At 72.3% G+C, this 56,808-nt stretch carries 49 protein-coding genes (2 of these 49 cut by a window edge); 14 read left to right on the top strand and 35 right to left on the bottom strand.

Annotation, left to right across the window (positions count from 1 at the left end; genetic code table 11):
- A protein-coding gene (gene leuA / locus ACFYMM_RS13935; protein ID WP_388386104.1) for a 2-isopropylmalate synthase crosses the window boundary here: on the bottom strand, positions 1-110 show its beginning. The gene continues 1,612 nt to the left of window position 1, outside the view; the window shows 110 of its 1,722 coding nt (coding positions 1-110); it begins with the start codon at positions 108-110; its stop codon lies off the left edge, out of view.
- Between the two features lie 348 nt (positions 111-458).
- Here leuA and ACFYMM_RS13930 point away from each other — a divergent pair, with 348 nt between their 5' ends.
- A complete protein-coding gene (locus ACFYMM_RS13930; protein ID WP_388386102.1) occupies positions 459-1,529 on the top strand; it encodes a M4 family metallopeptidase in 1,071 nt (356 codons plus the stop codon).
- A 31-nt stretch (positions 1,530-1,560) separates the two neighbouring features.
- A complete protein-coding gene (locus ACFYMM_RS13925) occupies positions 1,561-1,827 on the top strand; it encodes a protealysin inhibitor emfourin (protein ID WP_388386101.1) in 267 nt (88 codons plus the stop codon).
- A 7-nt stretch (positions 1,828-1,834) separates the two neighbouring features.
- Here ACFYMM_RS13925 and ACFYMM_RS13920 read toward each other — a convergent pair whose 3' ends face one another.
- Positions 1,835-2,398, bottom strand: coding sequence for a GNAT family N-acetyltransferase (locus tag ACFYMM_RS13920; protein ID WP_388386100.1), 564 nt, complete (start codon positions 2,396-2,398; stop codon positions 1,835-1,837).
- Positions 2,399-2,546: 148 nt separating this feature from the next.
- Here ACFYMM_RS13920 and ACFYMM_RS13915 point away from each other — a divergent pair, with 148 nt between their 5' ends.
- On the top strand, positions 2,547-3,860 hold the full coding sequence (locus ACFYMM_RS13915) for a GH1 family beta-glucosidase (protein ID WP_388386099.1): 1,314 nt from the start codon (positions 2,547-2,549) through the stop codon (positions 3,858-3,860).
- Positions 3,857-5,119 (top strand): MFS transporter, encoded by a 1,263-nt coding sequence (locus tag ACFYMM_RS13910; protein ID WP_388386098.1) that lies wholly within the window; start codon positions 3,857-3,859, stop codon positions 5,117-5,119. Before ACFYMM_RS13915 ends, ACFYMM_RS13910 begins: the two co-directional genes overlap by 4 nt.
- Before the next feature lie 22 nt (positions 5,120-5,141).
- On the opposite strand, the gene ACFYMM_RS13905 is transcribed toward ACFYMM_RS13910, so the two are convergent.
- Positions 5,142-5,996, bottom strand: coding sequence for an NAD-dependent epimerase/dehydratase family protein (locus ACFYMM_RS13905; RefSeq protein WP_388386097.1), 855 nt, complete (start codon positions 5,994-5,996; stop codon positions 5,142-5,144).
- A gap of 118 nt (positions 5,997-6,114) precedes the next feature.
- Here ACFYMM_RS13905 and ACFYMM_RS13900 point away from each other — a divergent pair, with 118 nt between their 5' ends.
- Complete coding sequence (locus tag ACFYMM_RS13900) at positions 6,115-6,969, top strand: helix-turn-helix transcriptional regulator (protein ID WP_388386096.1); 855 nt, start codon at positions 6,115-6,117, stop codon at positions 6,967-6,969.
- 54 nt (positions 6,970-7,023) lie between these two features.
- Here ACFYMM_RS13900 and era read toward each other — a convergent pair whose 3' ends face one another.
- On the bottom strand, positions 7,024-7,977 hold the full coding sequence (era, locus tag ACFYMM_RS13895) for a GTPase Era (protein ID WP_388386095.1): 954 nt from the start codon (positions 7,975-7,977) through the stop codon (positions 7,024-7,026).
- 173 nt (positions 7,978-8,150) lie between these two features.
- Here era and ACFYMM_RS13890 point away from each other — a divergent pair, with 173 nt between their 5' ends.
- Positions 8,151-9,461, top strand: a complete 1,311-nt coding sequence (locus ACFYMM_RS13890) for an ammonium transporter (protein ID WP_388386094.1) — start codon at positions 8,151-8,153, stop codon at positions 9,459-9,461.
- Complete coding sequence (locus ACFYMM_RS13885) at positions 9,458-9,796, top strand: P-II family nitrogen regulator (protein WP_388386093.1); 339 nt, start codon at positions 9,458-9,460, stop codon at positions 9,794-9,796. Before ACFYMM_RS13890 ends, ACFYMM_RS13885 begins: the two co-directional genes overlap by 4 nt.
- Here ACFYMM_RS13885 and ACFYMM_RS13880 read toward each other — a convergent pair.
- The 11 genes from ACFYMM_RS13880 to ACFYMM_RS13830 all read right to left on the bottom strand — a co-directional run bounded on the left by ACFYMM_RS13880 (position 9,690) and on the right by ACFYMM_RS13830 (position 21,479).
- Positions 9,690-10,709 carry a WxL protein peptidoglycan domain-containing protein gene (locus ACFYMM_RS13880; RefSeq protein WP_388386092.1) on the bottom strand — a complete coding sequence of 340 codons (1,020 nt, stop codon included), beginning with the start codon at positions 10,707-10,709 and terminating at the stop codon, positions 9,690-9,692. The two genes, ACFYMM_RS13885 and ACFYMM_RS13880, sit on opposite strands and share 107 nt — an antisense overlap.
- A gap of 160 nt (positions 10,710-10,869) precedes the next feature.
- Positions 10,870-12,198, bottom strand: a complete 1,329-nt coding sequence (locus ACFYMM_RS13875) for a beta-xylosidase (RefSeq protein WP_388386091.1) — start codon at positions 12,196-12,198, stop codon at positions 10,870-10,872.
- A gap of 236 nt (positions 12,199-12,434) precedes the next feature.
- Positions 12,435-12,911 (bottom strand): hypothetical protein, encoded by a 477-nt coding sequence (locus tag ACFYMM_RS13870; protein ID WP_388386090.1) that lies wholly within the window; start codon positions 12,909-12,911, stop codon positions 12,435-12,437.
- A gap of 191 nt (positions 12,912-13,102) precedes the next feature.
- Positions 13,103-13,465 (bottom strand): cytidine deaminase, encoded by a 363-nt coding sequence (locus ACFYMM_RS13865; RefSeq protein ID WP_388386089.1) that lies wholly within the window; start codon positions 13,463-13,465, stop codon positions 13,103-13,105.
- 56 nt (positions 13,466-13,521) lie between these two features.
- Complete coding sequence (locus ACFYMM_RS13860) at positions 13,522-13,881, bottom strand: MmcQ/YjbR family DNA-binding protein (protein ID WP_388386088.1); 360 nt, start codon at positions 13,879-13,881, stop codon at positions 13,522-13,524.
- The gene (locus ACFYMM_RS13855; RefSeq protein ID WP_388386087.1) at positions 13,878-15,176 is read right to left on the bottom strand and encodes a hemolysin family protein; all 1,299 of its coding nucleotides are present in this window, start codon (positions 15,174-15,176) and stop codon (positions 13,878-13,880) included. Before ACFYMM_RS13855 ends, ACFYMM_RS13860 begins: the two co-directional genes overlap by 4 nt.
- Before the next feature lie 9 nt (positions 15,177-15,185).
- Positions 15,186-15,683: an rRNA maturation RNase YbeY gene (ybeY, locus tag ACFYMM_RS13850; RefSeq protein ID WP_388386086.1), complete on the bottom strand. Its 498-nt coding sequence runs from the start codon at positions 15,681-15,683 to the stop codon at positions 15,186-15,188.
- A gap of 14 nt (positions 15,684-15,697) precedes the next feature.
- On the bottom strand, positions 15,698-17,839 hold the full coding sequence (locus ACFYMM_RS13845) for a PhoH family protein (protein ID WP_388386084.1): 2,142 nt from the start codon (positions 17,837-17,839) through the stop codon (positions 15,698-15,700).
- Between the two features lie 134 nt (positions 17,840-17,973).
- Entirely contained in the window at positions 17,974-19,161 is a 1,188-nt protein-coding gene (locus tag ACFYMM_RS13840) for a carbohydrate kinase family protein (RefSeq protein ID WP_388386083.1), read from the bottom strand.
- Between the two features lie 90 nt (positions 19,162-19,251).
- Complete coding sequence (locus ACFYMM_RS13835; RefSeq protein WP_388386082.1) at positions 19,252-20,541, bottom strand: glucarate dehydratase family protein; 1,290 nt, start codon at positions 20,539-20,541, stop codon at positions 19,252-19,254.
- Positions 20,538-21,479 carry a 5-dehydro-4-deoxyglucarate dehydratase gene (locus ACFYMM_RS13830; protein WP_388386081.1) on the bottom strand — a complete coding sequence of 314 codons (942 nt, stop codon included), beginning with the start codon at positions 21,477-21,479 and terminating at the stop codon, positions 20,538-20,540. Before ACFYMM_RS13830 ends, ACFYMM_RS13835 begins: the two co-directional genes overlap by 4 nt.
- Before the next feature lie 105 nt (positions 21,480-21,584).
- Between ACFYMM_RS13830 and ACFYMM_RS13825 the strand changes: the two genes are divergently transcribed.
- Positions 21,585-22,379, top strand: coding sequence for an IclR family transcriptional regulator (locus ACFYMM_RS13825; protein ID WP_388386080.1), 795 nt, complete (start codon positions 21,585-21,587; stop codon positions 22,377-22,379).
- Between the two features lie 175 nt (positions 22,380-22,554).
- The gene (locus ACFYMM_RS13820) at positions 22,555-23,784 is read left to right on the top strand and encodes an MFS transporter (protein WP_388386079.1); all 1,230 of its coding nucleotides are present in this window, start codon (positions 22,555-22,557) and stop codon (positions 23,782-23,784) included.
- Here the strand turns inward: ACFYMM_RS13820 and ACFYMM_RS13815 are convergent.
- From ACFYMM_RS13815 to hrcA, 8 genes are all read right to left on the bottom strand, one after another.
- Positions 23,781-24,770, bottom strand: a complete 990-nt coding sequence (locus ACFYMM_RS13815) for an adenosine deaminase (protein WP_388386078.1) — start codon at positions 24,768-24,770, stop codon at positions 23,781-23,783. The two genes, ACFYMM_RS13820 and ACFYMM_RS13815, sit on opposite strands and share 4 nt — an antisense overlap.
- A 20-nt stretch (positions 24,771-24,790) precedes the next feature.
- Positions 24,791-25,696: a ribonuclease Z gene (locus ACFYMM_RS13810; RefSeq protein WP_388386077.1), complete on the bottom strand. Its 906-nt coding sequence runs from the start codon at positions 25,694-25,696 to the stop codon at positions 24,791-24,793.
- Positions 25,697-25,702: 6 nt separating this feature from the next.
- Positions 25,703-26,056 carry a histidine triad nucleotide-binding protein gene (locus ACFYMM_RS13805; RefSeq protein ID WP_388386076.1) on the bottom strand — a complete coding sequence of 118 codons (354 nt, stop codon included), beginning with the start codon at positions 26,054-26,056 and terminating at the stop codon, positions 25,703-25,705.
- 80 nt (positions 26,057-26,136) lie between these two features.
- Positions 26,137-29,322 (bottom strand): S41 family peptidase, encoded by a 3,186-nt coding sequence (locus ACFYMM_RS13800; protein WP_388386075.1) that lies wholly within the window; start codon positions 29,320-29,322, stop codon positions 26,137-26,139.
- A gap of 342 nt (positions 29,323-29,664) precedes the next feature.
- A complete protein-coding gene (locus tag ACFYMM_RS13795) occupies positions 29,665-30,411 on the bottom strand; it encodes a 16S rRNA (uracil(1498)-N(3))-methyltransferase (RefSeq protein WP_388386074.1) in 747 nt (248 codons plus the stop codon).
- Positions 30,408-31,484: a nitronate monooxygenase gene (locus tag ACFYMM_RS13790; protein WP_388386073.1), complete on the bottom strand. Its 1,077-nt coding sequence runs from the start codon at positions 31,482-31,484 to the stop codon at positions 30,408-30,410. The genes ACFYMM_RS13795 and ACFYMM_RS13790 overlap by 4 nt, the downstream gene beginning before the upstream one ends.
- Before the next feature lie 338 nt (positions 31,485-31,822).
- Positions 31,823-32,959 (bottom strand): molecular chaperone DnaJ, encoded by a 1,137-nt coding sequence (gene dnaJ / locus ACFYMM_RS13785; RefSeq protein ID WP_388386072.1) that lies wholly within the window; start codon positions 32,957-32,959, stop codon positions 31,823-31,825.
- On the bottom strand, positions 32,960-33,976 hold the full coding sequence (hrcA, locus tag ACFYMM_RS13780) for a heat-inducible transcriptional repressor HrcA (protein ID WP_388386071.1): 1,017 nt from the start codon (positions 33,974-33,976) through the stop codon (positions 32,960-32,962).
- A 174-nt stretch (positions 33,977-34,150) separates the two neighbouring features.
- Here hrcA and ACFYMM_RS13775 point away from each other — a divergent pair, with 174 nt between their 5' ends.
- Together ACFYMM_RS13775 and ACFYMM_RS13770 are read left to right on the top strand one after the other, a co-directional pair.
- On the top strand, positions 34,151-34,876 hold the full coding sequence (locus ACFYMM_RS13775; protein ID WP_388386070.1) for an MBL fold metallo-hydrolase: 726 nt from the start codon (positions 34,151-34,153) through the stop codon (positions 34,874-34,876).
- Between the two features lie 31 nt (positions 34,877-34,907).
- Positions 34,908-35,777, top strand: a complete 870-nt coding sequence (locus ACFYMM_RS13770) for a DUF3097 domain-containing protein (RefSeq protein WP_388386069.1) — start codon at positions 34,908-34,910, stop codon at positions 35,775-35,777.
- Here the strand turns inward: ACFYMM_RS13770 and ACFYMM_RS13765 are convergent.
- The 3 genes from ACFYMM_RS13765 to ACFYMM_RS13755 form a co-directional block, all read right to left on the bottom strand.
- Positions 35,755-36,333 (bottom strand): Uma2 family endonuclease, encoded by a 579-nt coding sequence (locus tag ACFYMM_RS13765; RefSeq protein ID WP_388386068.1) that lies wholly within the window; start codon positions 36,331-36,333, stop codon positions 35,755-35,757. The genes ACFYMM_RS13770 and ACFYMM_RS13765 overlap by 23 nt on opposite strands.
- 99 nt (positions 36,334-36,432) lie before the next feature.
- The gene (gene hemW, locus ACFYMM_RS13760; RefSeq protein ID WP_388386067.1) at positions 36,433-37,665 is read right to left on the bottom strand and encodes a radical SAM family heme chaperone HemW; all 1,233 of its coding nucleotides are present in this window, start codon (positions 37,663-37,665) and stop codon (positions 36,433-36,435) included.
- Positions 37,666-37,692: 27 nt separating this feature from the next.
- A complete protein-coding gene (locus ACFYMM_RS13755) occupies positions 37,693-39,642 on the bottom strand; it encodes a SpoIIE family protein phosphatase (protein ID WP_388386066.1) in 1,950 nt (649 codons plus the stop codon).
- Positions 39,643-39,846: 204 nt separating this feature from the next.
- Here ACFYMM_RS13755 and ACFYMM_RS13750 point away from each other — a divergent pair, with 204 nt between their 5' ends.
- Entirely contained in the window at positions 39,847-43,899 is a 4,053-nt protein-coding gene (locus ACFYMM_RS13750) for a HAMP domain-containing protein (protein ID WP_388386231.1), read from the top strand.
- Positions 43,896-44,390 carry a two-component system response regulator gene (locus ACFYMM_RS13745; protein ID WP_388386065.1) on the top strand — a complete coding sequence of 165 codons (495 nt, stop codon included), beginning with the start codon at positions 43,896-43,898 and terminating at the stop codon, positions 44,388-44,390. Before ACFYMM_RS13750 ends, ACFYMM_RS13745 begins: the two co-directional genes overlap by 4 nt.
- On the opposite strand, the gene ACFYMM_RS13740 is transcribed toward ACFYMM_RS13745, so the two are convergent.
- The gene (locus tag ACFYMM_RS13740; protein ID WP_388386064.1) at positions 44,353-46,227 is read right to left on the bottom strand and encodes an AMP-dependent synthetase/ligase; all 1,875 of its coding nucleotides are present in this window, start codon (positions 46,225-46,227) and stop codon (positions 44,353-44,355) included. The two genes, ACFYMM_RS13745 and ACFYMM_RS13740, sit on opposite strands and share 38 nt — an antisense overlap.
- A 248-nt stretch (positions 46,228-46,475) precedes the next feature.
- Entirely contained in the window at positions 46,476-48,350 is a 1,875-nt protein-coding gene (gene lepA, locus ACFYMM_RS13735) for a translation elongation factor 4 (protein ID WP_388386063.1), read from the bottom strand.
- A gap of 236 nt (positions 48,351-48,586) precedes the next feature.
- Between lepA and rpsT the strand changes: the two genes are divergently transcribed.
- Entirely contained in the window at positions 48,587-48,853 is a 267-nt protein-coding gene (gene rpsT / locus ACFYMM_RS13730; protein WP_388386062.1) for a 30S ribosomal protein S20, read from the top strand.
- A 212-nt stretch (positions 48,854-49,065) separates the two neighbouring features.
- Here the strand turns inward: rpsT and holA are convergent, their stop codons facing one another.
- The 7 genes from holA to leuS form a co-directional block, all read right to left on the bottom strand.
- Positions 49,066-50,055 carry a DNA polymerase III subunit delta gene (gene holA / locus ACFYMM_RS13725; RefSeq protein WP_388386061.1) on the bottom strand — a complete coding sequence of 330 codons (990 nt, stop codon included), beginning with the start codon at positions 50,053-50,055 and terminating at the stop codon, positions 49,066-49,068.
- A 681-nt stretch (positions 50,056-50,736) separates the two neighbouring features.
- The gene (locus tag ACFYMM_RS13720; RefSeq protein WP_388386060.1) at positions 50,737-50,982 is read right to left on the bottom strand and encodes a hypothetical protein; all 246 of its coding nucleotides are present in this window, start codon (positions 50,980-50,982) and stop codon (positions 50,737-50,739) included.
- 31 nt (positions 50,983-51,013) lie between these two features.
- A complete protein-coding gene (locus ACFYMM_RS13715) occupies positions 51,014-53,602 on the bottom strand; it encodes a ComEC/Rec2 family competence protein (protein WP_388386059.1) in 2,589 nt (862 codons plus the stop codon).
- Complete coding sequence (locus ACFYMM_RS13710; RefSeq protein WP_388386058.1) at positions 53,599-54,762, bottom strand: helix-hairpin-helix domain-containing protein; 1,164 nt, start codon at positions 54,760-54,762, stop codon at positions 53,599-53,601. The genes ACFYMM_RS13715 and ACFYMM_RS13710 overlap by 4 nt, the downstream gene beginning before the upstream one ends.
- A gap of 134 nt (positions 54,763-54,896) precedes the next feature.
- Complete coding sequence (locus ACFYMM_RS13705) at positions 54,897-55,742, bottom strand: DegV family protein (RefSeq protein ID WP_388386057.1); 846 nt, start codon at positions 55,740-55,742, stop codon at positions 54,897-54,899.
- Positions 55,743-55,823: 81 nt separating this feature from the next.
- Positions 55,824-56,552 (bottom strand): hypothetical protein, encoded by a 729-nt coding sequence (locus tag ACFYMM_RS13700; RefSeq protein ID WP_388386056.1) that lies wholly within the window; start codon positions 56,550-56,552, stop codon positions 55,824-55,826.
- 142 nt (positions 56,553-56,694) lie between these two features.
- Positions 56,695-56,808 carry the final stretch of a leucine--tRNA ligase gene (leuS, locus tag ACFYMM_RS13695; protein WP_388386055.1) on the bottom strand. Its footprint extends 2,766 nt past the window's final position, so the window shows 114 of its 2,880 coding nt (coding positions 2,767-2,880); its start codon lies off the right edge, out of view; its stop codon occupies positions 56,695-56,697.

Below are 56,808 nucleotides of genomic sequence, written 5' to 3'. Positions count from 1 at the left end.
GGGGCGGTCGTGACGCGCTGGTTCGGCCAGGTGCGGTCGGGGATGTCGACCTGCTCGTAGCGGCCGTACTTGTGGATCGGCATGGAACTGGGCTGCTGGCGGTTGGCCATGATGGCGTGGGCTCCTTGGGGTGTCCGGATGTCCAGCTGGACGGCCGACGGAACACCAAAGCTCCGCGGGGAGGGAGTCGGCCTCTTGCTACAGGCCCTCGCCGCGGCAGCTAAGAAGAAGCAGCCCGAAACGCATGATGCTCCGCAGCCTAGCCGAGCCGCGCGGGATGCGCGGGCCTGTTTCAGTATGCGGGACCCACGGACAAAGGAGACAAGAAGTATGGAATGCCACTTTCGTCACTGAGTCATAGCACTCTCCGCCACGAGCCGGTGACGAATGTCCCTGTATTTCATCAATCATGGTTGCAGGTAGTGACAATGGCGTAACGCGGTGCAAAGGTGCCCGGCATGACGACCAACGGGGGCTTCCAGCCCGTCTTCTGCACGATCGTGCCACCGCATCTCCTCGACCAGCTGGCCCGGCACGAGGACCCCGCGCTCTCCGGACCCGCCCGCCGGTCCCTGGCGCACGACGCCTACCAGCGCACGCGGCGCAGGCTGACCACGGTCATCGGCGCGCCCACCGTCGCCCCGCCCGCCCAGACCGCCGCCGACCAGCCGCACCGCACCATCTACGACGCCGGGCACCAGCAGGACCTGCCCGGCACGAAGGTCCGCGAGGAGGGCTCGGGGGCCGCCCAGGACGCCACCGTCAACCGGGCCTACGCGGGCCTCAGCGCCACCTTCGACTTCTACCTGAAGGCGTACGAGCGGCACTCCATCGACGGCAGCGGGCTCCCGCTGGACGCGAGCGTGCACTACGGCGAGAACTACGACAACGCCTTCTGGAACGGCGAGCAGATGGTGTTCGGGGACGGCGACGACCAGATCTTCCTCGACTTCACCATCCCGCTCGACGTCATCGGCCACGAGCTGACCCACGGCGTCACCCAGCACACCGCCAACCTGACCTACTTCGGCCAGTCCGGCGCGCTCAACGAGTCGGTCTCGGACGTCTTCGGCTCGCTGATCAAGCAGTACGCCCTCGGCCAGACCGCCGCCGAGGCCGACTGGCTGATCGGCGCCGGGCTGCTCGCCCCGCGTGTCCACGGCACCGCGCTGCGCTCGATGAAGGCCCCGGGCACGGCGTACGACGACCCGAACCTCGGCCAGGACCCGCAGCCCGCGACCATGGAGCACTACAACCACACCAGCCGCGACAACGGCGGTGTGCACATCAACTCCGGCATCCCCAACCACGCCTTCTACCTGGTCGCCTCCGCCATCGGCGGCAACGCCTGGGAGAAGGCCGGGCAGATCTGGTACGACGTGCTGACCGGCGGCCAACTGAAGCAGGACGCCCTCTTCGCCGACTTCGCCACGCTCACCGTGAAGGCGGCGCGCACGCGCTATGGAGCGGGCGACGAACTGCAGGCCGTGCAGAAGGCGTGGGAGCAGGTCGGGGTGCGGACGCTGTGATTCCGGGCGCATCCGTACTAGACAGGGGCCCATGCGAATTCAGGTGAGGCGCACGGGAGGCTTCGCGGGCATCGAGCGCCGTGCCGAGGTCGACACCTCGGAACGGTCCGACGCCCGCGAGTGGCACGCCCTGGCCGAGCGGGTCCTGTCCGCCGGCCGGGGCGGACCGCGGGCCGGGGTGCCCGACGGCTTCCACTACGAGATCACGGTGGACGGCCGGACGGTGCACACGGCCGACCCCCACCTGACCGAGGACGAGCGGGAACTGGTCTCCCGGGTACTGAAGGAGGGGGCCTAGAGGAGGCCTAGAGGCCCTGTCGTCCCCGCGACGCGGCCCACTCCTCGTCGAGGAGGCCGAACTGCACGCCGTCGTACCAGGTGTCACCCACCCGCACGGCGGCCCTGCGGCGGCCCTCCTCCACGAATCCGAGGCGGCGGAAGGCCCGGATGGCGCGCTCGTTGCCGCTCCAGGTGTCCAGTTCGACCCGGCGCAGCCGGCAGGCGCCGAACAGGTGGTCCAGCAGCAGCCGCAGCGCCTCGGAGCCGTGGCCGCCGCCCCAGCGGTCGCGTTCGCCGATGGTGATGCCGACGGTGGCCCGGCCGGCGAACGGGTCCAGATCGCGGTAGTCGGCCATGCCGATGGCGCGTCCGCCGTCGCGCTCCTCGACGGTGAAGGTGGCGCCGTCCCGCGGGTCCTCGCGGAGCCGGGCCTCGTGGAAGCGCTCCATCGCCTCCCGGGTGACCGGGCCGAAGCCCGGGTGGCCTCCGGTGGCCCAGTGCGCCACCTCGGGGTCGTTGCGCCACCGCAGTTGGGCGTCCAGGTCCTCGGCGCGCAGTGCCCGGAGTCGTACGAGTTGACCGTCGATCATCGGATGATCATAGATACCTCCGCCGTCCGATGATCATCGGTTGCCACCCGCCGGGCGGAGCCGACGCGACCCGGCACCACGCGCCGCGCAACGCGCAGTTCCCGCTGGGGCGTTGACTTACGTTACCGGCGGTAAGGATGATCCGGCCATGGCGACTGACGCAGGTAATCCGATACCCCGCTTCCCCGCAGGCTTCCTGTGGGGCGTGTCCACCTCGGCGCATCAGATCGAGGGGGCCGCCGATGCCCGCGGGGCCTCCGTGTGGGACGTGTTCACGGCGGAGCCGGGGCGGGTGAAGGACGGCTCCACGGCGGCGGTGGCCTGCGACCACTACCACCGGTACACCGAGGACGTGGCGCTCCTGGCGGGCCTCGGCGTGGACGCCTACCGCTTCTCCGTCTCCTGGCCCCGGGTCGCCTCCCCCGGCGGCCTCGACTTCTACGACCGGCTGGTGGACGAGCTGTGCGCGGCGGGCGTACGGCCCGTGCCGACCCTCTTCCACTGGGACCTCCCGGCCACGCTGGACTGGCTGGAGCGGGACACGGCCTCCCGTTTCGCCGAGCACGTGTCGACGGTCGCCGAGCGGCTCGGCGACCGCGTGACGAAATGGATCACCCTCAACGAACCCGCCGAACACACCCTCCTGGGGCACGCGCTCGGCGTCCACGCCCCCGGCAGGCAGCTGCTGTTCGACGCGCTTCCGGTGGCCCACCACCAGCTGCTGGCCCACGGCCTCGCGGTACGGGCCCTGCGCGCGGCCGGCGCCGGCGACATCGGCATCGCCAACTCGCACGGCCCGGTCTGGCCCGCCTCCGAGGACAGCGCCGACGTGGAGGCCGCCGACTTCTACGACGTACTGCTCAACCGGCTGTTCGCCGAACCGCTCCTGCTCGGCGCGTACCCGGCCGGACTGGGCGAGCTGATGCCCGGCGACGTCGAGTCCGACCTGAAGGTCATCTCCGAGCCGATCGACTGGTACGGCATCAACTACTACGCCCCGACCAGGGTGGGCGCTCCGAAGGGCACCGAGATCGAGTTCGGCGGGATCACCATGCCGGCCGAACTCCCCTTCTCCGTCCAGGACATCGAGGGCCGCCCGGTCACCGACTTCGGCTGGCCGGTCGTACCGGAGGGCCTGACGGAGCTGCTCACCACCTTCCGCGACCGGTACGGCGACCGGCTCCCGCCCGTCGTCATCACCGAGAACGGCTGCTCGTACGAGGGCCTCGACGACCAGGACCGGATCGCCTACCTGGACGGCCATGTACGGGCGCTGCACCGTGCGGTGGAGGCCGGGGTGGACGTGCGCGGCTACTTCGTCTGGTCGCTGCTGGACAACTTCGAGTGGGCGGAGGGCTACGCGCGCCGGTTCGGGCTCGTCCACGTCGACTTCGACACACTGGTACGGACCCCGAAGGCGTCGTACGGGTGGTTCCGGGACGTGCTGCGGGCGCAGAGATGACCACCGTCGGGCGGGGCGTCGGCGCGGACGCCCTGGCCGAGCCGGTCGAACGGGTCGGCCGGGGCTGGACGGCAGCGCTGTCGCTCGCCAACGGGGCCATCTGGGTGGGCTGGTTCGGCCCGCTGCAGATCCTGCTCGCCTCGCAGGCCAAGGACTTCGCGCCCGGCTCCGGGATGTCGAAGGAGACGATGCTGGCCTGGGTGACCGGCGTCGGCGCGGTGGTGTCACTGGTCGCCAACCCGCTCTTCGGTGCGCTGTCCGACCGCACGACCTCCCGCCGGGGCCGGCGCACGCCGTGGATCGTGGCCGGGACGGCGGGCGGCGCGCTGTCCCTGCTGCTGCTCGCGGGCGCGGGCGGGCTGTGGACGATGACGCTCGGCTGGTGCCTGGTGCAGCTGACGCTGAACGCGGCCTTCGCGGCGGTGACGGCCGCCGTGCCGGACCGGGTGCCGAGGCCGCAACGGGGCGTGGTGGGCGGCTGGCTGGGGGCGGCGCAGATCCTCGGCGTGGTGGGCGGCACGGGCCTGGCCACGGCGGCGGGCGGGATCGGCGCCGGTTATGCCGCCTGCGCGGTGTTCACGGTGGTGGGCGTCCTGCCGTACGTCCTGCGCCATCCGGATCTGCGGCTGGCGCCGGCGGACCGGCCGGTCTGGTCCACCCGGGGCTTCCTCAGGGGCTTCTGGCTGAGCCCGCGCCGGTACCCGGACCTCGGCTGGGCCTGGCTGACCCGGTTCCTGATCAACCTCAGCAACTCCCTCGTCCTGCTCTACCTCCTCTACTACCTGCGCGACCGGGTCCACTACCGCAACCCCGACCAGGGGGTGCTGATCCTCACGGCCGTGAACGGTCTGACGCTGCTGGGCACGGTGGTGGCCGGCGGGGTGTGGTCGGACCGGGTGGGGCGGCGCAAGCCGTTCGTGGTCTGGTCCGGCGTGATCATGGCCGTGGCGACGGCGGGGCTGGCGGCCTGGCAGACCTGGCCGGGTGCGGTCGTGGCGGCGGCGGTCCTCGGGATCGGCTTCGGGGTGTTCACCTCGGTCGACTTCGCGCTGATGACGGACGTACTGCCGAAGGCGCTGGACCGGGGCAAGGACCTCGGGGTGATCAACGTGGCGAACGCGCTGCCCCAGGTGGCCGCCCCCGCCCTCGCCGCGCCGATCGTGACCTACCTCGGCGGATACCGGGCGCTGTATCTGGTGTCGGCGGTGATCGGGCTGGCGGGGGCGGTACTGGTGGACCGGATCAGGGGCGTGGAGTGAAGGGGGTGGCGGGGGGCGACGGTCAGAGGGCTCCGGCGTCCCGGGCGGACCACGCGGTCGGGTAGAGGGGCCGGAAGCCGAGGTCCCTGCGGATCCGGCCGGTGGACATGATCCCGAGCCACGGGTCGGGATCCGTGTTGGCGTGGAGTGAGGCGGGGACCTCGACGCCGTTCAGCAGGTGCAGCTCGACCGCCGTCACGGGCGCGTCGTCGGCGATGTTGTAGACCGGTCCGCCGACCCCCGGCGCGTACAGCAGGCGCAGCAGGCCCTGGGCGACATCCGCGTGGTGGCCCATGTGCAGCCGCTGGGTCGGCGCCCAGTGCGCGGCCCAGCGCAGGGAGTCGGCGAGGTGCGGGTCGCCCTCGCCGTAGACGAAGGGGAGCCGGCCGATCCGTACGTCCAGGCCGTCCAGGGCGAGCAGCTCCCGTTCGGCCGCCGCCTTGGACTCGGGGTAGGCGCCCCACATCGCCCCGCCGGGCCGTGTCTCGTCCTCCTCGACCAGCGGCCGCCCGCGCCCGGTGCCGTACACCAGCCCGGTACTGACCTGCACGAACCGGCGCACACCGGACGCCGACGCGGCCCGGCCCAGGGCCACGGCCGCGTCCCGGTTGACGGCCCAGGCCTCCTTATCGGGCACCCCCCGGAAGGACGCCGCGACGTTCACGACCGCGTCCACGCCGGCCACGGCCTTGCCGAGCGCCTCCTCGTCCCGCAGATCGCCGACGACGACCTCCGCTCCCAGCTCGGCGAACGGCTCCCCGCGCGTCGCGTCCCGCACCAGCACCCGTACCCTCTCGCCCGCCCGGGCCTGCGCCAGCAGCCTCGGCACGAAGCGGCGTCCGACCTGTCCCGTCGTACCGGTCACCAAAGTCAGCATGTTCTGCTCCTCTCGTCCCGCCCAGCTTCGAGCCGGGGGCCGGGCGGCGGGAGAGACCTGTGGATCGGGGGATCGGCAGTCCCTGGCTAAGCCGGGCGCGTTCGCGCACGCTGGAGGGGTGAACCGAGCCGAACTCGCCGACTTCCTGCGCCGTGGCCGCGCCCGGCTGGACCCGTCCGACGTGGGCCTCACGGCCGGAGCGCGCCGTCGTACGCCGGGACTGCGCCGCGAGGAGGTGGCGCAGCTGGCCGGGATGTCCGTGGACTACTACACGCGCCTGGAGCAGGCCCGGGGCCCGCGTCCGTCCCGCCAGATGCTGACCGCGCTGGCGCGGGCGCTACGGCTGACCGGCGTCGAGCACGACCATCTGTTCCATCTGGCCGGGGAGGAGCCGCCACGGCGTGAGACGGCGTCGGCGCACGTCCGGCCGGGGCTGCTGCTGATACTGGACCGGCTGTACGACACCCCGGCCCAGCTGGTGAACGACTGCGGTGAGGTCCTGGCGCAGAACACGATGGCGAAGGCGCTGGTCGGCGACGTCATGTCGCGGCCCCGGAAGGAGCGGAACCTGCTCCGGCGCTTCTTCCTGGACCCGACGGCGCGCCGGCTGTTCCCCGAGGAGGACCACGGGCCGCACGCGCGGGCCCACGTGGCCAATCTGCGCGCGGTGACCGCCGCCCGCCCGGGCGATGCGGAACCGGCCGCGCTGGTGGCCGAACTCCGTTCGTCCAGCGAGGAGTTCGCGCGTCTGTGGGACGAACACGAGGTGTCCCTGCGCCACCGGGCGACCAAGCGCTTCCTGCACCCGCTGGTCGGTCTGCTGGAGCTGGACTGCGAGGTCATGCTCAGCCACGAACACCACCACCTGCTGGTCGTCCACACGGCCCGTCCGGGAACGGAGTCGTACGAACGCCTGCAGCTGCTGCGGGTGGTGGGCCTCCAGGACCTCTCCCGGCAGGAAGCGACTCCCTGACGGCGGGCAGCCTGGCCGTGGGCAGCCGGCGGCGGGCAGCCTGGCGGCGGCCCCTCAGAACCCGAGCCGCCGCAGCTGCTTCGGATCCCGCTGCCAGTCCTTGGCCACCTTGACGTGCAGGTCGAGGAAGACGGGAGTGCCGAGCAGTGCCTCGATCTGCTTGCGGGACTTGATGCCGACCTCCTTCAGGCGCTTGCCCTTGGGGCCGATGATGATGCCCTTCTGGCTGGGGCGTTCGATGAAGAGGTTGGCGTGGATGTCGAGGAGGGGCTTGTCGGCGGGACGGTCCTCGCGCGGGAGCATCTCCTCGACGACTACCGCGATGGAGTGCGGCAGCTCGTCGCGCACGCCCTCCAGGGCCGCCTCGCGGATCAGCTCGGCGATCATCACCTGCTCGGGCTCGTCGGTGAGGTCGCCCTCCGGGTAGAGCGCCGGGCCCTCGGGCAGGAGCGGGACGAGGAGGTCGGCCAGCAGGCTCACCTGCCGGTCGCCGACCGCCGACACCGGGACGATCTCCGCCCACTCGAAGCCCAGCTCCTTGCCCAGCTGGTCGATGGCGATCAGCTGTTCGGCGAGGGTCTTGGAGTCGACCAGGTCGGTCTTGGTGACCACGGCGATCTTCGGGGTCTTGCGGATCCCGGCCAGTTCCTTGGCGATGAAGCGGTCACCGGGACCGATCTTCTCGTTCGCCGGCAGGCAGAAGCCGATGACGTCGACCTCGGCCCAGGTGGTGCGGACCACGTCGTTCAGCCGCTCGCCGAGCAGCGTGCGCGGCTTGTGCAGGCCCGGGGTGTCCACCAGGATCAGCTGGGCGTCGGGCCGGTGCACGATGCCGCGCACCGTGTGCCGCGTGGTCTGCGGCTGGTTCGCGGTGATCGCCACCTTCTGCCCGACCAGAGCGTTCGTGAGGGTGGACTTGCCCGCGTTGGGGCGGCCCACGAAGCAGGCGAAGCCGGCACGGTGGACGGGCTCGGCCGGCTTTTCGGATGACGGGGTACGCACGCTCATGGCGCCCATTCTCCCTGATCCACAAAGCCGCGCCGCACCACGGGCACGGGCCGCCGGGCACGGTGAGGTCCCGGAAACCTCCATGCAACGAAACGTCACGGAAACACACCTGTACGCGACCGGAAACGCGGGCCGGTGACCCTCTGACGAGCCCCCACACCGTTGGAGACACCGTGACCCTGGCCGCTGCGCACGTCGACGCCGGCGACACCGCCTGGCTGCTCGCCGCCACCGCCCTCGTCCTGCTGATGACCCCGGGCCTGGCCCTCTTCTACGGCGGCATGGTCCGCACGAAGAGCGTCCTCAACATGCTGATGATGAGCTTCGTGTCGATCGCGCTGGTCACCGTGGTGTGGCTGGCGGCCGGCTACTCCCTGGCCTTCGGCGACGACGCGTTCGGCGGACTCATCGGCGGTCTGCGGCACGCCGGCATGGCAGGTCTCGGGCCGGCCAGCGTCCACGGGACCGTTCCCACCCTCCTGTTCGCCACCTTCCAGCTCACCTTCGCCATCATCACGGCCGCCCTGATCAGCGGCGCCGTCGCCGACCGGGCGAAGTTCGGCGCGTGGCTGGTGTTCGTACCGGTGTGGGCGCTGCTCGTATACGTTCCCGTGGCCCACTGGGTGTGGGGTCCCGGTGGCTGGATCCTCGACCGGCTGGGCGCCCTCGACTTCGCGGGCGGCATGCCGGTCGAGATCGCCTCCGGCGCCTCCGGTCTGGCGTTGTGCCTGGTTCTGGGCCCGCGCCTGGGCTTCAAGAAGGACGCGATGCGCCCGCACAACCTGCCCATGGTGGTGCTCGGCGCCGGTCTGCTCTGGTTCGGCTGGTTCGGTTTCAACGCAGGCTCGGCGCTCGGCGCCAACGGCCTCGCCGCCGCCGCGTTCCTCAACACCCTCGCCGCGGGCTGCACCGGTCTGCTCGGCTGGCTCTTCGTCGAGCAGAAGCGCGACGGCCACCCCACCACCCTGGGCGCCGCCTCCGGCGCGGTCGCCGGCCTGGTCGCGATCACCCCCTCCTGCGGGGTGGTCTCGCTGCTCGGCGCGCTGGTGGTCGGCCTGGCCGCCGGTGTCGTCTGCTCCTACGCGGTCGGCTGGAAGTTCCGGCTGGACTACGACGACTCCCTCGACGTCGTCGGCGTCCACCTGGTCGGCGGCATCGTCGGCACCCTGCTCATCGGCCTGTTCGCCGAGAAGGCCATGACCGGCGGCGCCGAGGGCCTCTTCTACGGCGGCGGGCTCGCCCAGCTCGGCAAGCAGACCCTGGCCGTGGTGGTCGTGGCGGTCTACGCCTTCGCGGTGACGTACGGCCTCGGCAAGCTGATCGACAAGACCATGGGCTTCAGGGCGTCCGAGGAGCAGGAGCAGACCGGTCTCGACCTTACGGTGCACGCCGAGACGGCTTACGATCACGGGGTCCTGGGCCACGGCGCCCCGGTCGCCCACTCCGTCCTGCCCACCGCCCAGAAGGTCAAGAGCCAGGCATGAAGCTCATCACCGCGATCGTCAAGCCGTACCGTCTCGACGAGGTCAAGACCGCCCTGCAGGAGCTGGGTGTGCACGGTCTGACCGTGACCGAGGCCAGCGGGTACGGCCGTCAGCGCGGCCACACCGAGGTGTACCGCGGCGCCGAGTACCGGGTCGATCTGGTGCCCAAGGTGCGCATCGAGGTCGTCGTCGAGGACGCGGACTCGGAATCCGTGATCGACGCGATCGTCAAGGCCGCGCAGACGGGGAAGATCGGGGACGGGAAGGTGTGGGCACTGCCGGTGGAGACGGTCGTACGGGTGCGGACCGGCGAGCGCGGCCCCGACGCGCTCTGACCAGCAGCACCCCGGCCGCCATGCCGGCGGCGAACACCAGCGCGGCCATCAGCCAGGGCAGCGCGAGGAAGGAGGCGCCGGCCGACTCCCGGGTGCCCGGCGCGCTCGCCGTCAACGTGACGTCGCCCCAGTCGAGCTGGGGAGCGCCGTGCCAGGGTTCGGTCAGCCGCACGCTCTGCCCCGGCAGCAGTTCGGAGGGGACCCCGGTCAGGTCGCGGTCGAGCAGCGTCCGGCCGAACAGACCGCCGGCCCGCAGCCGCACCTTGGGGTCGAGGGTGACGTTGCCGGTGTTGCGCAGGGTGTAGGAGACGATCGCCGTGGAGTCGCCGAGGCCCGGTACGAGGGGCTGGTGGTGGCTGATTCTCACCTGCTCGACGGAGAGCGCGGGGAGCGTGGGCCCGCTCACCCGTAGATAGACGCGGGCGCCGACGGCCCGCCGTACCCCGAGGGCGACGGAACCCCTGCCGGGATCGATCCGTTCGTCGAGCGCCACGATCGCGCCGGGGTGGTCGCCCGGTTCGGCGCCTCGCGGGACGCGCAGGGTGAAGGGCACGGTGACGGTCTGGTGGGCGGCCACGGTGACCCGGGACCTGGCCGGTTTCGCCCAGGCGCCCACCGCGCGCATCGTCTCGGTGAGCGTCCGTACGGCGAAGCCGCCGTCGCGCGGGGTGTTGTAGGCGTCGGCCGCGTACAGCCGGAAGGTGAGCGGCTCGCCGGTCCTGTTGGTGACGGCCACCTTGTCGGTGAGCGTCTGTCCCGGGTCGGCGGAGAGGTAGAAGTAGGGCCGGGCGGCGACCCGCGAGGCGACGGGGTAGACGGCCCAGCTGCCGTTGTCTGCGGCCCGCGCGGGTCCGACGGCGGCGCCGAGCAGCAGGCAGACGAGGCTCAGGAGGAGGACGTACGGCTTGCGCATGGGTGCGGACCCCCCACGGGCGTGAGTGGTGGCGGTCGGGCGGGTGCGGCCCCGTGCGGGAGGGCGCCCGGCCGCCGGTGAAGAGAGCGCGGATCGGGTGAGGGTGCGGATGGGGTGGAGGTGGGATCGGATGAGGGTCGGGGTCGGGGTCAGGTGAGGGTCAGGTGAGGGTCAGGGTCAGGACGCCGGAGTAGGAACCCGGGGGCGTGAACGCCGGTACGTCCAGGGAGAGCCCCGCGTCGACGGTGAACTCGCCGCCGGTGAGGGCCGCGTCCGGGGTCGACGCCAGGGTCGCTCCGGTGGTGCCCACCGTGCCCGCCGAACCGGCCTTGCAGGTGCTCGGGCTGCCCGCCTTGGTGGCGCAGGCGGGGGTCCAGCTGAGCCTGCCGGCGTCGATCTTGGCGCCGGGACCGGTGAAGTCGGTGACCTTGCCGGTCAGCGACCAGCCGGCGGGTCCGCCGCGGAAGTCCTTGACGGTCACCGTACGCAGCGCGCCGGTGGAGGCGCCGCCCTTGCCGAAGTCGACCGCCGACAGCGCGACGGAGTCCCCGGCCTGGGACATGGACAGCGTGCCCGCCTTGACGGTGGTGGTCAGCTTCTGGCTGCCCGCCGGGACGGGCGTGTTGTCGTTGACGACGTAGGCCGCCGGACCGGCGCCCTTGGCCGCGTCCCAGGAGGCACCCTCGTACGCCACGATCCCGGTCGTCGTCTTGTCGTTGACGACCAGCGAACCGCTGAAGGTGCCGCCGGCGCCCGCGGTCACCGTCGCGGTGTCCGCGGTCTGGGTGCTCCCGGCCCGCCCGGCCAGCGTGACCGTCGCGCCCGGTGTGAAACCGCTGCCGTTGACGGTGACGGCGGCGCCCGCGTTCCCGGAGGCCGAACCGAGCGTGATGGAACGGCTGTTGACCGGGGTCGAGTCCGTCGCGGTGACGGTCTGGGAGACCGGCGCGGGCGGATTCGTCACCGTGCACGGGGTGTCCAGCTCCAGGATGTAGCTGGTGTGGATGTTGTAGTCGCCGGGCGAGAGCGTGATCGCCCCGGGGGCGGTGACCTTGAACGTGCCGGTCATGGAGAACGACGGGAAGGCGCCGTTGCCCGGCACCGGGTCGTTCTTCTTCGGCCCGGCCACCGTCACGTCCCCGGTCTGCGCCCCGCCGAGGGTGACCTTGCCGGTGGGCGTCATGATGTCGGCCGGCAGGGCGATCGCGGTGGGGTTGCTGGCAGCGGGCTTGACCACGGTGTACGTCACCGTCACCGTGTCGCCGACCTTGGGGCTGGCGTTGTCCACCGAGATGTTCCCGGTGGTGGTGCCGTCGATCGGCGGAATGCCCGCGACGGCCGGCGGGATGCAGTGCGTGGCGAAGTCCACGTTCGTCCCGGCGGCACCCGCCGGACAGGCCAGCGCACCGCCCGCGGTGACCGCCAGGGCGGTCGCCCCGAGCAGTGACGCCCAGCGCCACCGACGGGATCTTCGGGGTGTCGGACCCATGGGCCCCCTCCTGTGGGTTGCGGGCGCAGCGGCTCGTCTGCGCCGACAGGGGGCCATTGATGTGGAGGCCGCGTGAGAAGTCAATGCAGATGCCGCAGAAAACTGACGGATCATCAGTTTCTGCGGCACCCCTACGACATCCGGAACAGATCGCTCAGTTCAGTCGGTTCGGTCGGTTCGCTCTACTCGGTCGGTTCGCTCTACTCGGTCGGTTCGGTCGGTTCGGCCGGGTTCGGTCAGCTGAACACGAACGGCCCGGGCGACTGGTTGGCCGTCGCCGTGCACGTGACGTTGATCCCGAAGATCGTCATCACCAGCGAGCCGCCGTACGTCTCCAGGCTGTCGCCGGAGGCCACCGTGCCGGTCAGCGGGCCGACGCTGACCGGGTCGCCGGTGGCCATCGCCGGGTTCTTGGTCCCGCTGAAGACCGTGGTGCCGCCGCTCGCCTTGACCAGGGTGAGCTTGGAGCTGATGGAGTCCTTCGCCACCGGGAGCGGCGCGGTGATCGCGGTGGAGGTGAGGGAGATGGTGGCCGAGGTGCCGCTCTGGGTGGCGGTGAGCGTCGCCGCGCCACCGCCGAAGATGCCGCAACTGGCGTTGATGGTCGCCGTCTGGGGAGTGACGGCGGCCGCGGTGGGCGCGAAGGCGAGTCCGGTGACCGCCAGGGCCCCGGCCACGAGTGCCGCACCTGTGGCTGTTCGCTTGCCTCTCATGGGGATCCGCTTCCCTTCCCTGCTGGGGAATGCCATGTGGGGATGGACGGGAGATGGGCGTGCGGCGGACGACAGGCCTGGGCAGGTGGATGCGGGCACACTGCGCGGGCGATGCGGATCTGACGGTCCGTCGGATACTACGCTTCCATTGATGCGCGGGAGGCAAGGGGCCGACAAGGTTGAATTCCGGCCTACTCCGGGGAGCCGGCCGGGACGGTCAGCCGTACGGCACCGTCGGGGCCGGCCAGCAGCACCGGCGTGGCCGGGCCGCCGAGGTCGGCCACCGCGGCCAGGTCCTGCGCCGGGACCTCCTCGGCCTCCGTGACGACCGCCGCCGCCTCCAGCGACTTCGCCCCGGAGGCCACGGCCATGGCGACCGCCGTCCGCAGGGCACTGAGCTTCAGGGAGTCGAGGGCGACGGTCCCGGCGACATAGGTGCGGCCGGTCTCGTCGCGTACGGCCGCGCCCTCGGGCACGCCGTTGCGGGCCCGCGCGGAACGGGCCAGGGTGACGATCTTGCGGTCCTCGGGGTCGAGCGCGTTGCTGTCGGTCATGCCCCGAGCATACGAACCGGAAGGGCTCTCGCCCCGCCACGGGGTACGCCTCCGCCTCAGCCGCGGTCGAGGCGGAGACGGTCGGCGCGCGGCAGACCGGCGACGACCAGGTCGTACGAGTCCTCCACCAGCTCCCGGACCAGCCGGTCCGGGAGACCGCCGTCGACCGTGACCGTGTTCCAGTGCCGTTTGTTCATGTGGTAGCCGGGGACGATCAGTCCCTCGTGCTCGTCGCGCAGCCGGACCGCGTCCTCCGGGTCGCACTTGAGGTTGACCTTCAGGGGCCGCTCGTCCGTCCAGCTCAGGGCGAACATCTTGCCCAGCACCTTGAACACCGAGATCTCCGGACTGAACGGGAAGTCCTCCACGGCCGCGTTGAAGGACAGGCACAGGGCGCGCAGTTCCTCGGGCGTCACTCGGGTCTCTCCTCCTCGGCGGGGCCGCCGGCCGGCTCCACCAGCACCGTCACGATCTTGTTGCGGCGGCCGGCCGCGGCCTCCGCGGTCAGCCGCAGCTCGCGCCCGTCGGGCAGCCCGACCTCGGACGAGGCCCCGGCGATGGGCACCCGGCCCAGCGCCTTGGCCAGCAGGCCGCCGACGGTCTCCACGTCCTCGTCGTCGTACTCCTCCAGGCCGTACAGCTCGCCGAGGTCGGTGATGTCGAGGCGGGCGGTGACCCGGAAGCGGTCGTCGCCGAGGTCCTCCACGGGCGGCAGTTCCCGGTCGTACTCGTCGGTGATCTCGCCGACGATCTCCTCCAGGATGTCCTCGATGGTGACGATCCCGGCGGTGCCGCCGTACTCGTCGATGACGACGGCGACGTGGTTGCGTTCCTTCTGCATCTCGCGCAGCAGGTCACCGGCGTTCTTGGTGTCGGGCACGAAGAACGCGGGGCGCATGGCCGTGGACACCAGGTCGTTCTCGGCGTCGCGGCTGATGTGCGTCTTGCGGACCAGGTCCTTCAGGTACACGATCCCGACGATGTCGTCCTCGCTCTCCCCGGTGACCGGGATGCGCGAGAAGCCGGAGCGCAGGGCGAGGGTGAGGGCCTGGCGGATGGTCTTGTACCGCTCGATGACCACCAGGTCGGTCCTCGGGACCATGACCTCCCGCACGAGGGTGTCCCCGAGCTCGAAGACCGAGTGCACCATGCGGCGCTCCTCGTCCTCGATCAGCGACTCCTTCTCGGCGAGGTCGACCAGCGCGCGCAGCTCCGCCTCGGAGGCGAACGGGCCCCGCCTGAAGCCCTTGCCCGGGGTGAGCGCGTTGCCGATCAGGATCAGCAGGGACGGGATCGGTCCCATGATCCGGGCCAGCGGCAGCAGCACGTACGCGGCCACCGTCGCCGTGTTGAGGGGGTGCTGGCGGCCGATGGTGCGCGGGGAGACGCCGACGGCGACGTACGACACCAGGACCATCACGCCGATCGCGGCGAGCAGGGCCTGCCAGGTGGAGTGGATCTCCCGCAGGCAGGCGTAGGTGACCAGGGCGGCGGCGGCCATCTCGCAGGCGACGCGGACCAGCAGCGCCACGTTGAGGTAGCGGGTGGGGTCGGCGGCGATCTGGGCCAGCCGGTCGCTGCCGCGCCGCCCCGACTTCACCGCTTCCTCGGCGCGGAAGCTGGAGACGCGGGCGAGGCCCGCCTCCGCACAGGCGGCGAGCCACGCGACGACGACCAGCGCGACCGCTCCGACGACGATCTGAGGACTCATCGGCCGCGCTTACGACACCGTCGGCGCCGGAGAGGGACCGGTCAGGCCCTTCTCCGCCCGCCAGCCGTCCACGATGGCGGCCTGCAGCCCGAACATCTCGGCCTTCTCGTCGGGTTCCTCGTGGTCGTAGCCGAGCAGGTGCAGCACGCCATGGACGGTGAGCAGGTGCAGCTCCTCGTCCATGGAGTGCTGCGTGGGCGCTTCCGCGCCCTGCTTCTTGGCGACCTCCGGGCACAGCACGATGTCCCCGAGCAGCCCCTGCGGGGGCTCGTCGTCGTCCTTGCCCGGCGGGCGCAGCTCGTCCATCGGGAAGGACATGACATCGGTCGGGCCCGGCAGGTCCATCCACTGGATGTGCAGCTGCTCCATGGCGTCGGCGTCCACCACGATCACCGACAGCTCGGAGAGCGGGTGGATGCGCATGCGCGCGAGCGCGTAGCGGGCGATGTCGAGGATCGCCTGCTCGTCGACCTCGGTTCCGGACTCGTTGTTGACGTCGATCGACATGGCGCTGTGCTTGTCTACTTCCCCTTGTGCCCGGACTTCGCCCGGCCGCCCTGGTGGCCGCCGTTCTCCGTGCCGTGCGTGCTGTCGTACTTCTCGTACGCGTCGACGATACGGCCGACGAGCTTGTGCCGTACGACGTCCTGGGACGACAGGCGCGAGAAGTGGACGTCGTCGAGCCCCTCCAGGATCTCCTGCACCTGCCGCAGACCGCTCTTCGTGCCGCCCGGCAGGTCGACCTGGGTGACGTCACCCGTGATCACGATCTTGGAGTCGAAGCCGAGGCGGGTGAGGAACATCTTCATCTGCTCGGGGCTCGTGTTCTGGGCCTCGTCCAGGATGATGAAGGCGTCATTGAGGGTGTTGTGGGTCAGCAGGTAGTCCGTGGTGACATAGAGGGAGTCCTCTGCGGCCACCTGGATGCAGACCGTCTCCTCCCGACCTGCGGGCTCGATCGAGTCGATGAACCGCATCGGGCGTCCGCCGCCACCGGCCGCGTGGTACTTGTCGCGCTTGCGGGCGAGGCGGAAGGGCTCGATGCCCTCGGGGAGGCGGAGGTCGACGACATGGCTGTCGTGGCGATGGGCCGCCAAAGCCGTGCCCTGCTTGCGGTCCCTGGCGAGGCGAGGACGCGTGTAGGCGACACCGCCGAGCGACTGCACCAGGGCGATGACATCGTCGCGCAGGAGAATCGACGCGGTCGAGAACTGGACTCGGCACGTACGGTCTTTTTGTGTGACCGGTCCGCCGTCGGAGTCGAGGAGCCCCTGGAGGACCGCGAGACGGACCTCGGCGGAGTTGTACAGGTAGTCGTCCGGGACGAACTTGGTGTGTGAGCGCGTACGCAGCAGATCCAGCTCCTGCAGAACCCGCGTGACGGGATTCTCCAGAGTGACCACATCACCGGGGAACTTGATCCGATTGAGGACGTAGTCAGGTCCGCCCTTGTGCCGGACCACGACGCCCGGCAGTGCGGCCTCAAGGGCCTCCGCCAGCTCACGATCCTCTGTCGCGAAGGCCGGCGTGGTTGAACCCGTGAGGCAGCCGTCGCCCAGCAGCAGGCCCAGCGCGTACGGATCCATGGGAACCGCCCGCTCGGGGAGACTGACCGGCGCCGTCAGCATCGGCAGCTCGTACCGGCGACAGTGCCCCGCACGCAGGTTGCCGATCATCTCCTGGGTCTCCAGGACTCTCCACGGCTTGTCGCGGCGCTTGTCGTCGCGCGTCCTGACCGTCCACAGGTGCTCGCCGCAGCACAGGGTCCACGCGCCGTCCTGGGAGGTGACGCGGTAGATGTCCTTCTCACCCTGCGGGTATACGCCGAGGACCGGGGTCGGCTCACCGTTGGAGCCAATGACCAGGTCACCGACCTCAAGGTCGCCGATGGGCCGCCAGCCGTCCGGTGTCAGGACATTCGTGAACCGCGGCTGGGCACGGCCGCGCATGTACGCCAGCGGCGCCACCTCGATGGTCCCGGCCGCCATCAGCCGCGGGATCGAGTCCGGGTCCAGCATGTCGTGCAGCGCGTCGTACAGCGGGCGCAGATACGGGTCGATCTTCTCGTAGAGCGTGCCCGGCAGGAATCCGAGCCGCTCGCCGGCCTCGACCGCCGGGCGGGTCAGGATGATGCGGTTGACCTGCTTGGACTGCAGGGCCTGGACCGCCTTGGCCATGGCCAGGTAGGTCTTGCCGGTGCCGGCGGGGCCGATGCCGAAGACGATGGTGTGCTTGTCGATCGCGTCGACGTAGCGCTTCTGGTTCAGGGTCTTGGGGCGGATGGTGCGGCCGCGCGAGGACAGGATGTTCTGCGTCAGTACCTCGGCCGGGGTCTCCAGGCCGTCGCTCGTCCCGTTCTCGCTCGCCTTCAGCATGGCGATCGAGCGTTCCACTGCGTCCTCCGTCATCGGCTGCCCGGTGCGGAGCACGAGCATCATCTCGTCGAACACGCGCTGGATGAGGGCGACGTCCGCCTGGTCGCCGACCGCGCTGATCTCATTGCCCCGGACGTGGATGTCGGCCGCCGGGAAGGCCTTCTCTATCACGCGCAGCAGGGAGTCACCGGATCCCAGCACGGTGACCATCGGGTGCTGGGCGGGGACCGTGAACTGTGCTCTCGCCTGCCCCTGCGCGGGAGTGCGAGCTGTGGGTGTCTGAGTCATGGGCCGGCGCTTAAGGCCTGCGGTTCCTCCTCGTCACGGCCGCACAGCTGAGGGCGGCCTCGCGCTATCCAGAGTACGACGGGGGTGTGACAACGCCGTAGGGCTTTTCCCGGCGGCCACCTGAGGCCCTCGCCTCACGCCGACCGCCCGAACCCGATCGTCGGTACCGCCCGCCGCAGCGGCCAGGGGCGCACCTTCTCCTCGGGCACCAGGTCGGCCAGGAACGCGTACCGCCGCAGCGCCGCCGGATCCTGTCCCTCCACCGACTGCACCCGCCGCCACCACGCCCCGATCTCGGACCAGCCCGGGGCGGACAGCGATCCGCCGAACTCCTGGACGGACAGGGCGGCGGTGAGTCCCGCGAAGGCCAGCCGGTCGGCCAGCGGCCAGCCCGCGAGCGTGCCCGTGACGAACCCGGCGACGAACACGTCACCGGCTCCCGTGGGGTCCAGTGCCTCCACCGCGATCGCCGGCACGTCGGCGCTCTCGCCGGTGCGCCGGTCCACCGCGTAGGCGCCCTCCGAGCCGAGGGTGACCACGGCCAGCGGCACGTACTCGGTCAGCGCGTGGGCCGCCTCGCGCGGGCAGTGGGCGCCGGTGTAGCGCTTGGCCTCCTCGGCGTTGGGCAGGAACGCCTCGCAGTGCGCCAGGTCGGCGAGGCCGGCCAGGTCCCAGGCGCCGGTGTCGTCCCAGCCGACGTCGGCGAAGATCCGGGTGCCCTCGCGGGCGGCCTGGGCGATCCACGGGGCGCTCTCGCCGGGGACGAGGGAGGCTACGGCGGCACGCGCGCGCGGCGGGCGGTCCGGTCCGGGCTCCTCGGGCGGCGGCTCGTGCCCGTGGGAGACCATGGTCCGCTCGCCCTCGTACGCCATCGAGACGGTGACCGGGGAGTGCCAGCCGGGGACCGTGCGCGACGCGGACAGGTCGATGCCCTCGCCCTGCTCCAGCGCGTCCCAGCAGTACTCCCCGTAGTGGTCGTCGCCGAAGGCGGCGGCGAGGGAGGTGCGCAGGCCCAGGCGGGACAGCGCGGTGGCCATGTTGGCGACGCCGCCGGGGCTCGACCCCATCCCGCGCGCCCAGGACTCGGTCCCGCGCACCGGGGCGGAGCCGAGACCGGTGAAGATGATGTCCAGGAAGACGGTGCCCAGGAGGTACACGTCCCAGGGCGGATCGCCCGGCCCGCGCAGCGCGGCGAGGGGGTCGACCTGGGCCTGCCAGTGCTGTCCCTGCTGTGCCGCCAGCTGCTCCTCGGCGTGCCGCTCGGCGAGCCGCTCGGCGGTGGCGGACAGTCCCTTTCCGGTGGACGCGTTGGAGGAGATCACGATGCGCTCCCTGACGTGGTGGGGATCTAGCCCAGTGTGCACCACATCACTGACATCCCACCGACGCGCCCGCCGCGGGGGCCACCGCTGTCACCAGCGGGGAACGGACGGCGTGACCCAGCCGGGTTCGGCGACCCGCATCGCCGCCGCGTCGTCCCGGTCGCGCAGCGCGCCGTCGTCGTCGAGCCACCGCCGGTGCAGGAACCGCAGCTTCTCCCGGTCGAGCGAGACGCCGAGGCCGGGCGCGTCGGAGACGGTGATCCTGCCGTCGTCGAAGGTGAGCCGCTCGGTGAGCACGTCCTCGGACTGCCAGGGGTAGTGGGAGTCGCAGGCGTGGTGGAGGTTCGGGACGGTGGAGGCGACGTGGGTCATCGCGGCCAGGCTGATCCCCAGGTGGGTGTTGGAGTGCATGGAGACCCCGACGCCGAAGGTCCGGCAGATCGCGGCCAGTTGCTGGGTGTTGCGCAGGCCGCCCCAGTAGTGGTGGTCGGAGAGGACGACCTGGACGGCGTCCTTCGTGAACGCCTCCTTGATCTCGGCGAAGGTGGTCACGCACATGTTGGTGGCCAGCGGTACGCCGGTCCCGGCGGAGACCTCGGCCATGGCGGGGGTGCCGAGGGCCGGGTCCTCCAGGTATTCGAGGACGTCCCCCAGCTCCTTGGCCACCTTCAGGGAGGTCTCCACGGACCAGGCGCCGTTGGGGTCCAGGCGCAACGGGTGGCCGGGGAAGGCCTCGGCCAGTGCCCGTACGGCCGCGATCTCCTCGTCGGGCGCGAAGACGCCGCCCTTGAGTTTGAACGAGGTGAAGCCGTAGCGCTCCTTGAACTTCCGGGCCTGCTCGACGATCCCGGCCGGGTCGACCGCGGCACCCCAGTCGTCCTTCTCGGCGGCCACGCCCTCGGGGTGGCCGGCCCACTTGTAGAACAGGTAGGCGCTGTACTCGACCGCGTCGCGCACCCTGCCGCCGAGCAGCGCGTGGACGGGCAGGCCGAGCGACTTGCCGAGGGCGTCCAGACAGGCCACCTCGAAGCCGGAGACGACGGACAGGCGCAGCTTGTCGGCGGTCTGGACGCCGCGCAGCCCGCCGACGTCCACCTGGCCGGAGATCCTGGACCGGTCGACGGCGACCTCCTCGGCCACCGGGAAGAGCCCGTTGAGGTCGCTCACCGGCCGGCCGACCAGCTGTTCGGCGAACGGCCGCGCCAGCTCCAGGTACTTGGTGTCGCCGTAGGTCTCCCCGACGCCGGTGATCCCGTCCGCCGTCACGACCTCCACGATCAGCCGGGGCGTGTAGGGCTGGTGGACGCCCTGGGTGTTGAGCAGCGGCGGGTCGGCGACCAGGATCGGGGTCAGCCGTACGTCGGTGATCGTGAGGTTCACAGGGTGGCTCCTACGAGGTCGAGTCCGGTGGTGAGCAGGGCCCTGAGGTCGGCCAGGTCGGCGGGCGAGGGGTCGGTCAGCGGGGCGCGGACGGGGCCGACGGGGCGGCCGCGCAGCCTGGCCGCCGCCTTGACCAGGGACACCGCGTATCCGGGTACCCGGTCGCGGAGTTCCACGAGCGGCACGTAGAACTCGCGCAGCAGCCGCTCGACGGTCTTGTTCTCCCCGGCGCGCAGGGCGGTGAAGAAGGCGCCCGCGATCTCGGGGGCGAAGGCGTGGACGGCGGAGGAGTAGGCGGGGACGCCGACGGTGGCGTAGGCGCGGGCCTGGATCTCGGCGGTGGCGGCGCCGTTGAAGAACAGGAAGCCCTCGGGGGCGGCGAGGGTGAGGCGCTGGAGCCGGTCGAGGTCGCTGTGGCCGTCCTTGAGGCCGATGACGTTCGGGATCCGCGCGACGCGCCTCAGGGAGTCGGGCGTGTAGGCGACCTGGCCGCGCTGGTAGGCGACGAGGGGCAGCGGGGTGCGGGCCGCGAGCTGCTCCAGCTGGGCGACCAGGCCGTCCTGCGGGGCGGCGACCAGGTAGTGCGGCAGGACGAGGAGGGCGTCGGCGCCGGCCTCCTCGGCGATGCGGGCGAACCGGGTGGCCTGCGCCCAGCCGTATCCGGTCCCGGCGACGACGGGCACGCGGCCCGCGGCCTCCCGGACCGTGATCGTGACGATCTGCCGGTACTCGTCCTCGTCCAGCGAGAAGAACTCACCGGTGCCGCAGGCGGGGAAGACGGCGCCGGGGGCGGTGGCGAGCTGGGCCGCGACGTGGGCGCGGAAGCCGTCGGGGTCGAGGGTGCCGTCGTCGTGGAAGCTGGTGAGCGGGAACGACAGCACGCCCGCCGCCATGCCGTCCCGCAACCGCCGCCGGACCGTGTCCGTGTCGAGGCCCACCCTCAGTCATCTCCCTATGTAGACGCCATCTACGTATGCAGATGGAGGCTAGATAGACGAACCACGGCCGTCAATGGGCGAGGGCCTCCCGCTTACGATCGGCACATGCCGGAGACCCGGGCCGAGACAGGCGGCGTGCGCGAGGTGAAGTCGGCGGCGCGGACCGTCGAGCTGCTGGAACTGCTCGCGGCGCGCGCCGACCGTCCCGCGCGACTGCAGGAGCTGGCGGACGAGCTGGGCGTGCCGCGCAGCTCGATGTACGCGCTGCTGCAGACCCTGATCGGCCGGGGCTGGGTGCGCACGGACGTCACCGGCTCGCTCTACGGCATCGGCATCCACGCCCTGCTCACCGGCACCAGCTACCTCGACTCCGACCCGCGCGTCCAGGCGGTGCGCCCGTATCTCGACGAGGCCTCGCAGGCGCTCGGCGAGACGATCCACCTCGGGCGGCTGGACGGGGCGGACGTGGCGTACCTGGCCACCCGGGAGTCGCACGAATACCTGCGGACCATCAGCCGGGTGGGGCGGCGGCTGCCGGCGCACGTGGGCGCCCTGGGCAAGGCGCTGCTGGCGGAGCGGGACGACGGGGAACTGCCCGAGGGGCCGTACCGGGCGGCGACGCCGAACTCGCACACCAGCCGGGAGTCACTGGCCGCCGACCTCGCCGGGGTACGCGCGCGCGGCTACTCCATCGACCGGGAGGAGGGCGTCCTCGGCATCGTCGGTTTCGGCTTCGCGCTGCGCTACGACCACCCCGCCCTGGACGCGATCAGCTGCTCGGTGCCGGTGGCCCGGCTGACGCCCCATCACGAGCGGCGCATCGTCGCCGTCATGCGGGAGATCAGGGCGAGGATCGAGGCCACGGCACCGGGCGCGGCGGGCGCTCCCCACTGGCGATAGCGCGCGCTGCTACCCGGCCTCCGGGCATCCAAACCGAACATGACCCGGATCACACCCCCCGCGCTTCTTCCGCAACCGCATGCTTGATACAACTTGCTCGCGCGTTCCTGTCCGTCGACGGCCTGCGCCCAACCCCCTTTCCGAAGTGCTTCTTTCGCATGCCCTGGGAACGCCCGTGTTCGCCCCTCGCTCCATCCCCTGGCCCCTCGTCGCCCTTTTCACGGCCGGTTATCTCGCCCCCTACCTGTTGCCCACCACCGTCGGCCGCCTGGACTCGGGACTGCCGCTGACCGCCACGCAGGCGGGCGCCATCGGCAGTGCCCTGCTGCTGAGTTCGGCGTCGGCCGGGTTCGTGCTGGTCTCACGGGTGGAGCGGATCGGCGCGCGGACGCTGTCGAGGGCCGGGCTGGCGCTCGCCGTGCTCGGCTACGGCATCGCCGCCCTGAGCGGCGACGTTCCGACGGTGGTCGTCGGCGCGCTGCTCGGCGGCTTCGGCTCCGGTACGGCGACCACGGTGGCCGCCGCGGGCATCTCGGCCATGGGGGTGCCCCCGCGCGAGGGTGTTCGAGCGTGGGGGACCGACCCGCACCGCACGACCACCCTCGGTCTGCTCGGCGTCTCCGCCCTCGCGGGCGCCCTCTATCTGACGATCCCGCACCTCGGCCCCGGGCACGGCCAGCCGCTCGCGGCGCTCGCCCTGACCGCGCTCGCGGTGTGGCCGCTCACCGGCCGGCTCCCGGTCCGTACGGCGGCCCCGCACCGCCCCCTGGACGGCCGCCGCCTCCCCCACTTCCGCTCCGGGCTGCTGCTGGCCGTCGCGATGCCCTGCTGGTCGCTCGTGCAGAACTCCCTGTGGGGCGTCAGCGGCCGTATCGGACTGACCCAGGCGCGGCTGACCGAGTCCACCGTCGGCGCGGTCTTCGCGGTGGCCCTCGGCGCCGGGCTGCTGGGTGTGACGGTCGCGGGCGCGGTCGGCCCCCGGTTCGGGCGGGCGCTGCCGGTGGGCGCCGGTACCGCCCTGATCGCCGGCTGCGTGCTGGTCAGCGCCTCGGCGACCGACCTGACGACCTTCGCGACCGGCGAGATCGCCTGGAACCTGCTCTACCCGGTCGTCCTGTCGTACGTCATCGGACTGGCCGCCTCCCTGGACCCGCGAGGGCGCTGGGCGGTCCTGGTCGGCTCCGCGTCCTCGCTGGGGACGGCGGCCGGACCGCTGACCGGGAGCGTGCTCGCGGCGCGGGCCGGGTTTCCGGCGATGGGCGCGGAGTTGGCGGTGGGACTGCTGGTGATCGCCGTGCCGATGACGGTGGTCGCGCTGGGCGTGGGCAGGAGGTCTCTTCCGGTGGTGGAGATCCCGGTGGAGACCACCGCCGCCCAGCGCCCCTACGACACGACGGCCGCCTAGAACTCGTAGGCCTCCACCTCGGCCAGGTACCTGGTCCGCCGCTCCTCGTCGTCCTCCAGGAAGGAGGCGAGGAACGAGTTGCGGGCCAGCTCGCGCAGGCGGTCCTCGGTGAGGCCCAGCGACTGCCGTACGGCGGTGAAGTTGTCGCCGACGTAGCCGCCGAAGTAGGCGGGGTCGTCGGAGTTGACCGTGCACAGCAGGCCCGCGTCGAGCATCGCGGGCAGCGGGTGGTCGGCGAGGGTGTCGACGGTGCGCAGCCGGACGTTGGACAGCGGGCACAGGGTCAGCGGGATCCGCTCGCGGACCAGCCGCTCGACCAGCGCCGGGTCCTCCACGCAGCGCAGCCCGTGGTCGACGCGCTCCACGCCGAGCACGTCGAGAGCCTCGGTGATGTACTCCGGCGGGCCCTCCTCGCCGGCGTGCGCCACCCGGCGCAGCCCGAGCGCGGCGGCGGCCTCGTACACCTCGCGGAACTTCACCGGCGGGTGTCCGACCTCGGCCGAGTCGAGCCCGACACCGGTGATCCGGTCGAGGTAGGGCTTCGCGGCCTCCAGCGTCCGCAGGGCCGACTCGGCGGATTCGTCGCGCAGGAAGCAGAGGATGAGCCGGGTGGAGATGCCGTGGGTCTCCTCGCCGCGGCCCAGCGCCCGCCACAGACCCTCCACCACCGTGCCCATGGCCACGCCCCGGGAGAGGTGCGCCTGGGGGTCGAAGAAGATCTCCGCGTGCCGCACGCCCTGCGCGGCGGCACGGGCGAGGTAGGCGTCGGCCAGGTCCTCGAAGTCCCGCTCGGTGCGCAGGACGGCCATCAGTTCGTAGTACAGGTTCAGGAAGGACTGCAGATCCTCGAACCGGTAGGCCTCACGCAGTTCGTCGGTGTCCGCGTACGGCAGCTCGACGCCGTTGCGCTCGGCCAGCCGGAACGCCAGCTCGGGCTCCAGGGTGCCTTCGATGTGGAGGTGCAGTTCTGCTTTCGGGAGGGGCATCAAAGCATCGTACGGCCGCTTCACCTACGTTTCGGCACCGCAACCCGGAGGAGGTCGTACGCCACGGTCAGCTCGCCCTCGTATCCGGCCGCGCGGGCCTGCCGCTCGAACTCCTCCGGCTCGGCGTAGCGCTGGCTGAAGTGGGTGAGGACCAGGTGCCGTACGCCGGCGTCCCGGGCGACGCGCGCGGCCTGACCCGCCGTCAGGTGTCCGTGGTCGGCCGCGAGCCGGGAGTCCTCGTCGAGGAAGGTGGACTCGATGACCAACAGGTCGCAGTCCTCGGCGAGGGCGTGCACCCCGTCGCACAGCCGGGTGTCCATGACGAACGCGAACCGCTGCCCGCGCCGCACCTCGCTGACCTCGTCCAGCGTCACACCCCCGAGCACGCCCTCGCGCCCCAGCCGGCCCACGTCCGGCCCCTTGATCCCGTGCGCGGCGAGGCGCTCGGGCAGCATGCGTCGGCCGTCGGGCTCGGTGAGGCGGTAGCCGTAGGACTCGACGGGGTGGGAGAGCCTGCGGGCCTCCAGCGTGTACGACGGGGTCGTCGCGAGGAGGCCGTCGGCGGCGACCGGGGCCTCGGTGAGGGGGACCGTCTCCCGGTAGGCGGTGGCGTACCGCAGCCGGTCGAAGAAGCGCTGCCCGGACCGGGGGTAGTGCGCGGTCACCTCGTGCGGCACCTCGTCGAGGTTGATCCGCTGGATGACCCCGGCGAGCCCCAGCGAGTGGTCGCCGTGGAAGTGGGTGACACAGATCCGGTTCAGGTCGTGGGCGGCGACCCCGGCGCGCAGCATCTGGCGCTGGGTGCCCTCGCCGGGGTCGAACAGGATGCCCTCGCCGTCCCAGCGCAGCAGGTAGCCGTTGTGGTTGCGGTGCCGGGTGGGGACCTGGCTGGCGGTGCCGAGGACCACCAACTCACGTACGGACATGCCGGCTTATCCGGGGGGCCATTCCAGGCCACGGCCGCCGAGGACGTGCGCGTGGGCGTGCCAGACGGTCTGGCCGGCGCCGCCGCCGGTGTTGAAGACGGTGCGGTAGCTCTCCAGCTTCTCCTCGTCGGCCACGGCCCGGGTCTCCCGCAGGACGTCGGCGGCGAGTTCCGGCGCACCCGCGGCGAGGACGGCGGCGTTCTCGTAGTGTGCCTTGGGGATCACCAGGACGTGGGTCGGCGCCTGGGGGTTTATGTCACGGAAGGCGACGGTGGTCTCCGTCTCACGGACGATCGTCGCCGGGATGTGGCCTGCGACGATCTTGCAGAACAGGCAGTCGTCCTGCGGTTCCCCTGCCATAACGCTGCGCTCGCTTTCGCCGGTTGCTGTGGTACGGGGCATGGTAGTCGGTCGGTGCGGGTCGTCCCGGGCTGTTCGGTTCAGGCCGGCAGGTCCGGCGGTGTCTTCGCGGGGGTCGACTCCAGTGCCTCCAGGGCCAGCCTGATCGCCTCGTCCAGCTGGGCGTCCCTGCCCTCCGCCCAGTCCTGCGGGCGCTGGAGTACCTCCACGTCCGGGTCCACCCCGTGGTTCTCCACGTCCCAGCCGAAGCCGTCCAGCCAGGTGGCGTACTTGGGCTGGGTGACCAGGGTGCCGTCGACCAGGTGGTAGCGGCTGTCGATACCGATGACACCGCCCCAGGTGCGGGTGCCGACGACCGGGCCGATACCGAGGGCCTTGATCGCCGCGTTGACGATGTCACCGTCGGAGCCGGAGAACTCGTTGGCGACGGCGACGACCGGTCCCCTGGGCGCGTCCAGCGGATAGCTGGTGGGCCGCATGCCGCGGGGCACGTCCCAGCCGATGATGCGCCGGGCCAGCTTCTCCACGACGAGCTGGGAGGTGTGACCGCCCCGGTTCCCCCGGACGTCGACGACCAGGCCCTCGCGGGCCACCTCGACGCGCAGGTCCCGGTGGATCTGCGCCCAGCCGGGCGCCTGCATGTCCGGGACGTGGAGGTAGCCGAGCCGGCCGCCGGACTTCTCGTGGACGTGGGCGCGCCGGCCGGCCACCCACGCGTGGTAGCGCAGCGGCTCCTCGTCGGCGACCGGGACGACGACCGTGTGCCGGGGCTCGCCCCCGCCCGACGGCGACACGGTCAGCTCGACCGGCTGTCCGGCCGTACCGACGAGCAGCGGTCCGGGGCCGGTGACCGGGTCGACCGGGTGGCCGGCGACGGCGACGATCGCGTCCCCGGCGCGCACGGCGACACCGGGCGCGGCGAGCGGGGAGCGGGCGTCGGGGTCGGAGGTCTCCGAGGGCAGGATCCGGTCGATGCGCCAACTGCCGTCCGGGTGGCGGGAGATGTCGGCACCGAGCAGGCCCTGCCGGGCGCCGCCGCCGTGGCCGCCAGGGGCGATGACGTAGGCGTGCGAGGTGCCGAGTTCGCCGTGCACCTCCCACAGCAGGTCGACGAGGTCGTCGCGGGTGGCGATCCGGTCCAGCAGCGGGCGGTAGCGGTCGAGGACGCCGTCCCAGTCGACGCCGCCGAGGTCGGCCCGCCAGAAGTGGTCGCGCATGATGCGACCGGTCTCCTCGTACATCTGCCGCCACTCGGCGGCCGGGTCGACCGTCTGCCGTACCCGGGCGAGGTCGACCGTGACGGTGTGGTCGCCGTCGTCGTCGGAGCCGGCCCGGCGGTCGCCGGGTACGACCCTGAGCCGGCCGTCGGTCCACAGCAGGACGCGTTTGCCGTCGCCGCTGACCTCGAAGTGGTCGGCGTCGGCGGCGAGGTGCTCGATGCGCCGCTGGGCGAGGTCGTAGCGCTCCAGCTCGGTGTGCGGATCGGGGTCCTCGGGGGTGGCCCGGGAGGCGCCGAGCACCCCGCGCACCGGGTGGCGCAGCCACAGCACGCCGTCCTTGGCTGCGCGCAGGTTGGTGTAGCGGGCGGCCTCTACCGGGAACGGCACGATGCGGTCGGCGAGGCCCTCCAGGTCGATGCGGGTCGCGGGGGTGCCCTCGCTGTCGGGGGTCTCGTCCTTGTCGGGGGCCTCGAAGGGGCGGCCGTGCCGCTGCGGGCCGAACGGCGAGGGTGTGGTCGCGGCCAGGGTGATCAGGTGGGGGCGGGCGCCGACCACGAAGGCCAGGTCGAAGACGTACTCGTCGTAGACCGGGTCGAAGGAGCGGTGCGAGAGGAAGGCGAGGTGCTTGCCGTCGAGGGTGAAGGCGGGCGCGTAGTCCTGGAAGCGCAGCGGGGTCGCCTCGGTGACCGACAGGTCGGTGGTGTGGGCGAGCCGCAGCTGGGACAGCGGGCGCGGGCCGGGGTGGGCCCAGGCCAGCCAGGCGGAGTCGGGTGAGAAGGCGAGCCCGGAGACCTCGCCGTCGTCGCTGCGATCGACCTCGCGGACCTCGCCGGTCTCCCGGTCGACGAGCAGCAGCCGTCCGTCGTGCGCGGCGACGGCGGCCCGGCTGCCGTCGGGGGCCATGGCCAGCTCCAGGACCCGGCCGAGCTGTCCGGCGGCCAGGCGGCGCGGGGTGGCGCCGGGGGCGAGGCCGGTGGCGGGCGCGAACTCCAGGGCGTCGTCGCCCTCGGCGTCCGTCACCCACACCACCCACTCCTCGCCGTCGGCGCGGAAGGCGCGCGGCTTGCGGGCGCGTACGCCGGGGGTGGCGGCGAGGGCGCGGGCGGGGCCGGAGCGGTGAGTGACCCAGTGGACGGCGCCGCGTACGGAGACCGCGCTGCCGCGCGCGGTGTGGTCGGGGGCGGCGGCCCCGAACCAGCGGGCGGCGTTCACCGGGCGGGGCCTGAGGTCCAGGCGCGAGCCGCCGAGCCGGACGTCCAGCCGCCGGGGCTCGGCCTCGGCCAGGTCGTCCAGCAGCCACAGTTCACCGGCCGAGCTGTACACCACCCGGCTGCCGTCGGTGGCCGCGTGCCGGGCGTAGAAGCTGTCGAGCGGGGTGTGGCGGCGCAGGTCGGAGCCGTCGGGGAGGGAGGAGTAGAGCGCGCCGGTGCCTTCGTGGTCGGAGAGGAAGCAGATCCGCTCACCGGCCCAGCCCGGGTACTCGATGTTGCCGTCCAGGTCCTCGTGGAGCCGTACGAACTCCCCGTCGCCGGCGCGGTCGATCCACAGCTTGCCCGCCGTGCCGCCCCGGTACCGCTTCCACCAGGCGGCCTCGCGGCCCATGGGCGCCGACAGCAGCACGGTGGACGGCCCGAGGGCCACATGGCCGACCGGGCCGTACGGCAGGGTGGTGGCCGGTCCGCCGTCGAGCGGGACGGCGCGGGCCCAGCTGCGGCGGACGCCGGGCTGACCGTGGGTGCTGAGCGCGAGGACGTGTCCGTCGGGGGTCCAGCCGCGCACCTCGGTCCGGGTGCCCCAGTGGGTCAGGCGCGTTGCGGGGCCGCCGTCCACCGGGGCGATGTGCACCTCGGGGGCGCCGTCGCGGGTGGAGGTCCAGGCGACCGTGGTGCCGTCGGGCGAGATACGCGGCAGGGTCACCGGCACGTTGTCGGCGCTGACCCGCCAGGCCCGGCCCCCGTCCAGGGGCGCGAGCCAGACGTCGTCCTCGGCGGTGAAGGCGACGAGGTCGCCGTGCAGATGGGGGAAGCGGAGGTAGGCCGAAGTCACCTGGTCAGCCTACGCAGCGAGCCGCTGTCGCGGTCCCGGATTCCGGTCACTGCTCCGACCGACCGCTCGGACCGGCCGCTTCGACCGACCCCTTCGACCGGCCGCCTGGGCGGGGCGGGCGGGCGGCTCCGCCGGGAGAAGCCCCTGGACACTCCGTGCCACAAGCGACCACGTTCTCCGGCTCCGCCGGACCTGAGTCTGCGACGCTCCGCGTCGCAACCATCAGATTCGCTTCACCACCGGCCTGAAGGCCGATGCACTGCGAATGAATTCCGGTAGCAGGCGGCGAAGCCGGTGACGAGGAGCCGGACCCGGGCGAGTTCCACGGTGTTCCCCCTCGGGTCAGGACCAGCGGCCGGTGCGGCCCAGGAGCAGGGCCGTCGCCGCTGTCCCGGCGGTCGATGTACGCATCACCGTAGGCCCCATGACGTACGCCTTCGCGCCCGCCTCCTCGAAGAGCGCCAACTCGTCCTTGGCGACGCCGCCTTCCGGGCCCACGACCAGCACGATCTCTCCCTCGGCGGGGAGGGGGGCGGTGGCCAGGGGCGCGCCGGCGTGCTCGAAGTCGGAGTGCAGGACGGCGGCGAAGTCGGCTTCGGCGAGAAGTGCGGCGACCTGCCGGGTGGTCGCCGCGTCCGCCACCTCGGGGAAGCGGACCCGGCGGGACTGCTTGCCGGCCTCACGGGCGGTGGCCCGCCACTTGCCGAGCGCCTTCAGGCCGCGCTCGCCCCGCCACTGGGTGATGCAGCGGGCGGCCTGCCAGGGCACGACGGCGTCCACGCCGACCTCGGTCATGGTCTCCACGGCGAGTTCGCCCCGGTCGCCCTTGGGCAGCGCCTGGACGACGGTGATGCGCGGCGTGGGCGGCGGCTCCTCGGACACCGGGGACAGGTGGACGACCAGCCGGTCCTTGCCCTCGGTGGTGATCACCTCGCCCGTCGCGTAGCGTCCGGCGCCGTCGGTGAGGACGACCTCCTCACCGGGCCCGAGCCGCTTCACGGAGACGGCGTGGCGGCCCTCGGGGCCGTCCAGGACGTACCGGTGGCCGTCGGTGTCGAAGTGGTCGACGACGAAGACCGGGGCGGTCATCGCGCGTCGCCTCCCTTGGACAACGCTGTCCGCGTGTCGGCGAGTTCGGCCGCGAGGACCTCCACCAGCCGGCCGGCGGGCAGGTCGCGGGCCATCCGGTGGCCCTGGCCGGCCCACAGCGCCATGCCCTGCGCGTCGCCGGCCTTGGCGGCGGCCTTGCGCAGCGGCGAGGTCAGGTGGTGGATCTCCGGGTAGGCGGCGGGAGCGTACGGACCGTGCTCGCGCAGGAACCGGTTGACCAGGCCACGGGCCGGGCGGCCGGAGAAGGCGCGGGTCAGTTCCGTGCGGGCGAACAGCGGGTTGGTCAGGGCCTGCTTGTGCAGGGCGTTCGCGCCGGACTCCGGGGTGGCGAGGAAGGCGGTGCCGAGCTGGGCGGCACTGGCGCCCGCGGCGAGGGCGGCCGCGATCTGGCTGCCGCGCATGATGCCCCCGGCGGCCACGACCGGCAGGCTCACGGTCTCGCGGACCTGGGCGATCAGGGAGAGGAGTCCGATGCCGGAGCCGTCGTTCTCCGGGATGTCCCGGTGGGCGCCCTGGTGGCCGCCGGCCTCCACACCCTGGGCGATCACCGCGTCGGCGCCGGCCCGCTCCACCGCGAGGGCCTCGTCGGCGGTGGTGACGGTGACCAGGGTGAACGTTCCCGCGCGGCGCAGCGAGTCCAGTACCTCCCGGGCGGGGACGCCGAAGTGGAAGGAGACCACCGGCACCGGATTGTCGAGCAGTACGGCGAGCTTGGCGTCGTAGCCGTCGTCGCGGCCGCTGTCGGGGTCGCCCAGCTCGGTCTCGTACCAGGCGGCCTCACCGGCCAGCTGGTGGGCGTAGACCTCCACCGCGCCCGACTCTGCGAGCTCTGGCTGCGGGAGGAACACGTTCACGCCGAAGGGACGGCTCGTGAGCCCCCGCAGTTGCTTGATCTCCTGGTACATGCCGTCGGCCGTCTTGTACCCGGCGGCGAGGAAACCGAGACCGCCCGCCTCGCTGACGGCCGCGGCGAGCTGCGGGACGGAGACACCGCCCGCCATGGGGGCCTGCACGACGGGATGGGTGCAGAGATCGGTCAGTGCGGAGGACATGACGGCATGTTGTCACGTCCTTTGAACAAGTCCGAATCCGGCTGTCCCCTGGCATAGGCCAGCGGCAACACCGGATCCGGACCAGCGATCAGCGCCCGTTGAAGGCGTCCTTCAGGCGCGAGAAGAGCCCTTGCTGCCCCGGCTCACCGCGCCTGCCCGGGGGACAACCCCCGGACCCCCGGCCGGGAGCCCGCGCACCGCGCCCCCGGCCGATCAACGCCCGTTGAAAGCGTCCTTCAACCGCGAGAAGAGCCCCTGCTGCCCCGGCTCACCGCGCCTGCCCGGGGGACAACCCCCGGACCCCCGGCCGGGGACCCGCGCACCGCGCCCCCGGCCGATCAACGCCCGTTGAAAGCGTCCTTCAACCGCGAGAAGAGCCCTTGCTGCCCGGGTTGGAACTGCCCCTGGGGGCGTTCCTCGCCGCGTAGTTTGGCCAGCTCGCGCAGGAGGCGTTCCTGGTCGGGGTCCAGCTTGGTGGGGGTGGTCACCTCGACGTGCACGATGAGGTCGCCCCGGCCGCCGCCGCGCAGGTGCGTGACGCCCCGGCCGTGCAGCGGGATCGACTGGCCGGACTGGGTGCCGGGCCGGATGTCGACCTCCTCCATGCCGTCCAGCGTCTCCAGCGGGACCTTGGTGCCGAGGGACGCGGCGGTCATCGGGATGGTGACCGTGCAGTGCAGGTCGTCGCCCCGGCGCTGGAAGGTGGAGTGCGGCAGCTCGTGGATCTCGACGTACAGATCACCGGCCGGACCGCCGCCCGGGCCCACCTCGCCCTCACCGGCGAGCTGGATGCGGGTGCCGTTGTCGACACCGGCGGGGATCTTGACGGTGAGCGTGCGCCGGGAGCGGACCCGGCCGTCGCCGGCGCACTCCGGGCACGGGGTCGGCACGACCGTGCCGAAGCCCTGGCACTGGGGGCAGGGGCGGGAGGTCATGACCTGGCCCAGGAAGGACCGGGTGACCTGCGACACCTCACCGCGGCCGCGGCACATGTCACACGTCTGGGCGGACGTGCCCGGCGCCGCGCCCTCGCCGTTGCAGGTGTTGCAGACGACCGCCGTGTCGACCTGGATGTCCTTGGTCGTGCCGAAGGCCGCCTCGTCGAGTTCGACCTCGATGCGGATCATCGCGTCCTGGCCGCGCCGGGTCCGCGAGCGCGGGCCGCGCTGCGACGCCGTACCGAAGAACGCGTCCATGATGTCCGAGAAGTTGCCGAAGCCACCGGCCCCGAAGCCGCCCGCGCCCGCGCCGCCCGCCTGCGAGAGCGGGTCGCCGCCGAGGTCGTAGACCTGCTTCTTCTGCGGGTCCGAGAGCACCTCGTAAGCGGCGTTGATCTCCTTGAACCGCTCCTGGGTCTTCGGATCGGGGTTGACGTCCGGGTGCAGCTCGCGCGCGAGCCGACGGAACGCCTTCTTGATCTCATCCTGCGACGCGTCGCGGCGCACGCCGAGAACGGCGTAGTAGTCCGTGGCCACTTACGACTCCGCCAGGATCTGTCCGACGTACCGTGCCACTGCGCGTACCGCTCCCATCGTTCCCGGGTAGTCCATGCGGGTCGGTCCGACCACGCCGAGCTTGGCCACTGCCTCGCCGCCCGAACCGTAACCGACCGACACCACTGACGTGGAGTTGAGCCCCTCGTAGGCGTTCTCGTGACCGATGCGTACGGTCATGCCCGAATCCCCCGCCTCGCCCAGGAGCTTGAGGAGCACGACCTGCTCCTCGAGCGCCTCCAGGACGGGCCGGATGGTGAGGGGAAAGTCATGTCCGAAGCGGGTCAGATTGGCGGTGCCGCCGATCATCAGCCGCTCCTCGTTCTCCTCGACGAGCGTCTCCAGGAGGGTGGAGAGCACCGTCGTGACCGTACCGCGGTCCTCGGCCTCGAAGGCGTCCGGCAGGTCCTCCACCAGCCGGGGCACGTCCGTGAAGCGGCGGCCCGCGACCCGGCTGTTCAGCCGTGCGCGCAGATCCGCCAGGGACGTTTCCCCGAAGGGCGCCGGACAGTCGACCATCCGCTGCTCGACCCGGCCGGTGTCGGTGATCAGCACCAGCATCAGGCGCGCCGGAGCGAGTGAGAGCAGCTCCACGTGGCGCACGGTCGAGCGGGTCAGCGACGGGTACTGCACGACGGCGACCTGCCGGGTCAGCTGCGCGAGCAGCCGCACCGTGCGCGCCACGACGTCGTCGAGGTCGACGGCGCCGTCCAGGAAGTTCTGGATCGCCCGCCGCTCGGGCCCGGTCATGGGCTTGACGCCCGCCAGCTTGTCGACGAACAGCCGGTAGCCCTTGTCGGTGGGGATGCGTCCGGCGCTGGTGTGCGGCTGCGCGATGAAGCCCTCGTCCTCCAGGGCCGCCATGTCGTTGCGCACCGTCGCCGGGGAGACGCCGAGGTTGTGCCGCTCGGTGAGCGCCTTGGAGCCCACCGGCTCCTCCGTGCCGACGTAGTCCTGGACGATGGCGCGCAGCACCTGGAGTCTGCGTTCACTCAGCATGCGCGCTCACCTCCAGCCTGTCGTCCGCACGGCACCTCGGGTCCTTTCGCCTGGCACTCTGCACTCGCGAGTGCCAGCCTTCCCCGGCCCAGTGTACGGCCGGGGGGTACGCACCGGGCAAGGCCGGTCCGTGCCACCGTGGCCGGTACCACTCTCCCTCGATAGCGTCGCGGTATGACGGTGACTTGGGAAGAGCTGGGGTGGGAGCGGCTGGCCGCCGGCGTCGGCCGGTGCCGGCTGCCGGTCTGGGACTGCACGGTGGGACTTGTCCTGGGAGAGGGTACGGCGCTGGTGGTGGACGCCGGGTCGAGTCTGGCCGAGGGCGCGCGGTTGCGCGCGCAGGCGCAGGAGCTGGCCGACCGCCGTGTGACCCATCTCGCGCTCACCCACCCGCACTTCGATCACGTCCTCGGCGCTCCGGCCTTCGCCGGGGCCGAGGTGTACGCGGCCGTGGGCATGGACGCCCTGTTCGCCCACGAGCGCGAGGAACTGCGCCTGGACGCGATTCGGAGCGGCCTGGCCGCCGAGGACGCCGACGAGGCGGTGGACGCGCTGGCCCCGCCCCGCCACCCGGTCTCCGGCGAGTGGACCCTGGACCTCGGGGGCGGCCGGCAGGCGCTGCTGGCCAACGTGGGTCCCGGCCACACCGCGCACGACCTGGTGGTGCTGGTCCCCGGTGACCCCGAGGTGGTCTTCTGCGGCGACCTGGTCGAGGAGTCGGGCGAGCCCCAGGCCGGCCCGGACGCCGTACCGGCCCGCTGGCCGGCCGCCCTCGACCGGCTCCTGGAACTCGGCGGCGAGGACGCGCTGTACGTGCCCGGTCACGGAGCGGTGGTGGACGCGGCCTTCGTGCGGGCGCAGCGGGATGCGCTGGCCGCGCGTTTCGGCGTGTCGCTCTGATGGCGGCCGGGGTTCTCCTATCGTCATCCGAATGCGCCCACCCGTCTCCCGCCACCGCCCTTCCAACGAGGGCCCTTCGGGACCGCGCCCTCGTGTGTACTCCGCCGACCTCACCCCCTCCTGGAAGAAGCCCGCGCCGGTGCCCGAGGTCGCGGCCGAGCCGGGTCTGGTGGTGGAGGAGCCCGGCACCGGTTTCTGCGGGGCGGTGATCCGCTGCGAGGCGGGCACGGTGACCCTCGAGGACCGCTTCGGCAAGCACCGGGTGTTTCCGCTGGAGCCGAGGGGGTTCCTGCTGGAGGGGCGGGTGGTGACGCTCGTCAGACCCTCGGCCGGTCCGGTACGTCCCACCCGTACGGCATCCGGTTCGGTGGCCGTGCCCGGCGCCCGCGCCCGCGTGGCCCGCGCCGGCCGTATCTACGTCGAGGGCCGGCACGACGCCGAGCTGGTCGAGAAGGTGTGGGGCGACGACCTGCGCGTCGAGGGCGTGGTCGTGGAGTACCTGGAGGGCGTGGACGACCTGCCGTCGATCGTCGAGGAGTTCGCCCCCGGCCCGGACGCCCGCCTGGGTGTGCTGGTGGACCATCTGGTGCCGGGCAGCAAGGAGTCCCGTATCGCCGAGTCGGTGACCAGCGAACACGCGCTGGTGGTCGGGCACCCGTACATCGACATCTGGGAGGCGGTGAAGCCGGCTTCGGTCGGCATCGAGGCGTGGCCCCGGGTGCCGCGCGGCCAGGACTGGAAGACGGGGGTGTGCCGGGCGCTGGGGTGGCCGTCGGACAACACGGGCGCCGTGTGGCAGGCGATCCTGAAGCGCGTGGGGTCCTACAAGGACCTGGAGCCGGAGCTGCTGGGGCGGGTGGAGGAGCTGATCGACTTCGTCACGGGTAGCGGTGGGGCCTGACGTTCTTGTAGGTACCGAACTCGGTGGTGTCCAGTTCCAGTCCCAGATCCTCCAGTGGCAGGGGCGCCCCAAACTTGGTGATCTGTTGCCTCTGATAGTCGGCGTTCTCCCCCTTCCCGACCGGCCGTGTCAGCAGGACACACTGCGCCATGATCGGGTCCACGACGAGGTAGGCAGGCACCTCGCCGGCAGCGTAGATCGACCGCTTGACTTCGTAGTCCCGCTGGACGCTGGTTTTGGAGACCACTTCGACCACCATCGTGACCAACTGGGACGGCAGCAGATGGCCTGAGTCCGGAGCAACACCACGTTCCAACACCACCAGGTCCGGGATGGGCTCGCTGGTCTCATCGATGATGTCCACGTCCGTCACCTGAAGCCGTTCCCAGCGCTTACGCGGGATCTGGTCCACCAAGTCCGCCACGATCCGGTTGTGCACCAGATCGGGAGTGGCCATCATCACGATCTCCCCCCGGAGAAGCTCGGCCTTGATGCCCTCGGGAGGCTCGAACTCCTCGAAGAACTTGGCAATCCCACGCTCGTCCACAGCGGTCATCTCCGTGGCCTCCACATCCGCCGCGTCCTTTTGGCGGCAGCCTACGAACCAGGTTAGGGACCGAACCGGCGTTCCGGAGGGATGCACTCGCCGGAGTGATCAGTCCACCAGATCCCGCACCACCGCGTCCGCCAGCAGCCGCCCCCGCAGGGTCAGCACGGCCCGTCCCTCGTCGTACGGCCCCTCCTGGAGGAGCCCGTCCGCCAGCGCCCGGCGCGAAGCCGCCAACCCCTCCTCCCTGAGCAGAGCCAGCGGCACCCCCTCGCGCAGCCGCAGCTCCAGCAGGATGCGCTCCACCCGGCGGTCCTCCTCGGACAGCAGCTCCCGGCCGGCCCCCGGTGAGCGGCCGGAGGCGAGGGCCGCCGCGTACGCCCCCGGGTGCTTCACGTTCCACCAGCGGACCCCGCCCACGTGGGAGTGGGCTCCGGGGCCCGCGCCCCACCAGTCGGCGCCGCGCCAGTACAGCTCGTTGTGCAGGCAGCGGGCCGCCTCGGAGGTGGCCCAGTTGGAGACCTCGTACCAGTCGAAGCCCGCCGCCGACAGCAGTTCCTCGGCGATCAGGTACCGGTCGGCGTGGACGTCGTCGTCCGTCATCGGGACCTCGCCCCGGCGGATGCGGCGGGCGAGCTGGGTGCCCTCCTCGACGATCAGCGCGTACGCCGACACATGGTCCGGGCCCGCCCCGATCGCCGCCTCCAGCGACGCCCGCCAGTCGTCGTCCGACTCCCCCGGTGTGCCGTAGATCAGATCCAGGTTCACATGGTCGAAGCCCGCCGCCCGCGCCTCCGCGACGCAGGCCTCGGGGCGGCCCGGGGTGTGGGTGCGGTCGAGCACCCGCAGCACGTGCCGTTTCGCGCTCTGCATGCCGAAGGACACCCGGTTGAAGCCGCCCTCGCGCAGCCGGGAGAGGTAGGCGGGGTCCACCGACTCCGGGTTCGCCTCGGTCGTGATCTCCGCGTCCGCCGCCAGGCCGAACTCGTCGCGGATCGCGCCCAGCATCCGTACCAGGTCGTCGGCGGCCAGCAGGGTGGGCGTGCCGCCGCCGACGAAGACCGTGCGGACCTCGCGCGGATCGTCGCCGAGCACCTTGCGGGCCAGGCGGACCTCGTCGGTGAGGGTGTCGGCGTAGTTGTCCCGGGAGGCGAGGACGCCGCCCGTGCCGCGCAGCTCGGTGGCGGTGTAGGTGTTGAAGTCGCAGTAGCCGCAGCGGGTCGCGCAGTACGGGACGTGCAGGTAGAACCCGAGGGGCCGGTCGGCGGCGCCGGTCAGCGCGGCGGCGGGCAGCGCGCCGTCGTCGGGGACCGGCTCGCCGTCGGGGAGTGCGGAGGGCATGGGTCCCATTGTCCCGTACGCCGGCGGTTACTCCGCCTGCAGCACCAGCAGTGCCAGATCGTCCTCCGGCAGGCCCCCGCCGAACTCGTGCACCAGCCGCCGGATCCGTTCCGCTATCAGCTCGGCGCTCAGCCCCGCGCAGCCGGCGAGTGCCTGGGCGAGCCCGTCGCCGTCGTCGAACTGGCGGGTGCCGTCGCGCCGCTCGGTCACCCCGTCGGTGACGCACAGCAGGCTGTCGCCGGGCCGCAGCTCGATGGTCTCGCTGGTGTAGGTCTCGTCCTCGATCACGCCGAGCAGGGTCTGCGGCCGGGCGGCGGTGCGTACCTCGCCGTCGGGGCCGAGGACCAGCGGCAGGGGGTGCCCGGCGGAGGCCAGGACGCAGCGGACACCGCCGTCGAAGGGGGTCAGTTCGCCGTACAGGAGGGAGAGGAAGCGGGTCTGCGGGCCGTCGCCGGGGGCGACCGGGCGGCCGCCGGCGGCGACCAGGGCCCGGGCGGCGGCGTCGGCGGCCTCGGTGGCGTCGTCGAGGAGGAGCTGGTTGAGCCGGTCGAGGACGTCGGCGACCCGGTATCCCTCGCGGGCCAGCAGGCGCAGCCAGGGGCGGGCGAGGCCGATCACCACCGCCGCCTCGGGGCCCTTGCCCTGGACGTCGCCGACGGCGAAGCACCAGCGGCCGTCACCGGCCGGGAAGAGGTCGTAGAAGTCGCCGCTGGGGCCACCCTTGTCGCAGGGTTCGTAGACGAGCGCGCTGCGCATCCCGGGGATCTCGGCGACCGCGCCGGGCAGCAGACCGCGCTGGAGGACGGCGCTGATGGTGGCCTGGCGGGCGTACTGGCGGGCGGCGCCGATGGCGAGGGCCACCCGGCGGGCGAGGTCCTCGACGAGGCCGCTGATCTCGTCGGGGAGACGGTCGGGCCCGCAGCGTCCGACGACCAGCGTGCCCAGTGGGCGGCCGCCCGCGACCAGCCGGTAGGCGAGGGCCGCGCCGTCGCCGTCGAGCGCCTCGCCGGGCCAGGGGTACGGCTCCGGCCCGGACCGTAAGCCGGTGCGGGGGCGCGGCGGGTCCTTCTCCAGCGCCTGGCGCAGCTCCTCCATGCGGTCCTCGCTGCCGTGCCAGACGCGGGCCAGCCGAGGGCCGGCGGCCCCGGTGCCGTCGGCCCAGCCGCCCCCGCCGTCGGTGCCGCCCGAGCGGGTGGCGCCCCAGCGGCCGGTGGCCTCGTCCTCCAGCCACACCGCGCACCAGTCGGCGAGGCGGGGCACGATCAGCTGGCCGGTGAGCGCGGCGACCAGGTTCTCGTCGAGCTGTCCGGCGAGCAGGTCGGAGGCCTCGGCGAGGAAGGACAGGGCGCCCCGGCCGAGCCAGTCCCGGTCGCGTTCGGCGCGTGGCGCGTGCCCCCGCTCGAACGCGGCCGAGGGGGGTTCGGGGGCCAGGCCCTCGGCGATGTCCAGTCCGTGCTCGGGGGTGTGCTCGGTGCGGGCGGCGCTGCCCTCGGCGGGCAGCCGCGCCCACACCGTCTTGGCGCCGCGGCGGTAGGTGACGCCCCAGGATTCGGCGAGCGCGGCGACCAGGCGCAGGCCGCGGCCGTACTCCGGCGGCTCGTAGGACCCCTCGCCGCCGTGGTCGCGGGGGGCGCGGGAGGGGTGCTGGTCGCCGACCTCGACGACGAACGCGCCGGTGTCGTCCTCCAGCCGCCAGTCCAGCTCGACGTCGGTGCCGGCGTGCACGACGGCGTTGGTGACGAGTTCGCTGACGACGACCACGGCGTCCTCGGCCAGCCGGTCGGCGATCGCCGGCCCCCGCTCGGACCAGCTGGCGAACGAGGCGCGCAGCAGGGTACGCGCGGTGCCCGGCGCGAGCGGGCTGCCGGGCAGGCTCGCGTGTGCCTCGTGCACCTGTGCGTACGGGCTCCTGGCGCCCCGCGCGGGTGCCTCACAGCCCCGGGCGACGGTCCCCCGTCGCGTCGGTATGGCCACCATGTCCAGCTCCCCGAGCAGTGTCGGACGTAGTTCCGGCTAATGCGTCCCGATCGATGCGGACAGAGTGACAGACTGACCGCGCCCATAAGCGCCGAGTTACCGAAGTGGGCTGCCATGAGTGAGAACCGTGCACCGAGCGCGCTCGAAGTCGACCGGAAACCGGACGGACTTCGAGCATCAGAGCTGCGTCCGCTGCTCGCCGCGATGACCGCCGCCCGCGACGGCGACTTCGCGAAAGTGCCGGAAACCGGACATGGGATCGTCGCGGAGCTGACCGCCGTCTTCAACCAGATCGTGGACCGCAGCACGCACTTCAACACGGAGGTGCGGCGCGTCAAGCGCGAACTGGTGCGCTACGGACGGCTCGACGAGCGGGTCTCGGCCAGTCCCGGGCAGGGCGCCTGGACCTCCCGGGTCGACGACGTCAACCAGGTGCTGGACGCCCTGGTGGCCCCGGCGGCGAACGCCACGCGGGTGCTGGACGCGGTGGCGGGCGGTGATCTGACCCAGCGGGTGGACCTGCACGACGGCAGCCGGCAGTTACGCGGTGATCTGCGGCGGCTGGGGCGGACCGTGAACAAGACGGTCGACCAGCTGTCCCTGTTCACCGGTGAGGTGACCCGGGTGGCCCGCGAGGTCGGCACCGAGGGCCGGCTGGGCGGCCGGGCCAAGGCGCAGGGTCTTTCGGGCAGTTGGCGGGACGTGACCGAGGCGGTCAACACGATGGCGTCCCGGCTGACCGCGCAGGTCCGCGACATCGCGCTGGTGACCACGGCGGTCGCCCGGGGCGATCTGACCCGTACGGTGACGGTGGAGGCCACCGGTGAGCTGCTGGAGCTGAAGCTCACCGTGAACACGATGGTGGACCAGCTGTCCGCGTTCGCCGACGAGGTCACCCGGGTGGCCCGCGAGGTCGGCACCGAGGGCCGGCTGGGCGGCCGGGCGCAGGTTCGGGGCGTCAGCGGGGTCTGGAAGGACCTCACCGACAACGTCAACTTCATGGCGTCGAACCTGACCTCCCAGGTCCGCAACATCGCCCAGGTGACCACGGCCGTCGCCAACGGCGACCTCAGTCAGAAGATCACGGTCGACGCGCAGGGCGAGATCCTGGAGCTGAAGTCCACGATCAACACGATGGTGGACCAGCTGTCCGCGTTCGCCGACGAGGTCACCCGGGTGGCCCGCGAGGTCGGCACGGAGGGCAACCTGGGCGGCCGGGCGCAGGTCAGAGGCGTCTCGGGCGTCTGGAAGGACCTCACCGACAACGTCAACTTCATGGCGGACAACCTCACTTCGCAGGTCCGCAACATCGCTCTGGTGTCCACCGCCGTGGCTCAGGGCGACCTCGGCAAGAAGATCACGGTGGAGGCGAAGGGCGAGATCCTGGAGCTGAAGTCCACGATCAACACGATGGTGGACCAGCTGTCCGCGTTCGCCGACGAAGTCACCCGGGTGGCCCGCGAGGTCGGCACGGAGGGCAACCTGGGCGGCCAGGCGCAGGTGCGGGGCGTCAGCGGGGTCTGGAAGGACCTCACCGACAACGTCAACTTCATGGCGCTGAACCTGACCTCGCAGGTGCGCAACATCGCCCAGGTGACCACCGCGGTGGCCAACGGCAACCTGTCGAAGAAGATCACCGTCGACGCGCGGGGCGAGATCCTCGAGTTGAAGGACACCGTCAACACGATGGTGGAGCAGCTGCGCGCCTTCGCCGACGAGGTGACGCGGGTGGCCCGGGAGGTCGGCACCGACGGCCGGCTGGGCGGGCGGGCTCGGGTGCTCGGGGTCTCCGGGGTCTGGCGGGATCTGACGGACAACGTCAACTACATGGCGGACAACCTCACTTCGCAGGTCCGCAACATCGCCCAGGTCGCCACGGCCGTGGCACAGGGCGATCTGTCGAAGAAGATCGACGTGGACGCGCGCGGCGAGATCCTGGAGCTGAAGACCACCATCAACACGATGGTCGACACGCTGTCGTCGTTCTCCTCGGAGGTCACCCGGGTGGCCCGGGAGGTGGGCAGCGAGGGCCGGCTCGGCGGCCAGGCGCGGGTGGAGGGCGTGTACGGCACCTGGAAGCGCCTGACGACGAACGTGAACGAACTCGCCCTGAACCTGACCACGCAGGTCCGCGCGATCGCCGAGGTCGCCTCGGCCGTGGCGCAGGGCGACATGTCCCGCTCGATCACCGTGGAGACGCAGGGCGAGGTGGCCGAGCTGAAGGACAACATCAACCTGATGGTGGCCAACCTGCGCGAGACGACTCGGGCCAAGGACTGGCTGGAGTCCAACCTGGCCCGGCTCGCCGCCCTGATGCAGGGTCACCGGGACCTGATGGAGGTCGCCGACCTGATCCTGCGCGAGCTGACACCGCTGGTGAACGCCCAGTACGGCGCGTTCTACCTGGCCGATCCGGACGAGGACGAGTCCGCGCTGCCGACGGCCGTCCCCGCGAAGGGGCTGGCCTTCATCGCCGGCTACGGGGCCGCGCAGGGGGCGACCGTGGAGACCGGGGGCCTGCCGGTGCACGGGCTGGTCCGGCAGGCGGCACGGGAGAAGAAGCGGATCCTGGTGGAGGGGGCCCCGCCCGACTACATCAAGATCAACAGTGGGCTCGGGGAGGCCGCCCCGACCACCATCGTGATCATTCCGATCCTGTTCGAGGACAAGCTCCTCGGCGTGATCGAACTCGCCTCCTTCTCCCGCTTCTCCGACGTCCATCTGGCGTTCTTCGACCAGTTCGTGAACACCATCGGCGTCGCCATCAACACGATCATCGCCAACTCCCGCACCGAGTCCCTGCTCGGCGAGTCCCAGCGGCTGGCCATGCAGCTCCAGGAGCGCTCGGACGAACTCCAGAAGCAGCAGGCGGAGTTGCAGCGCTCGAACGCGGAACTGGAGGAGAAGGCGGCCCTGCTGGCGACCAGCTCGCAGTACAAGTCGGAGTTCCTCGCGAACATGTCGCACGAGCTGCGGACCCCGCTGAACTCCCTGCTGATCCTGGCCCGGCTGCTGTCGGACAATCCGGACGGCCGGCTGTCCGAGCAGGACGTGCAGTTCGCGACGACGATCCACCGCTCCGGCTCGGACCTGCTCCAGCTGATCAACGACATCCTGGACCTGTCGAAGATCGAGGCCGGCCGGATGGACGTACGCCCCAAGCGGCTGCCGCTGATCAAGCTGCTGGACTACGTGCACGCCACCTTCCGCCCGCTCACCCTCGACCGGGGGCTGGCCTTCGAGGTGACGGTCGGCGAGGACGTACCGCGCGAGATGTACTCGGACGAACAGCGCCTCCAGCAGATCCTGCGCAACCTGCTGTCCAACGCGATCAAGTTCACCGCGACCGGCCGGGTGGAGCTGCGGGTGACCCGGGTGAAGGACCCGGAGCACCGCTACGCCCGCGACGGCGACGAGGTGATCGCCTTCGCGGTCTCGGACACCGGCATCGGCATCGCGCGGGAGAAGCTCCCGGTGATCTTCGAGGCGTTCCAGCAGGCCGACGGCACGACGAACCGCAAGTACGGCGGCACCGGGCTCGGCCTGTCGATCAGCCGGGAGATCGCGGGCCTGCTGGGCGGCCGGATCGTCGCCGAGAGCGAGCCGGGCGAGGGCTCCACGTTCACGCTGTACGTCCCGGTCGTCAGCCCCGGGCACACCGTGACCGGGCCGGTGGCCGACGACCTGCTGCCGGTGCAGCCGGCGGAGCCCTTCGCCGCCGACGACTCCTGGCCCGCGCCCACCAGACTGGAGGCCTGGCAGAGCGGCCGGGCGGGGCAGGTGCTCCCCGGCCGGCGGGTGCTGATCGTCGACGACGACATCCGCAACGTCTTCGCGCTCACCCATGTCCTGGGGCGGGTCGGCATGCCGGTCCTGTACGCGGAGAACGGCCGGGAGGGCATCGAGACCCTGGAGCGCAACCCGGACGTGGAACTGGTCCTGATGGACATCATGATGCCGGAGATGGACGGCTACGAGACCATCTCGGCCATACGCCGCGCCCCGCGCTGGTCCGGGCTGCCCATCGTCGCGCTCACCGCGAAGGCGATGCCGGGCGACCGGGAGAAGTCCATCGCGCGCGGCGCCAACGACTACGTGCCCAAGCCGGTCGACGTCGACCGGCTGCTGACCGTCGTCTGCGCGCTCCTCGACCCGGACGGCGCGGCGCTCCTCGGCCCGGACGGCGCGGCGCTCCTCGGCCCGGACGGCGCGGCGCCGGACGAGGCGGGCGGACCGGATGGGGCGCCCGCGCCATGAGCGCCGAGAACCCGGGCGCCGGCGAGGCCGCCATCCTCGTGGTCGACGACATGGAGGACAACCTGACGGCCCTGGAGGCCGTGCTGGCCTCCCTCGACGAGCCCGTGGTCCGGGCCCGTTCGGGCGAGGAGGCGATGAAGGCGCTGCTGCGCCGGCGCTTCGCCGTGGTCCTGCTGGACATCCGGATGCCGGGCATGGACGGCTTCGAGACCGCCGCCAACATCAAACGGCTCGACCAGACCAAGGACGTACCGATCATCTTCCTGACCGGCGTGGCGGACGACTCCGGCTACGCCTTCCGCGGCTACGCGACCGGCGCGGCCGACTATCTGACCAAGCCGTTCGACCCCTGGGTGCTGCGCGCGAAGGTCACCGTGTTCCTGGACCTCCACCGCAAGACGCTCGAACTGGAGCGGCTGCGCGCGGAGGTCCGGGAGCTGCGGCGGCTGCGCGCTACCCTTCCCGCGTCCCCGCGTACATCTCGTCGATGAGGTGCTTGTACTCGCGCTCCACCACGGGCCGCTTCAGCTTCAGGCTCGGGGTGATCTCACCGTGCTCCACGTCGAGGTCCCGGGGCAGCAGTCGGAACTTCTTGATGGTCTGCCACCGCTGCAGCCCCTCGTTCAGCTCCTTCACATAGCCGTCGACCATCTCGACCGTGGCCGGCGCGGCGACGATCTCCGCGTACGACTTGCCGTCCAGCCCGTTCTCCTTGGCCCACTCCAGGATCGTGATCTCGTCCAGGGCGATCAGGGCGGTGCAGAAGTTCCGGTCGGCACCGTGCACGAGGATGTTGGAGACGTACGGGCACACCGCCTTGAACTGGCCCTCGACCTCGGCCGGGGCGACGTACTTGCCACCCGAGGTCTTGATCAGGTCCTTCTTGCGGTCGGTGATGCGCAGATAGCCGTCGGGGGACAGTTCGCCGATGTCGCCGGTGTGGAACCAGCCGTCCGACTCCAGCACCTCGGCGGTCTTCTCGGGCAGCTGGTGGTAGCCCTCCATGACACCGGGGCCGCGCAGCAGGATCTCCCCGTCCTCCGCGATGCGCACCTCGCAGCCGGGCAGGGGCTTGCCGACCGTGCCGGTGCGGTAGGCCTCGCCCGGGTTGACGAAGGAGGCGGCGGAGGTCTCGGTGAGGCCGTAGCCCTCCAGGATGTGGATGCCGGCGCCGGAGAAGAAGAAGCCGATCTCCGGGGAGAGGGCGGAGGCGCCGGAGACACAGGCGCGCAGCCGCCCGCCGAAGGCCTCGCGCAGCTTGGAGTAGACGAGGGTGTCGGCGACCTTGTGCTTCGCGGCCAGGCCGAAGGGCGCGGAGGCGGTGCCGGTGCGCCGGAAGTTGTCCTGGGTGGCCTTGGCGTACTCGCGGGCGACCTCGGCGGCCCACTGGAAGATCTTGTACTTGGCGGGGCCGCCCGCCCGCGCCTTGGCGGCGACGCCGTTGTAGACCTTCTCGAAGATGCGGGGGACGGCCGCCATGTACGTCGGCCGCACCACCGGCAGGTTCTCGATGATCTTGTCGACGCGGCCGTCCACGGCGGTGACATGGCCGACCTCGATCTGCCCCGAGGTGAGCACCTTGCCGAAGACGTGCGCCAGCGGCAGCCACAGGTACTGCACGTCCTCCGAGCTGATCAGGCCGGTCGCGGCGATCGCCTTCGCCATGTACGCCCAGTTGTCCTGCGGGAGGCGGACGCCCTTGGGGCGGCCGGTGGTGCCGGAGGTGTAGATGAGGGTGGCGAGCTGGTCCTTGGTGATCGCGCCGACCCGCTCCTTGATCAGCTGCGGGTGCTGCTCCAGATAGGCGGCGCCGCGCCGCTCCAGCTCGGCGAGGGTGAGCACCCAGTCGTCGCTCTCCACCCCGGCCGCGTCGATCACCACGACCTTGGTCAGCGCGGGCAGCTCGGCGCGCTTCTCCAGCGCCTTGGCGAGCTGCGCCGCGTCCTCGGCGATCAGCACCCGGCTCTCCGAGTCGGAGAGGATGAAGGCCGACTCGTCCGCGTTGGTCTGCGGGTAGACGGTCGTGGTGGCCGCCCCGGAGCACAGGATGCCGAGGTCGGCGAGGATCCACTCGACCCGGGTGGAGGCGGCGAGCGCCACGCGCTGCTCGGGCCGCACGCCCAGCTCGATGAGCCCGGCCGCGATGGCGTAGACCCGCTCGGCGGCCTGGGCCCAGCTCAGCGACTTCCAGTCGTCCGGGCCGGTGCCGGAGGCCGGGGGCACGGGGTAGCGGTAGGCCTCGGCGTCCGGTGTGGCCGCCACGCGCTCCAGGAAGAGGGCCGCCACGGACGGCGGACGGTTCTCGATCAGGGTCTGTGTGTCGCTCACGACATCCTCCGGGGCCCGCGACAGTGCGGCTGGCTCAGTGCGGCTGGGTTCACTCACGGTGGGGTTCGCGCTGTTGTTTAACTCGCGAGTAACTATCGAGCAGGGATCAGCGTAAGGCGCGACCGGCCGCTGCGTAAGGGGCTTCGGCCTGTCACTTTCCACGCAGAGCGACGCTACGCGCGCGTAGGGCCCGCCGTGCTTTGCTACGGCGGGCCCCTTTTTGCGCGGACTTCACTTGTAACCGGCGGTTACTTCTTGCCCTTGCCCGACCCCGCGCTGTCATCGCTGGAAAGGACCGCGATGAAGGCCTCCTGCGGAACCTCCACGGAACCCACCATCTTCATCCGCTTCTTGCCTTCCTTCTGCTTCTCCAGCAGCTTCCGCTTACGGGAGATGTCACCGCCGTAGCACTTGGCGAGGACGTCCTTGCGGATGGCGCGGATGGTCTCGCGGGCGATGACCCGGGAGCCGATGGCGGCCTGGATGGGCACCTCGAACGCCTGCCGCGGGATGAGTTCGCGCAGCTTGGCGACGAGCCGCACACCGTACGCGTACGCCGCGTCCTTGTGGGTGATCGCGGAGAAGGCGTCCACCTTGTCGCCGTGCAGCAGGATGTCGACCTTGACCAGGGAGCTGGTCTGCTCGCCGGTGGGCTCGTAGTCCAGCGAGGCGTAACCGCGGGTCTTCGACTTCAGCTGGTCGAAGAAGTCGAAGACGATCTCGGCGAGCGGGAGGGTGTAGCGGATCTCGACCCGGTCCTCGGAGAGGTAGTCCATGCCGAGCAGGGTGCCGCGCCGGGTCTGGCACAGCTCCATGATCGAGCCGATGAACTCGGTCGGCGCCAGGATGGTGGCGCGCACGACCGGCTCGTACACGTCGTTGATCTTGCCCTCGGGGAACTCGCTCGGGTTGGTGACGGTGTGCTCGGTGCCGTCCTCCATGACCACGCGGTAGACCACGTTCGGCGCGGTGGCGATCAGGTCGAGGCCGAACTCGCGCTCCAGCCGCTCACGGATCACGTCCAGGTGGAGCAGGCCCAGGAAGCCGACGCGGAAGCCGAAGCCGAGGGCGGCCGAGGTCTCCGGCTCGTAGACCAGCGCGGCATCGTTGAGCTGCAGCTTGTCCAGGGCGTCCCGCAGCTCCGGATAGTCGGAACCGTCCAGCGGATACAGGCCCGAGAAGACCATCGGCTTGGGGTCCTTGTATCCGCCGAGCGCCTCGGTGGCGCCCTTGGCCTGGCTGGTGATGGTGTCACCGACCTTGGACTGGCGGACGTCCTTCACACCGGTGATCAGATAGCCCACCTCGCCCACGCCGAGCCCGTCGGCCGGGAGCATCTCGGGTGAGCTGACGCCGATCTCCAGCAGCTCGTGGGTGGCGTTGGTGGACATCATCCGGATCCGCTCACGCCTGTTGAGCTGGCCGTCGATGACCCTGACGTACGTGACGACACCCCGGTAGGAGTCGTACACGGAGTCGAAGATCATGGCGCGGGCGGGCGCGTCGGCGACGCCGACCGGGGCCGGGATCTCCTTGACGACCTTGTTCAGCAGCGCGTCGACGCCGAGGCCGGTCTTGGCGGAGACCTTCAGGACGTCCTCGGGGTCGCAGCCGACCAGGTTGGCCAGCTCCTCGGCGAACTTCTCGGGCTGCGCGGCCGGCAGGTCGATCTTGTTCAGTACGGGGATGATCGTGAGGTCGTTCTCCATCGCCAGGTAGAGGTTGGCGAGGGTCTGCGCCTCGATGCCCTGGGCGGCGTCGACGAGGAGGATGGTCCCCTCGCAGGCGGCCAGCGACCGCGAGACCTCGTAGGTGAAGTCGACGTGCCCCGGGGTGTCGATCATGTTGAGGATGTGCGTCGTGCCCTGGTCGGGGCCCTCGGTCGGGGCCCAGGGCAGACGCACCGCCTGGGACTTGATCGTGATGCCGCGCTCGCGCTCGATGTCCATGCGGTCGAGGTACTGAGCACGCATCTGCCGCTGCTCGACGACGCCGGTGAGCTGGAGCATCCGGTCGGCGAGCGTGGACTTGCCGTGGTCGATGTGCGCGATGATGCAGAAGTTGCGGATCAGAGCCGGGTCGGTACGGCTCGGCTCGGGCACATGGTTAGGGGTCGCGGGCACGCAGGGTCCTGATTCTTGAGGTATCCGCAGGGCAGCGGCTCGGGTCGGATCGATACGTAGCCTCCATGGTCCCACGGGCGGCGACCGGGGACCGTTTTGGGCCGTCCCGAGTGCCACTGGTACTCTGGGTGGCTGTGCCTCATGCCCTCTCAGCGCGAGGCACGTCCTCAAGAAATCACCTGGTACGGACCCGGAGTCACTCCCGGCCCCGTGCCTGAACCTGAAAAGGCTCATTCGTGGCGAACATCAAGTCCCAGATCAAGCGGATCAAGACCAACGAGAAGGCGCGGCTGCGCAACAAGGCCGTCAAGTCCTCCCTGAAGACCGCGATCCGCAAGGCCCGTGAGGCCGCTGCCGCGGGTGACGTCGAGAAGGCCACCGAGTACCAGCGCGCTGCCGCGCGTCAGCTCGACAAGGCCGTCTCGAAGGGCGTCATCCACAAGAACCAGGCCGCCAACAAGAAGTCGGCCCTGGCCAACAAGGTCGCGGCACTCAAGGGCTGAACCCTTCTTTGATCTGACCGCCGGAAGGACCCAGAGCGGGCCCTCTCTCCTCCGCTCCCGACCGGCATCCCAGAGCCTGTACGCGGCCTGCGTTCGCCACGCGGGTACGGGCTCACCGGCTTGAACCGAAGGCCCCGTCGCTCCACCCTTCCCCAGGGCGAAGCGACGGGGCCTTCGGCGTGCCCGAACCCGTCCGAGCCGGCCCGCCCTGACTATCCGCGTCCCCGTGAGCGTGCCGCGTGGGCGATCGTCACCACCGCTTTCTCCAGGGCGTATTCGGGGTCGTCGCTGCCGCCCTTCACCCCCGCGTCCGCCTCGGCCACCGCGCGCAGCGCGATCGCCACCCCGTCCGGTGTCCAGCCGCGCATCTGCTGGCGTACGCGGTCGATCTTCCACGGCGGCATGCCCAGTTCGCGCGCGAGGTCGGCGGGCCGGCCGCCCCGGGCCGAGGACAGCTTCCCGATCGCCCGGACCCCCTGCGCCAGCGCGCTGGTGATCAGCACGGGTGCCACGCCGGTCGCCAGCGACCACCGCAGGGCCTCCAGCGCCTCCGCCGTCCGCCCCTCGACGGCCCGGTCCGCGACCGTGAAGCTCGATGCCTCGGCCCGGCCCGTGTAGTACCGCCCGACCACGGCCTCGTCGATCGTGCCCTCGACGTCCGCGACCAGCTGCGTCACCGCCGAGGCCAGCTCCCGCAGATCACTGCCGATGGCGTCGACCAGCGTCTGGCACGCCTCGGGCGTGGCCGACCGTCCGAGCCCCCGGAACTCACCGCGTACGAAGGCGAGCCGGTCGGCGGGCTTGGTCATCTTCGGGCAGGCCACCTCCCGCGCCCCCGCCTTGCGCGCGGCGTCGAGCAGCCCCTTGCCCTTGGCCCCGCCCGCGTGCAGCAGCACGAGCGTGATCTCCTCGGCGGGCGCCCCCAGATACGCCTTCACGTCCTTGACCGTGTCGGCCGACAGATCCTGCGCGTTGCGTACGACCACGACCTTGCGCTCGGCGAAGAGCGACGGACTGGTCAGCTCGGCGAGGGTACCGGGCTGCAACTGGTCCGGAGTCAGGTCACGCACGTCCGTGTCGGCATCGGCCGCCCGGGCGGCGGTCACCACCTCCCGCACGGCACGGTCGAGCAGAAGGTCCTCCTGGCCCACGGCAAGGGTCACCGGGGCGAGAGGGTCGTCGTTCGCAGTCTTCCTGGCCATCGCGCCAAGCATCCCACGCAGCACTGACAACGCGGCACGGAGCGCGGCACTGGCAGCGCAGCACAGACAAGGCAGCGCGGGCCGGCCGCCCCGTCGGCCGAGTCCGGGGGGTCCCCTCCGGGGGCCGGTAGCCCGGAGGCCGGGGTCCCGGAGGCGGGGCCCGGAGGCGGGGGGCCCGGAAACCCGGAGGCCGGGGCGGGGGGCCCGGGAGGCCGGGGGCCCGGAGGCGGGGGGCCCGGAGGCCGGGGGCCCGGAGACCCGGAGACCCGGAGGCCGGGGGCCCGGAAACCCGGAAACCCGGAGGCCGGAGACCCGGAGGCCCGGAGACCCGGAGACCCGGAGGCGGGGGGCCCGGGAGGCCGGGGGCCCGGAAACCCGGAAACCCGGAGGCCGGAGACCCGGAGGCCCGGAGACCCGGAGGCGGGGGCCCGGGAGGCCGGGGGCCCGGAGGCGGGGGCCCGGGAGGCCGGGGGCCCGGAGGCGGGGGCCCGGGAGGCCGGGGGCCCGGAGGCCGGGGGCCCGGAGGCCGGAGACCCGGAGACCGGAGACCCGGAGACCCGGAGGCGGGGGCTCAGGAGGCCGGGGGCCCGCAAACCCGGAGGCCGGAGACCCGGAGCCCCGGAGCCCCGGAGGCGGGGAGCGGTGCCAGGAGGCCGGGAAGCCGGGGCAGCCCGGGTCGGGTTACGGCTCCTCGCGCCAGCCGTCCCAACGGCCTGCGAAGGCGTCCAGTTCCGCCGGGTCGAGACGCTCGTCCTCGTCCCGCAGGAGCACGAGCCACTGCGCGTCCTCGGCGTCGTCCTCGCCGGCCAGGGCGTCGCGGACCAGCCGGGGTTCCTCGTCGACAGCGAACCGCTCCCCGAGCGCCTCGGCCGCCTCCTCGGCGGCGTCACGGTCGGGCAGCACCAGCACGTGTCTCACATCGCTCACGCCGCCCATTGTCCGGCACGGTTCGCCCGCCTCAGTCCCTGGTCAGCCGCAGCTCCCCGCCCGCGCCGCCCCGCCCGCCGACCGCGATCGCCCCGTCCCGGTCCGTGCGCAGCACCACCGCCCCCTCGGCGCGCAACGCGGCCACGGTGCCCGGGGCCGGATGCCCGTACGGATTGTCGGCGCCGACCGAGATGAGCGCCACCCGCGGCGCCACCAGCCGTATCAGCTCCGGGTCCTGGTGGGCCGAGCCGTGGTGGGCCACCTTCAGCACGTCCACCAGGCCCAGCGCGGCCGCCGCCGGAGATCTCAACAGCGCCTGCTGGGCAGGGGGTTCGAGGTCCCCGAGGAGCAGCAGTCGCAGTCCGGCGGTCCGCACCAGCAGCGCGACACTGGCGTCGTTGGGACCGTCCGGCTCCGGCGCCGGGTCGGGTGGCGGCCACAGCACCTGCCAGGCCAGCGGGCCGGCCCGCCGCTCCTCCCCGGCGACGGCCCGGGTGACCGGGATGTGGTGGTCGGCCGCCTCCCTCCTCACGAACCCGGCCTCGTCGGCGGGTTCCTCGAAACCGGTGGTCTCGACGGCGGCCACGGAGCGCCCCCGCAGCACCCCGGGCAGTCCGGCGACGTGGTCGGCGTGGAAGTGGGTCAGTACGAGGAGCGGGATCCGGGTGACACCGAGTTGCCGCAGGCAGTGGTCGACGAGTGCGGGATCCGGTCCGGCGTCCACCACCACCCCGGCGCCGCCCCCGGCCGCGAGGACGGTCGCGTCGCCCTGCCCGACGTCACACATCGCGAACCGCCAGTCGGGCGGCGGCCAGCCCGTGATCACCCGGGTGAGCGGCGCGGGCCGCACCAGCACCAGCAGGAGCAGCAGCGCCAGCACACCGCACCACCACGGGTGCCGCAGCAGCCGCCGCCCGGCCAGGACGACGGCCATGGTGATCCCGGCGAGCAGCAGTGCCCCCGCCCAGCTCCCCGGCCAGTCCACTCCCGCGCCGGGCAGCGCGGCCCCGGTCCTGGCGACCCGGGCGATCCACCGGGCCGGCCAACTCGCGGACCACGCCAGCGCCTTGGCGACGGGCAGGGCCACCGGCGCCGTCACCAGCGCCGCGAAGCCCAGGACGGTGGCCGGGGCGACAGCGGCCTCGGCCAGCAGGTTGCACGGCACCGCCACCAGACTCACCCGGGCCGACAGCACGGCGATGACCGGCCCGCACACGGCCTGCGCGGCGGCGGCCGCGGCCAGCGCCTCGGCCGCCCGCGCGGGCACCCGGTGCCGGCGCAGCGCCTCGCTCCAGCCCGGCGCCAGCACCAGGAGCGCCCCGGTGGCCAGCACGGAGAGCAGGAAGCCGTAACCGCGTGCCAGCCACGGGTCGTACAGGACCAGCAGCAGGACCGCCGTCGCGAGCGCCGGGATCAGGGATCTGCGGCGCCCGGTGGCCAGGGCGAGCAGGGCGACCGCGCCGCAGGCCGCCGCCCGCAGCACACTCGGGTCGGGGCGGCACACGATGACGAACCCGAGGGTGAGGACCGCGGCCGACAGCGCGGTCGCCCGCAGCGAGAGCCCGAGCAGTGGTGCGAGCCCCCGGCGCTCGGTGCGCTGGGCCAGGCCGGGCGGTCCGACGAGCAGGGCGAGCAGGATGGTCAGGTTGCTGCCGGACACGGCGAGCGTGTGCGCCAGGTCCGTGTCCTTGAAGGCGTCGTCCAGTTCGGGCGTGATCCGCGAGGTGTCCCCGACGACCAGCCCGGGAAGCAGCGCCCGCGCGTCCCCGGGCAGCCCGTCGGTCGCCTCCCGCAGCCCGGCCCTGAGCCGTCCCGCCAGCCGCTGCGGCCCGCTCGGCCCCGCCACGACCTCCGGTACCGGCCGGCTCCGCACCCGCAGTACGGCCGCCGTCTCGTCCCCCGTCGTCATCGTCGGCGCCAGCCGCGCGGCCACCCGCAGCCGGGTGGACGGCAGCAGTCCGAGCCAGGCGGCCCGCGCGTTCCGTGTGCCGGGCACGGCGGCCCGCAGCGGTGCGGGAACCTCCGTGTCGACGATCACCAGCACCGGGGTCCGGGTCCGCGCACTCCTCCCGCCGCTCTCCTCGACGCGCCGTACCTGTGCGCGGGCCAGCACGGACACCGGTGCCGCGTGGTCTCCCCGCACCCGCGGTCTGCTCAGCCACGGATCGCCGCTCAGCTCGACCTCGGCGGTCACGCTCGCGTACCGCCGGGCCAGCTCGGGCACGGGGCCGCGCCGCACGTCCGCCCCGTGCAGCCCGGCCGAGGCGGCGGCCGCTGCGACGCACAGGAGCACGGTGGCGGCCGGTACCCGCGACCAGCCGAGCCGGGCGCGCGGGCCGGGGTCGCCGCCGGGCCACCCGTCGCTTCGCGCCCCGCGCACGGCGAGCAGGACGGTCCCGGCGATCAGACAGACGGCCGTGACCGCGATGCTCCAGGCCGGCGGGGTGTCCAGCGTCAGTGCCGCCGTCGCCCACACCGCGAGCGCGGGCGGCACCAGGCGCAGGTCCGTCGGGCCCTCCTGCCGGGGGTGGGGGTCGCCCAGCCGGCGTCCCGAGGCGGAGTGCACGGCCCTGCGGCCGTTGGCGGTCCCCGGTGGGTGCCGGCCGGTGACGCGGCTCATGGCCGGACCAGATTCCGCAGGTCGGCGAAGCGGCGGGCACCGACGCCGTTCACCTGGCGCAGCTCGTCCACCGAGCGGAATCCGCCGTGCTGTGTGCGGTAGTCGATGATGCGCCGGGCCAGCACGGGGCCCACTCCGGGGAGGGTGTCCAGCTGCTCGGCCGTCGCCGTGCTGAGCGGGATCGGGGCCGTGGGTGCCGCGCCCGCCGCCGGGCCGGCCGGGTACGGACCTGCCGGCCCTCCGGCGCCCGGTGCGGGAGGCGGGGCCTGGGCGGGGGCGCCGACGACGATCTGTTCTCCGTCCACCAGGAACCGGGCGCGGTTGAGTCCCTCGGTGCTGGTACCCGGTCGTGGGCCGCCGGCCGCCCGCAGCGCGTCGGCGACCCGTGAGCCGGCCGGCAGCCGGTGGATCCCCGGGTCCCGTACCTTGCCGCTGACGTCCACGACGATCTCCGCCCCGGCCGTGCCCGGAGCGGCGCCGGCGGAGCCTCCCGGCCGGCCGGCTCCCGACTCGCTTCCCCCCGGCTGTTCCCCGGGTTTCTCCCAGAGCTTCGCCCCGGTCTTGCCTCCGGCCCTGTTCCCGGACGTCTCGTACGGCGCCTCCGCGCGCACCACCTGGGGCGCGCTCACGGACTGGGTGCGGCCGGCCCAGAAGTGCTGCACCGCGAGCACCGCGGCCAGGGCGAGGACCACCGTGAGCGCGACCGCACCCCGCCGTTCCAGCCCGCACCGCGCCTGCAACCACACCGGCAGCCGCTCACGCAACGCGAGCGCGGCCCGCTCACGCCGACCCGGTGCCGGGGGCCCGGCCGCGCGTCCCGCGTCGGCCGCCTGTCCCGCACGAGCCGCCCGCCCGGTATACGCCACCCTCCCCGCACCGGCCGACGGAGTCCCGGGCACCGTGGGCGCCGTACCCGTCGCGTTCGCCGTGTCCGCGCGCGGTCGCGCCCCGGGTGGTCCGTGGCCCGACTCCCGCCGCTGTACGGCTCGTTCAGCGAAGAGCAGTTCCGCGCGGCGGCGCAGTTCCTCCCCCGGTACCGGGCGGTGCCCGGCCGGATTTCGGTCGGCCGGGCGGCGGTGGCGGGCGCGGCCGTCGGAGGCCGGCCCGCGGCCCGGGCCACTGGTCGCGGTCGTCGTACGGGAGCGTGATCGAAGTGCCATGCGACGAGGATGGGGCATCCCGCCGATTCGCGATGATCTTGGTCAATTCCCGTGGACCACGGGCTGGTTGTGGATAATTCCGCCACCCGCACGGGTGACACGAAACCCGGGGAGTCCGCTGACACGGGCCGGCCTCACCTCGGCGAGACGACGGCCCCCAGCAGCCCGGGCCCGGTGTGCGCCCCGATCACCGCGCCCACCTCGCTCACATGCAGGTCGGCCAGCCCCGGTACCCGCGCCCGCAGCCGCTCCGCGAGCGCCGAGGCCAGGTCGGGGGCGGCGAGATGGTGGACAGCGATGTCGACCTCGGCGCCGCCCGCACGGTCGGCGGCGATCTCCTCCAGGCGGGCGATCGCCTTCGACGCCGTACGGACCTTTTCGAGGAGTTCGATGCGTCCGCCGTCCAGTTGGAGCAGCGGCTTCACCGCGAGGGCGGAGCCCAGCAGGGCCTGGGCCGCGCCGATGCGGCCGCCGCGCCGCAGATAGTCGAGCGTGTCGACGTAGAAGTAGGCGGAGGTGCCCGCGGCCCGCTTCTCCGCCGCCGTGACGGCCTCGTCCACGGTGCCGTCCGCCTCCGCCGCCTCGGCCGCCGCGAGCGCACAGAAGCCGAGCGCCATCGCGACCATCCCGGTGTCCACCACCCGCACCGGCACCGGCGCCTCGCGCGCCGCGAGCACCGCCGCGTCGTACGTGCCCGACAACTCGGCGGACAGGTGCAGGGAGACGATGCCGGTGGCGCCGGACTCCGCGACCTTCCGGTAAGTCTCCGCGAACACCTGGGGGCTGGGCCGCGAGGTGGTCACGGAGCGCCGTTTCTGCAGCGCCTGGGCCAGGGAGCGGGTCGAGATCTCGGTGCCCTCTTCGAGTGCCTGGTCGCCGAGGACCACGGTCAGGGGCACCGCTGTGATGCCGTGGCGCTCCATCGTCCGGGGCGGCAGGTAGGCCGTTGAATCGGTGACGATCGCGACATGGCGGGACATGAGCTGGAGGTTACCTGGCGTAGCGCGCCGACGGCAGCCCGGCCCCTGCCGGCCGGCCCGCCGGGACCGGGGCCGGACGGGTCAAGTGGTGCTCTCCGGACGGGGTTTCTTCTGCCAGGAGTAGGCGGGGCGCCGGAGTCGCGGGGCGATCGCGGGCGGCTCCGGCTCCTCGGCGGCGCGGGCGCCGGGCGCCTGCGGCCAGGTCTGCTCGGAGGCCGGGCCGTCGGCGGCGGGCGCCTCGGGCCAGGGAGTGGCCGACGGGTCGGGCCGCGTCCAGTGCCGCAGCGCGTCCGCCTCGACGTCTATCTGGGCGCTCAGCGCGTCCAGATCGTCGCCGGCGAAGCGGTGGGCCCGGTCGCGGGCCGCCCAGCGCAGCGCGTCGGCGGACTGGGTGATGCGCTCGGTGCGGGCACGCAGGTCCGGCAGCCTCGCCTTGAGCGTCGCCCGGTCCGGTTCGGACTCCAGGCGCTTGAGCTCGGCGTCCAGTTCCTGGCCGTGCGCGCTGAGCCGCTGGAAGAGGCCGAGGGACTCCTTCAGCGACTCGTCCTCGGCCACGCCCGCGTGCAGCGCGTCCTGGGTGGCACGCATCGACGTGCGCAGGGTGAGGCGGAGCTGGGCGACCTCGGCGGCCGGGCCGACCTGGACGAAGGATTTGGCACGCAGGGTGTGGTCCTCGACCGTGCGGCGGGCCTGCGTGATCGTACGGTCCACGCCTCTCTTGGCGGCGCCCACCGCCTTGACCGTGGCGTACGCGCCGAGCCCGACGAAGAGCAGGAAGAGCAGGACGAACACTGTGAGCACCACTTCCACGACGCTCCTCCTCCACCCGCGCTGGCCATGAACCGCTCCGCTCTTCCACGGTAAACGCAGCGGGCAGGTTCCGAGTTCCACCAGAACCCGGAACCTGCCCGTAGGGGACCACCCCTATGCGGTGGCCGTCGGCCACCGGGCGTCACCCCGTGACGATGTTCACCAGCTTCGGCGCTCGCACGATCACCTTGCGGATGGCGGCCCCGTCCAGCGCCGCGACGACCTTCTCGTCGGCCAGTGCCACCTTCTCCAGCTC

The sequence above is a fragment of the Streptomyces sp. NPDC006739 genome, assembly GCF_042869815.1.
Classification (GTDB): Bacteria; Actinomycetota; Actinomycetes; order Streptomycetales; family Streptomycetaceae; genus Streptomyces.
Note: the sequence above shows the minus strand (reverse complement) of the source record. Positions and strands in the feature narration are given on the sequence as shown.

Excerpts from the sequence above, each read along its gene's own strand:
- ACFYMM_RS13815 (WP_388386078.1), bottom strand. The coding sequence starts at position 24,770 with ATGCCCCTCCCGAAAGCAGAACTGCACCTCCACATCGAAGGCACCCTG.
- ACFYMM_RS13745 (WP_388386065.1), top strand. The coding sequence starts at position 43,896 with ATGAGCGCCGAGAACCCGGGCGCCGGCGAGGCCGCCATCCTCGTGGTC.
- ACFYMM_RS13790 (WP_388386073.1), bottom strand. The coding sequence starts at position 31,484 with ATGTCCTCCGCACTGACCGATCTCTGCACCCATCCCGTCGTGCAGGCC.
- holA (WP_388386061.1), bottom strand. The coding sequence starts at position 50,055 with ATGGCCAGGAAGACTGCGAACGACGACCCTCTCGCCCCGGTGACCCTT.
- ACFYMM_RS13750 (WP_388386231.1), top strand. The coding sequence starts at position 39,847 with ATGACCGCCGCCCGCGACGGCGACTTCGCGAAAGTGCCGGAAACCGGA.
- ACFYMM_RS13885 (WP_388386093.1), top strand. The coding sequence starts at position 9,458 with ATGAAGCTCATCACCGCGATCGTCAAGCCGTACCGTCTCGACGAGGTC.
- ACFYMM_RS13880 (WP_388386092.1), bottom strand. The coding sequence starts at position 10,709 with ATGCGCAAGCCGTACGTCCTCCTCCTGAGCCTCGTCTGCCTGCTGCTC.
- ACFYMM_RS13705 (WP_388386057.1), bottom strand. The coding sequence starts at position 55,742 with ATGTCCCGCCATGTCGCGATCGTCACCGATTCAACGGCCTACCTGCCG.
- ACFYMM_RS13910 (WP_388386098.1), top strand. The coding sequence starts at position 3,857 with ATGACCACCGTCGGGCGGGGCGTCGGCGCGGACGCCCTGGCCGAGCCG.
- ACFYMM_RS13710 (WP_388386058.1), bottom strand. The coding sequence starts at position 54,762 with ATGGCACTTCGATCACGCTCCCGTACGACGACCGCGACCAGTGGCCCG.
- ACFYMM_RS13845 (WP_388386084.1), bottom strand. The coding sequence starts at position 17,839 with ATGACTCAGACACCCACAGCTCGCACTCCCGCGCAGGGGCAGGCGAGA.
- ACFYMM_RS13905 (WP_388386097.1), bottom strand. The coding sequence starts at position 5,996 with ATGCTGACTTTGGTGACCGGTACGACGGGACAGGTCGGACGCCGCTTC.
- ybeY (WP_388386086.1), bottom strand. The coding sequence starts at position 15,683 with ATGTCGATCGACGTCAACAACGAGTCCGGAACCGAGGTCGACGAGCAG.
- ACFYMM_RS13810 (WP_388386077.1), bottom strand. The coding sequence starts at position 25,696 with ATGTCCGTACGTGAGTTGGTGGTCCTCGGCACCGCCAGCCAGGTCCCC.
- ACFYMM_RS13765 (WP_388386068.1), bottom strand. The coding sequence starts at position 36,333 with ATGACCGCTGTGGACGAGCGTGGGATTGCCAAGTTCTTCGAGGAGTTC.
- era (WP_388386095.1), bottom strand. The coding sequence starts at position 7,977 with ATGAGCGTGCGTACCCCGTCATCCGAAAAGCCGGCCGAGCCCGTCCAC.
- ACFYMM_RS13920 (WP_388386100.1), bottom strand. The coding sequence starts at position 2,398 with ATGATCGACGGTCAACTCGTACGACTCCGGGCACTGCGCGCCGAGGAC.
- ACFYMM_RS13915 (WP_388386099.1), top strand. The coding sequence starts at position 2,547 with ATGGCGACTGACGCAGGTAATCCGATACCCCGCTTCCCCGCAGGCTTC.
- ACFYMM_RS13770 (WP_388386069.1), top strand. The coding sequence starts at position 34,908 with ATGCGCCCACCCGTCTCCCGCCACCGCCCTTCCAACGAGGGCCCTTCG.
- ACFYMM_RS13805 (WP_388386076.1), bottom strand. The coding sequence starts at position 26,056 with ATGGCAGGGGAACCGCAGGACGACTGCCTGTTCTGCAAGATCGTCGCA.
- ACFYMM_RS13795 (WP_388386074.1), bottom strand. The coding sequence starts at position 30,411 with ATGACCGCCCCGGTCTTCGTCGTCGACCACTTCGACACCGACGGCCAC.
- ACFYMM_RS13875 (WP_388386091.1), bottom strand. The coding sequence starts at position 12,198 with ATGGGTCCGACACCCCGAAGATCCCGTCGGTGGCGCTGGGCGTCACTG.
- ACFYMM_RS13755 (WP_388386066.1), bottom strand. The coding sequence starts at position 39,642 with ATGGTGGCCATACCGACGCGACGGGGGACCGTCGCCCGGGGCTGTGAG.
- ACFYMM_RS13930 (WP_388386102.1), top strand. The coding sequence starts at position 459 with ATGACGACCAACGGGGGCTTCCAGCCCGTCTTCTGCACGATCGTGCCA.
- hemW (WP_388386067.1), bottom strand. The coding sequence starts at position 37,665 with ATGCCCTCCGCACTCCCCGACGGCGAGCCGGTCCCCGACGACGGCGCG.
- ACFYMM_RS13870 (WP_388386090.1), bottom strand. The coding sequence starts at position 12,911 with ATGAGAGGCAAGCGAACAGCCACAGGTGCGGCACTCGTGGCCGGGGCC.
- hrcA (WP_388386071.1), bottom strand. The coding sequence starts at position 33,976 with ATGCTGAGTGAACGCAGACTCCAGGTGCTGCGCGCCATCGTCCAGGAC.
- ACFYMM_RS13775 (WP_388386070.1), top strand. The coding sequence starts at position 34,151 with ATGACGGTGACTTGGGAAGAGCTGGGGTGGGAGCGGCTGGCCGCCGGC.
- ACFYMM_RS13825 (WP_388386080.1), top strand. The coding sequence starts at position 21,585 with ATGCCGGAGACCCGGGCCGAGACAGGCGGCGTGCGCGAGGTGAAGTCG.
- ACFYMM_RS13925 (WP_388386101.1), top strand. The coding sequence starts at position 1,561 with ATGCGAATTCAGGTGAGGCGCACGGGAGGCTTCGCGGGCATCGAGCGC.
- ACFYMM_RS13715 (WP_388386059.1), bottom strand. The coding sequence starts at position 53,602 with ATGAGCCGCGTCACCGGCCGGCACCCACCGGGGACCGCCAACGGCCGC.
- ACFYMM_RS13855 (WP_388386087.1), bottom strand. The coding sequence starts at position 15,176 with ATGAGTCCTCAGATCGTCGTCGGAGCGGTCGCGCTGGTCGTCGTCGCG.
- ACFYMM_RS13865 (WP_388386089.1), bottom strand. The coding sequence starts at position 13,465 with ATGACCGACAGCAACGCGCTCGACCCCGAGGACCGCAAGATCGTCACC.